The organism is Pseudomonas sp. GW821-FHT02H09 (genome assembly GCF_059421425.1).
Window position 1 is genome coordinate 167461 of record NZ_JBWKVA010000002.1, and the last position, 57671, is coordinate 225131.

Annotated in this window: 52 protein-coding genes (2 of these 52 only partly in view); 14 read left to right on the forward strand and 38 right to left on the reverse strand. The window is 58.8% G+C overall.

Annotated features, from left to right (window positions below):
• From AC07VR_RS03245 to AC07VR_RS03350, 22 genes are all read right to left on the reverse strand, one after another.
• Nucleotides 1-36, reverse strand: partial view of a hypothetical protein gene (locus tag AC07VR_RS03245; protein WP_495010444.1) — the 5' portion only. 534 nt of this gene lie to the left of the window's left edge; only the first 36 of its 570 coding nucleotides appear in the window; its start codon is at nucleotides 34-36; its stop codon lies beyond the left edge, outside the window.
• 505 nt (nucleotides 37-541) lie between these two features.
• Nucleotides 542-922, reverse strand: coding sequence for a helicase (locus AC07VR_RS03250; protein ID WP_495010445.1), 381 nt, complete (start codon nucleotides 920-922; stop codon nucleotides 542-544).
• Between the two features lie 129 nt (nucleotides 923-1051).
• Nucleotides 1052-2062, reverse strand: coding sequence for a serine/threonine-protein kinase (locus AC07VR_RS03255; protein ID WP_495010446.1), 1011 nt, complete (start codon nucleotides 2060-2062; stop codon nucleotides 1052-1054).
• Nucleotides 2059-2787, reverse strand: coding sequence for a PP2C family protein-serine/threonine phosphatase (locus AC07VR_RS03260; RefSeq protein ID WP_494990917.1), 729 nt, complete (start codon nucleotides 2785-2787; stop codon nucleotides 2059-2061). The genes AC07VR_RS03255 and AC07VR_RS03260 overlap by 4 nt, the downstream gene beginning before the upstream one ends.
• Entirely contained in the window at nucleotides 2787-6320 is a 3534-nt protein-coding gene (gene tssM / locus AC07VR_RS03265) for a type VI secretion system membrane subunit TssM (protein ID WP_495010447.1), read from the reverse strand. Before tssM ends, AC07VR_RS03260 begins: the two co-directional genes overlap by 1 nt.
• A gap of 14 nt (nucleotides 6321-6334) precedes the next feature.
• On the reverse strand, nucleotides 6335-7201 hold the full coding sequence (gene icmH / locus AC07VR_RS03270; protein WP_494990919.1) for a type IVB secretion system protein IcmH/DotU: 867 nt from the start codon (nucleotides 7199-7201) through the stop codon (nucleotides 6335-6337).
• A 5-nt stretch (nucleotides 7202-7206) separates the two neighbouring features.
• Entirely contained in the window at nucleotides 7207-8538 is a 1332-nt protein-coding gene (tssK, locus tag AC07VR_RS03275; RefSeq protein WP_495010448.1) for a type VI secretion system baseplate subunit TssK, read from the reverse strand.
• A gap of 2 nt (nucleotides 8539-8540) precedes the next feature.
• Nucleotides 8541-9041: a type VI secretion system lipoprotein TssJ gene (gene tssJ / locus AC07VR_RS03280; protein ID WP_494990921.1), complete on the reverse strand. Its 501-nt coding sequence runs from the start codon at nucleotides 9039-9041 to the stop codon at nucleotides 8541-8543.
• A 5-nt stretch (nucleotides 9042-9046) separates the two neighbouring features.
• Nucleotides 9047-10246 (reverse strand): type VI secretion system-associated FHA domain protein TagH, encoded by a 1200-nt coding sequence (gene tagH, locus AC07VR_RS03285; RefSeq protein WP_495010449.1) that lies wholly within the window; start codon nucleotides 10244-10246, stop codon nucleotides 9047-9049.
• Nucleotides 10247-10265: 19 nt separating this feature from the next.
• Nucleotides 10266-10406 (reverse strand): type VI secretion protein, encoded by a 141-nt coding sequence (locus AC07VR_RS03290; protein ID WP_494990923.1) that lies wholly within the window; start codon nucleotides 10404-10406, stop codon nucleotides 10266-10268.
• A 93-nt stretch (nucleotides 10407-10499) separates the two neighbouring features.
• Nucleotides 10500-12017 (reverse strand): sigma-54 interaction domain-containing protein, encoded by a 1518-nt coding sequence (locus AC07VR_RS03295; RefSeq protein WP_495010450.1) that lies wholly within the window; start codon nucleotides 12015-12017, stop codon nucleotides 10500-10502.
• A 10-nt stretch (nucleotides 12018-12027) separates the two neighbouring features.
• Entirely contained in the window at nucleotides 12028-14631 is a 2604-nt protein-coding gene (gene tssH, locus AC07VR_RS03300; RefSeq protein WP_495010451.1) for a type VI secretion system ATPase TssH, read from the reverse strand.
• Nucleotides 14632-14637: 6 nt separating this feature from the next.
• Nucleotides 14638-15645 carry a type VI secretion system baseplate subunit TssG gene (gene tssG, locus AC07VR_RS03305; protein ID WP_495010452.1) on the reverse strand — a complete coding sequence of 336 codons (1008 nt, stop codon included), beginning with the start codon at nucleotides 15643-15645 and terminating at the stop codon, nucleotides 14638-14640.
• Nucleotides 15609-17396, reverse strand: a complete 1788-nt coding sequence (gene tssF, locus AC07VR_RS03310; RefSeq protein ID WP_495010453.1) for a type VI secretion system baseplate subunit TssF — start codon at nucleotides 17394-17396, stop codon at nucleotides 15609-15611. The genes tssG and tssF overlap by 37 nt, the downstream gene beginning before the upstream one ends.
• A 137-nt stretch (nucleotides 17397-17533) precedes the next feature.
• A complete protein-coding gene (tssE, locus tag AC07VR_RS03315) occupies nucleotides 17534-17941 on the reverse strand; it encodes a type VI secretion system baseplate subunit TssE (protein WP_494990928.1) in 408 nt (135 codons plus the stop codon).
• A gap of 14 nt (nucleotides 17942-17955) precedes the next feature.
• The gene (gene tssC, locus AC07VR_RS03320) at nucleotides 17956-19431 is read right to left on the reverse strand and encodes a type VI secretion system contractile sheath large subunit (protein ID WP_495010454.1); all 1476 of its coding nucleotides are present in this window, start codon (nucleotides 19429-19431) and stop codon (nucleotides 17956-17958) included.
• Between the two features lie 28 nt (nucleotides 19432-19459).
• Nucleotides 19460-19966, reverse strand: a complete 507-nt coding sequence (tssB, locus tag AC07VR_RS03325; protein ID WP_495010455.1) for a type VI secretion system contractile sheath small subunit — start codon at nucleotides 19964-19966, stop codon at nucleotides 19460-19462.
• A 32-nt stretch (nucleotides 19967-19998) separates the two neighbouring features.
• Nucleotides 19999-21555, reverse strand: a complete 1557-nt coding sequence (tssA, locus tag AC07VR_RS03330; RefSeq protein ID WP_495010456.1) for a type VI secretion system protein TssA — start codon at nucleotides 21553-21555, stop codon at nucleotides 19999-20001.
• 371 nt (nucleotides 21556-21926) lie between these two features.
• A complete protein-coding gene (locus AC07VR_RS03335; RefSeq protein ID WP_494990932.1) occupies nucleotides 21927-22124 on the reverse strand; it encodes a hypothetical protein in 198 nt (65 codons plus the stop codon).
• 41 nt (nucleotides 22125-22165) lie between these two features.
• Nucleotides 22166-22441 carry an HU family DNA-binding protein gene (locus AC07VR_RS03340; protein ID WP_154860881.1) on the reverse strand — a complete coding sequence of 92 codons (276 nt, stop codon included), beginning with the start codon at nucleotides 22439-22441 and terminating at the stop codon, nucleotides 22166-22168.
• 188 nt (nucleotides 22442-22629) lie between these two features.
• Nucleotides 22630-23778: an NAD(P)/FAD-dependent oxidoreductase gene (locus tag AC07VR_RS03345; protein ID WP_495010457.1), complete on the reverse strand. Its 1149-nt coding sequence runs from the start codon at nucleotides 23776-23778 to the stop codon at nucleotides 22630-22632.
• A 35-nt stretch (nucleotides 23779-23813) separates the two neighbouring features.
• Nucleotides 23814-23984: a rubredoxin gene (locus AC07VR_RS03350; protein WP_494990934.1), complete on the reverse strand. Its 171-nt coding sequence runs from the start codon at nucleotides 23982-23984 to the stop codon at nucleotides 23814-23816.
• A gap of 194 nt (nucleotides 23985-24178) precedes the next feature.
• Between AC07VR_RS03350 and AC07VR_RS03355 the strand changes: the two genes are divergently transcribed.
• Together AC07VR_RS03355 and ubiA are read left to right on the forward strand one after the other, a co-directional pair.
• Complete coding sequence (locus tag AC07VR_RS03355; protein WP_495010458.1) at nucleotides 24179-24742, forward strand: chorismate--pyruvate lyase family protein; 564 nt, start codon at nucleotides 24179-24181, stop codon at nucleotides 24740-24742.
• Nucleotides 24742-25632, forward strand: coding sequence for a 4-hydroxybenzoate octaprenyltransferase (ubiA, locus tag AC07VR_RS03360; RefSeq protein WP_494990936.1), 891 nt, complete (start codon nucleotides 24742-24744; stop codon nucleotides 25630-25632). The genes AC07VR_RS03355 and ubiA overlap by 1 nt, the downstream gene beginning before the upstream one ends.
• Before the next feature lie 91 nt (nucleotides 25633-25723).
• Here the strand turns inward: ubiA and AC07VR_RS03365 are convergent, their stop codons facing one another.
• On the reverse strand, nucleotides 25724-26101 hold the full coding sequence (locus AC07VR_RS03365) for a COG4315 family predicted lipoprotein (protein ID WP_495010459.1): 378 nt from the start codon (nucleotides 26099-26101) through the stop codon (nucleotides 25724-25726).
• 427 nt (nucleotides 26102-26528) lie between these two features.
• A complete protein-coding gene (locus tag AC07VR_RS03370; RefSeq protein ID WP_495010460.1) occupies nucleotides 26529-26912 on the reverse strand; it encodes a COG4315 family predicted lipoprotein in 384 nt (127 codons plus the stop codon).
• A gap of 151 nt (nucleotides 26913-27063) precedes the next feature.
• Here AC07VR_RS03370 and phoB point away from each other — a divergent pair, with 151 nt between their 5' ends.
• From phoB to AC07VR_RS03385, 3 genes are all read left to right on the forward strand, one after another.
• Nucleotides 27064-27753, forward strand: a complete 690-nt coding sequence (phoB, locus tag AC07VR_RS03375) for a phosphate regulon transcriptional regulator PhoB (RefSeq protein WP_003176964.1) — start codon at nucleotides 27064-27066, stop codon at nucleotides 27751-27753.
• An 80-nt stretch (nucleotides 27754-27833) separates the two neighbouring features.
• Nucleotides 27834-29120 carry a phosphate regulon sensor histidine kinase PhoR gene (phoR, locus tag AC07VR_RS03380; protein WP_494990939.1) on the forward strand — a complete coding sequence of 429 codons (1287 nt, stop codon included), beginning with the start codon at nucleotides 27834-27836 and terminating at the stop codon, nucleotides 29118-29120.
• Between the two features lie 123 nt (nucleotides 29121-29243).
• The gene (locus AC07VR_RS03385) at nucleotides 29244-30584 is read left to right on the forward strand and encodes a hemolysin family protein (RefSeq protein WP_495010461.1); all 1341 of its coding nucleotides are present in this window, start codon (nucleotides 29244-29246) and stop codon (nucleotides 30582-30584) included.
• A gap of 43 nt (nucleotides 30585-30627) precedes the next feature.
• Here the strand turns inward: AC07VR_RS03385 and AC07VR_RS03390 are convergent, their stop codons facing one another.
• The 8 genes from AC07VR_RS03390 to AC07VR_RS03425 all read right to left on the reverse strand — a co-directional run bounded on the left by AC07VR_RS03390 (nucleotide 30628) and on the right by AC07VR_RS03425 (nucleotide 41094).
• Nucleotides 30628-31281: a M23 family metallopeptidase gene (locus AC07VR_RS03390; protein ID WP_495010462.1), complete on the reverse strand. Its 654-nt coding sequence runs from the start codon at nucleotides 31279-31281 to the stop codon at nucleotides 30628-30630.
• A 200-nt stretch (nucleotides 31282-31481) separates the two neighbouring features.
• Complete coding sequence (locus AC07VR_RS03395) at nucleotides 31482-32414, reverse strand: response regulator (RefSeq protein ID WP_495010463.1); 933 nt, start codon at nucleotides 32412-32414, stop codon at nucleotides 31482-31484.
• 165 nt (nucleotides 32415-32579) lie between these two features.
• On the reverse strand, nucleotides 32580-33341 hold the full coding sequence (gene phoU, locus AC07VR_RS03400) for a phosphate signaling complex protein PhoU (RefSeq protein ID WP_494990943.1): 762 nt from the start codon (nucleotides 33339-33341) through the stop codon (nucleotides 32580-32582).
• A 72-nt stretch (nucleotides 33342-33413) separates the two neighbouring features.
• A complete protein-coding gene (gene pstB / locus AC07VR_RS03405) occupies nucleotides 33414-34247 on the reverse strand; it encodes a phosphate ABC transporter ATP-binding protein PstB (RefSeq protein WP_494990944.1) in 834 nt (277 codons plus the stop codon).
• Nucleotides 34248-34440: 193 nt separating this feature from the next.
• Entirely contained in the window at nucleotides 34441-36111 is a 1671-nt protein-coding gene (pstA, locus tag AC07VR_RS03410) for a phosphate ABC transporter permease PstA (RefSeq protein WP_495010464.1), read from the reverse strand.
• Between the two features lie 15 nt (nucleotides 36112-36126).
• The gene (locus tag AC07VR_RS03415; RefSeq protein ID WP_495010567.1) at nucleotides 36127-38160 is read right to left on the reverse strand and encodes an ABC transporter permease subunit; all 2034 of its coding nucleotides are present in this window, start codon (nucleotides 38158-38160) and stop codon (nucleotides 36127-36129) included.
• Between the two features lie 469 nt (nucleotides 38161-38629).
• A complete protein-coding gene (locus AC07VR_RS03420; RefSeq protein ID WP_494990946.1) occupies nucleotides 38630-39631 on the reverse strand; it encodes a phosphate ABC transporter substrate-binding protein PstS in 1002 nt (333 codons plus the stop codon).
• 164 nt (nucleotides 39632-39795) lie between these two features.
• Entirely contained in the window at nucleotides 39796-41094 is a 1299-nt protein-coding gene (locus AC07VR_RS03425; protein WP_495010465.1) for an MFS transporter, read from the reverse strand.
• A gap of 372 nt (nucleotides 41095-41466) precedes the next feature.
• Here AC07VR_RS03425 and AC07VR_RS03430 point away from each other — a divergent pair, with 372 nt between their 5' ends.
• A complete protein-coding gene (locus tag AC07VR_RS03430) occupies nucleotides 41467-41868 on the forward strand; it encodes an acyl-CoA thioesterase (protein WP_150640794.1) in 402 nt (133 codons plus the stop codon).
• A 57-nt stretch (nucleotides 41869-41925) separates the two neighbouring features.
• Entirely contained in the window at nucleotides 41926-42825 is a 900-nt protein-coding gene (locus AC07VR_RS03435) for a D-hexose-6-phosphate mutarotase (protein WP_495010466.1), read from the forward strand.
• Nucleotides 42826-42898: 73 nt separating this feature from the next.
• On the opposite strand, the gene AC07VR_RS03440 is transcribed toward AC07VR_RS03435, so the two are convergent.
• The 5 genes from AC07VR_RS03440 to AC07VR_RS03460 all read right to left on the reverse strand — a co-directional run bounded on the left by AC07VR_RS03440 (nucleotide 42899) and on the right by AC07VR_RS03460 (nucleotide 46849).
• On the reverse strand, nucleotides 42899-43435 hold the full coding sequence (locus tag AC07VR_RS03440) for a DUF3299 domain-containing protein (RefSeq protein WP_494990949.1): 537 nt from the start codon (nucleotides 43433-43435) through the stop codon (nucleotides 42899-42901).
• A gap of 222 nt (nucleotides 43436-43657) precedes the next feature.
• Nucleotides 43658-43903 carry a GlsB/YeaQ/YmgE family stress response membrane protein gene (locus AC07VR_RS03445; RefSeq protein WP_494990950.1) on the reverse strand — a complete coding sequence of 82 codons (246 nt, stop codon included), beginning with the start codon at nucleotides 43901-43903 and terminating at the stop codon, nucleotides 43658-43660.
• A 108-nt stretch (nucleotides 43904-44011) separates the two neighbouring features.
• The gene (locus AC07VR_RS03450; protein WP_495010467.1) at nucleotides 44012-45094 is read right to left on the reverse strand and encodes a 5-(carboxyamino)imidazole ribonucleotide synthase; all 1083 of its coding nucleotides are present in this window, start codon (nucleotides 45092-45094) and stop codon (nucleotides 44012-44014) included.
• 11 nt (nucleotides 45095-45105) lie between these two features.
• Complete coding sequence (purE, locus tag AC07VR_RS03455; RefSeq protein WP_494990952.1) at nucleotides 45106-45597, reverse strand: 5-(carboxyamino)imidazole ribonucleotide mutase; 492 nt, start codon at nucleotides 45595-45597, stop codon at nucleotides 45106-45108.
• A gap of 334 nt (nucleotides 45598-45931) precedes the next feature.
• A complete protein-coding gene (locus tag AC07VR_RS03460) occupies nucleotides 45932-46849 on the reverse strand; it encodes a LysR substrate-binding domain-containing protein (protein WP_494990953.1) in 918 nt (305 codons plus the stop codon).
• Between the two features lie 180 nt (nucleotides 46850-47029).
• Between AC07VR_RS03460 and aspA the strand changes: the two genes are divergently transcribed.
• The 7 genes from aspA to AC07VR_RS03495 all read left to right on the forward strand — a co-directional run bounded on the left by aspA (nucleotide 47030) and on the right by AC07VR_RS03495 (nucleotide 56166).
• Nucleotides 47030-48454, forward strand: coding sequence for an aspartate ammonia-lyase (aspA, locus tag AC07VR_RS03465; protein ID WP_494990954.1), 1425 nt, complete (start codon nucleotides 47030-47032; stop codon nucleotides 48452-48454).
• 501 nt (nucleotides 48455-48955) lie between these two features.
• Entirely contained in the window at nucleotides 48956-50407 is a 1452-nt protein-coding gene (locus AC07VR_RS03470) for an alanine/glycine:cation symporter family protein (RefSeq protein ID WP_494990955.1), read from the forward strand.
• A gap of 97 nt (nucleotides 50408-50504) precedes the next feature.
• Nucleotides 50505-51509, forward strand: coding sequence for an asparaginase (locus tag AC07VR_RS03475; protein ID WP_495010468.1), 1005 nt, complete (start codon nucleotides 50505-50507; stop codon nucleotides 51507-51509).
• Nucleotides 51510-51845: 336 nt separating this feature from the next.
• The gene (locus tag AC07VR_RS03480) at nucleotides 51846-52646 is read left to right on the forward strand and encodes a hypothetical protein (RefSeq protein ID WP_495010469.1); all 801 of its coding nucleotides are present in this window, start codon (nucleotides 51846-51848) and stop codon (nucleotides 52644-52646) included.
• 95 nt (nucleotides 52647-52741) lie between these two features.
• A complete protein-coding gene (locus AC07VR_RS03485) occupies nucleotides 52742-53734 on the forward strand; it encodes an AraC family transcriptional regulator (protein ID WP_494990957.1) in 993 nt (330 codons plus the stop codon).
• A gap of 290 nt (nucleotides 53735-54024) precedes the next feature.
• Complete coding sequence (locus AC07VR_RS03490; protein WP_494990958.1) at nucleotides 54025-55056, forward strand: histone deacetylase family protein; 1032 nt, start codon at nucleotides 54025-54027, stop codon at nucleotides 55054-55056.
• A gap of 12 nt (nucleotides 55057-55068) precedes the next feature.
• Nucleotides 55069-56166: a polyamine ABC transporter substrate-binding protein gene (locus AC07VR_RS03495; protein WP_495010470.1), complete on the forward strand. Its 1098-nt coding sequence runs from the start codon at nucleotides 55069-55071 to the stop codon at nucleotides 56164-56166.
• Nucleotides 56167-56252: 86 nt separating this feature from the next.
• Here AC07VR_RS03495 and pdxR read toward each other — a convergent pair whose 3' ends face one another.
• Nucleotides 56253-57671, reverse strand: partial view of a MocR-like pyridoxine biosynthesis transcription factor PdxR gene (pdxR, locus tag AC07VR_RS03500; protein WP_495010471.1) — the 3' portion only. It continues 129 nt past the right edge of the window; only the last 1419 of its 1548 coding nucleotides appear in the window; the start codon falls outside the window, past its right edge; the stop codon is at nucleotides 56253-56255.

Consider the following 57671-nt stretch of genomic DNA (forward strand, 5'->3'; position numbering starts at 1 on the left):
AGTGACTGGGTCAGTCAGTCCAGCTTGCTGAGACATATCCACTCCCTGGATATGCTTCATTTAACTAAAACCTACTGGACCAAGTGCGCTACCGGGAAATCAGTCATTGGATTGATCGTTTGTCGTGCACTGTGCCCAGCGTGTATCTGCCTGAACTAATCTCATGGTATGCGATGGGTTCTAATCGTGCATCCGAGACCCTTGTAGGCTGTTTCTGCTTGTAACGAAGGGCACTTCGGACATTTTCAATAAGGCGTGAATTGCCTGACCAAGAGATAGATATTTCTTCGGGTTCAAGCGGAAATTTCTTGTAGGCGTATATCGAGTAAGGGTTCAGCTTCGAAGTTGAGGCCCCGCCGTAAAAATCACCACCCATAAAAAAGGCCACTGCAAACGCAGTGGCCGGGAGGCATCAACCTATTTTGGGACTAGACAACCACAGCAAATAAGTCCGTCTTCTTTTCCCCGATCTCATGTAGGAGCGCGCCGGGCGACGCTGCACTTGCTCACGAAGAAGTAGAGGTGGTCTGACTGACCCACCTCACGCCTGCGGCTTTTTCTTCGGCTTCAAATACTTGGTCAGCCCCTGGAACCAGATCACCAGCGCCGGGTTGCCCTTGATCTGGATCGACTTGTCCTGAATCCCCGTCATGAACGCCAGTTGCTTGTTTTTCGCCTGCATCGTGGCAAAGCCGTACGCGGCGTCTTTAAAGGCAATGGCGAATGCCGGCGTTGGGTAAACACCCGCGCGGCTGGTAATACGCTGGTCTTTGACGAAGAAGTGACGGGCAACCTTGCCGTCAATCGTCTGCAACTGGAACACCAGTTCTTTATCACCCAATTGCTGCTGAAACGCCGGGTTGTTACGACTGGCCTTGCCCATCAACAGGCCCAGCATCCAGAGAAGAAAACGAAATTTCATGCTCACAGCCTCAAAGGAAAAAATGAACGGCCGGCGCAGTGTAGCGGCTTCATTGAAGAACGCCACCGTTGTGCAGCGTTAGAAGAAGATGATGCGGTTTTTGCGGCTGATGACTACTAAGTCACGGAATTATCCTGGCCAGCCCACTCTCTGTAGTAGCTGCCGCCAAGACTTGGGCACACACAGGGCATCGTGCAATTCACGAGTCGTAATTTTTCGATCTGCCACATCGAAGGCCAGCGCTGTTCGCAGGGCTGGCCAACAGTGTTTAGGAAGATGTTTGGGCGCTTTCAGTTGCCGCTCCAGGTGCACGTCACGGGCGTGGGTAGATGGCAAACGGCAGAACGGGTGCTTACCGCCCGCCAGTTCAAAGATTACACAGGCCACCGCGTACAGATCGGCACTGGCCGACAACGGTGCACCTTCAAGCAGTTCGGGGGCAGCGTAACTTGGCGTCCAGGCGTTGAATCGGCTACGGCTCAGCCGCGGCAAGCCGGGCAACACACTCTCCTCGGCCTGGCCGAGGCCAAAATCGAACAGCCGTACCCCTTCTTCACTGAGCATGACATTGCTCGGTTTCAAGTCGCCATGCAGCACACCGCGGTCATGAGCATAGGCCAAGGCGTTCATTAGCGGTACGGCGACATCCCGCAGCTCGCTCCACGGCAAACCGGTCGGCCGCTCGCAGAGCAACCTATCCAGGGTCAACCCGCGCATCAGCTCCATGGTGAAGAAGGCGCGCTGGAAATCGGCGTCCACTTCGAAGCTGTGTGGGCGCAGTACATTAGGATGGTGTAGCCGTCGGGTCAGGGCGAACTCGCTATAGAGCAAGGCGCTTGCATCCGGAGACTCGACAAATTCTTCGCTGAGTATTTTCAGCGCAATGTACGGGTCGGGATCGCCATACTGTTCGTGCAGCAGATCCCGTGCTCGATAGACTGCGCCCATGCCCCCGGCACCGAGCAGGCGCTCGATGCGATAACGCCCCCCGAGCACCTCCGGCAACTCGCTTGCGCGGGTTTTGGTCGGGACCATGACACGCGGCATTTCACGGGGTATGGCGAAGGCGAAACAAGTCAGATTGCCTGGTTCCTCTTCGGTCGCCAGCAAGCGATCCATCTGCGGTATGAGGTCACTCATTTGCGAATTACCACAGCGGTCAGGTTATCCCGAGCCGAGCCTCGCAAGGCGCTGTCGAACAAGCGCTCCAATGCCACTTGCGGCGAAAGCAGGCTCAAGGCGTTGCCCAGCACTTCGCTGGACAGTCCTTGGTACAAGCCATCGCTGCACAGCAAAAATGCATCGCCTGGATAGACCTCGAGCTCGAGCACATCCAGGGTCAACTGTTCGCTGGCGCCGACCGCTCGGGTAAGCGCATTTGCGGACGGGTGGACTTTGGCTTGCTCGACACTCATCTGTTTTTCGTCGACCAATTGCTGTAGCAGTGAATGATCCCTGGACAGCTGATAGAGCCGCTGCCCGCGCCACAGGTAGCAGCGACTGTCACCGGCCCAGGTGCAGACTGCACGATTGCCCTCAAGCAACAGTACGACCACGGTGCTACCCATAATGCAGTCGCGCCGCTCGGCGGTGACGGTCAGTTCCTGTCCCAGGCGGCGGTTAAGCCAGTGCAGGCACTGGCGCACACCCTTGAGCCGTTCATCGAAGCCGTCTTGCGAAGGTAGTTCGGCGAGAGTGGCGACAATCAGCTGACTGGCAATATCGCCTCCCTGATGGCCACCCATACCATCGGCGACCACCCAAAGCCCCTGCTCCGGACAGGCCAGGAAGGCATCTTCGTTGCGCGCCCGAACCTTGCCCGGATCGGTACGCGCCGCGCTGCGCCAGGTACTGACACCCCCCATCAGAGCTGCGCCGGCATACGAAAGGTGCGCAACACGCCCATGTCGAACGGGTTCGGTGTGCGTTGGCTCAGCAGTAGATAGTTGGCGCGCAGGCCACCCAGATCGGCCTTGAGCACCATCACGTCGCGGCCGGTCAGGTACTCGGTCTGCATCAGGTCGAAAAGACGGAACAACGACCAAGGCCCGATGTTTTTCTCGATACCAATCGGTCGGCCGGCCATTTTTTCCAGGACCAGACTGGCACGACCGTCTTCTGCATCGCTCGGCCAATAGAAAGACGTCGACACAATCGGGCCATGGCGGTATTCCATCAACTGACTGCCGAAGCGGAATTCAGCGCGGCTCACGCCCGGGTCGAGGGTGTACGGTTCAAGCTTGAACTGCACCTGCGGCTCGGCTGGATTTTGTGCGAAGAAACTCTGGCGGATCACCTGCGCTGCGGCCATCTGGTCGAGGTAGCCCCTGGACATCGGCAGGCTGTGGCCATCGATGCTGCGCAAACGATAGTTGCCTGGATTGCCGTTGATGAAAGGCCTCATGTAGGTTTCGAAGAAGCCATCCACCACACCTTGCGCCTTGAAAAATTCGCGAAAGTCGTTGATGGCAACATCGCTGGTGCTATGGGCGTTGAACGGATAACGCTTGTTGATTGCCTTGTCGTAAAAGCTATAGAGCTCACTCTGATAGCGCTGGTTGAGGTGCTGGTAGGAATCGTTGAGCACCAGACGCCAAGTGTCCTCGGCTAGCAGGTTGAACCAGACACTCACCGGGCGCGGTAAGCGCATCGAGGCGTTCCGCAGGTTACTCAGTGCATCGCGCTGGCCGCTCATGCGGGTCTTGGCCATTTCGAAGGCGGCCTGCTCAGGCTGGCTCGCACGACCGAGACTGGCCAGCTGCAATTGCAGGTCGTTGAGCGCTTGCAGGGTTGGGGTCAGGTCAGCCGCTGGGCCGTTGTTGTCGTCCAGCAACCGATGCAGCGGCTCGAAACGACGTTGCAGGGATTGCTTCGCAGTGTCTGGCAGGTTCTTGGTCAGTGCACTCCGAGCATTGCCCAGAGCCGCAGCGCCAGCTGCAACCTTGCCCAGGATACTAACCTTCACACCGAACTTATCAGCGACTTCGGCCATGTCATCGACGTTGTCGGCGATGGTCGCAAAGCGTGTGTTTTCACGCACCGCGACCAACAGTAGCAGCAGCGGCGAATTGGCCGACGTCAGAGCGGCAAGCTGATCAGCGCCTTCGCCAGCATCGCTGAACGGCTGCAAACCAACCTGGCTGACGGCCTCGCCCCAGGCGTTGGCGTAGTCGCGGAAGTACAGCTGCTCAAGCTCGACCATCAAGCGCCGCAAATCCATGCCGCTGATGCTGCCGCCCTCGCCCAGCACCCAGTTGTCACGCAGGATATCGGTCACCAGGCTCGCGCCCTGGATGGTGAAATACTGCTGATAACCCTGCTGAGTGTAGAAGCCCGGGATCAGGTAATCGGTGCCGACAAACAAGCTACCTTGTGAGCCAAGATGCTGGCTAAGACGGTATTCCGGCAGATTGCGGGCTTGCTCGCGCAGAACCCGATAGACCACGTTGGCCAAGGATTCGCTACGCAATATCTGACGCGACTGGGCGACCAGTGCATCTTTGAGCGGATAGATAAACGGCTGTTTGAGCAGACGTTCGAAGTGCGCATTCAGTCCGCTCTGAACCGCGGGGTTACCGGGGTAACGCAGCGACCAATTGGACGCAACTCTCTCCTGCAGCCACGATGGGTCACGACGTTCCGTCATGCTCAACATCAGGTACGCGCGCAAGTTATTGAGCAGGCGATCGCGGTCTTTCATGTTGTCGCGGATCTGCCCTTCCAGCAGCTGTGCGACCCTTGGAAGCAGCTGTTTTTCCAGCTCTCGTTCATAGGAGCTCTTGAGCACCGGACCGGCCAGTCCACCCTGATAAAGACCAACATGCTCATGTAGCGAAACATCACCTCTGGAGGCAAAGACCTTGGTCGCCTCAAAGGCCGTATCCAGCGGCTTGAGGACCGCCATCGCATCATCGCGTGCACTCAACGACGAACGCTGTTGAGTCCACTCTTGTGCCAGATCACGAATTCGCTCAAGACGCTCATGGTTGGCCGAATAACCTCCAGCCCAGAGAGAACCGAATAAGCCTAGCGCAACCAGTGCACCGACGTATAACGCACGCTGCCCCCAATGGATTCGGCTGTGCTCACGCTTTTCTAGCCCAACCAGATCGGCCTCAGGAAAAATCACTCGGCTCAACAAGTGGTGAATAAAACGCGCACGACCGCTGCGCAAGGTTGGCAGCACACCACTGCTCATGCTCAGGTTGGCGCCAATACTCGCAGTGTCCCGGTCAAGCTTTTCAGTCAGATATGGGGCGCTGGTCAGGTAAAAACCACGCAACTGGCTGACACGTTGATAGCGGTTGCCGGTAAACGCCATGTCGACAAACAGACACAGACGCTCGCCGATCTGCCCTAGCTGATGCGGAAAGTCGAGTATCCGTCCCCGACGCTGAGTGTCGCGCTCCTGGTGCATACGCATGATCACTTGGCTGTTGAGGCGCCGCAGCAGTTCTTCGAACTCCTGACGCAGCACCGCCACGTCAGTCCCGCCCTGCTCTTTGCGGAAACTGGTACCGAGTACCTGATCACTTTCTTCGCGGCTCAGCTGATCGAAGAACTCATCGAAGCCCAACAACTCATCGGCTTTGCTCAGGACCAGATAGATCGGTAAATCGACATGCAGCTTCTGGTGAACATCTTGCAGACGCGCACGGACCTGGCGCGCGAGGATATCAAGGTCCTGTTCACTGCTGGCCAGTAGCATCCCGACGGGAATAGTCACCAGCACGCCATTGAGCGGACGGTTGCGGCGACGAGTGCGCAGCAGACTCAGCAAGGTTGTCCAGGCACCGCCGTCAACGTCGGCGTCGGGCTGGGTCAGGTAGCGACCGGCGGTGTCGATTAATACGCCGTGATCAGCGAAGTACCAGTCGCAATGCATAGTCCCGGTGGTATCGCGGGTCAGTTTGCGTTCGATCTTGTTGATCGGAAACTCCAGCCCCGAAAAGTCCAGCAGGCTGGTCTTGCCGCTGCCCTGCGGTCCGATCAGCAGGTACCAGGGTAAATCGTCGCGCCAGCGTTCACTGCGACCGCGATACAAACTCGAACTCTTCAAGGTGCGCAAGGCATCCTTGAAGCGGCTGCGCAGTTCTTTATGCTCTTCGTCGATCAGCTCTTCACGGCGGAGGCGATCCTGGCCGCCCTCGCTTTCTTCAACCTGTTTCTTGCGCACACCGGTATGCCAGCTGGCAAAGACCATAGTGAGCCCCCAGATCAGGAATAACACACTGATGGTCAGTAAACGGGAGGTCGAACCTTCCCAGAACTTGTAGTCATTGACCGCGAGCAACGGTCCGATGAACCAGACCAACATCGCTACGAACAGCACCAGCAGCAACGTCCAGACCCAGGTCCTGCGCACAAACGCGCCGACTTTTTTGAAGAAAAATCTCATCACGCTTCCCTGTATTAACGAGGTTGAACCACGGCCGGATCAAGCTGCAGATAGGGTTGCAGAACGGTCTCACGCTGCTCGCCGAGGACCCAGGAGAAACCCGAATACATCATTGCCAGGCAACCCACCGTGAACAGCACCACCATCCACCACGGCACGATGCGCACCAGCCTGCGGCGCTGATCGCTGATACCTTCCCAATGGGGTGACAGCTCACGGGAAACGTCACCGCGCAGCTGGCGAATCTGTCGATACAAGGCGTCGCGAACACCCTCGAGCTCCAGCACTCCGCGGGTCATCACCCGGTATTTGCCTTCGAAGCCCAGCGACAGACACAGGTACATCAGTTCAAGTATCGGCAAATGCTTGACCGGGCTCTTCGACAGCCGATCGAGCATTTGGAAGAATTTTTCACCACCGAAGGTTTCGTTGTGGAAGCTACTGAGCAGGCTCATCTGCGCCCACTCGCTTTCGTTGCCCCAGGATGTCGTGACCACCGCTTCATCGGCCACAGTGCAGAGGACGTAACGGGCGGCCATTACCTGGCTACTCTCAGCACCGCTGTGCAGCGCCAGAACCTCAAACTGTTTCAGACTGTTGGTCAGTCGCTCATGAAGTCTTCGCATGTCTTCGCCAGACTTGCTGTGCTTGAGCCGCACTACTTCCGACAGCAGCTCGGAAGCCGCCGCGACCAACGAGTTGAGGCTGACGTTGAACACCTCCGCCGGGCGAAGACGCGCGGCATAAATCATCCGCTCTTCCAGCTGTTCGATACGCGGCGGCACAGCAAAGTCGGTGAGAGGGCTTAAAGCAGGGTCGTGACCTTGACGATCGAGAAGGACTGTCTTGTCGTCGAGCTGGTGATCGTTTTCCTTGATCATATCGTTCAGTTCCTGATGGCCCAGAATTTCAATTCAAGTTCGGCAAATTCACCAGACACGTGAAAGGCGAAGCCACCGGAGCCTCCCAGTTGCACTAAGTCTTCGGAATTGAGTTCGAGGATGAAATAGGTTTTGTTCGAGTGAAACGGAATCTGTCGCGGAGCCACGGGCAAGGGTTTGACCTTGATGCCTGGCAGGTGCAGGTTAACCAGTTGGCGAATGCGCTCTACCGGGCCTACTTTGAGGTGCGCCGGTAAACGATGGCGCAACTCGTCACCATCGCAGTTGGCACTGGCCGCCAGCACGAACGACGCCGAACCCAGCAGTTTGTGGTCGTGCAGCGGCGACACCAGAATCCCGTATTGACGGGCTTGCAGCGCCAGTTCGGTGGCGTGCTGTTCAAGCACCATCGACAGCACCTGACGGATCGCCTCCATTAGTTTGCGGAAGCTCGCGCCCTGGTCGCTATGAAGGTAACGACTGTCCAGATTCGGGCGTTTGCTGTCGCTGGCGAACGTCGCTAGATCACCCAGCATCGACAGCAGCGTGCGATACAACTCCTCCGGATGTACGTGTTCCAGGCTCAAGTAGTGACGCAGCACGAGTTCGGTCCGGTTGATCAATTGCAGCATCATGAAGTCGCCGACTTCCGCACCGCCGACCTTACCGTTGGCGCGAATCCGCTCAGCAATGGCATCGCCCCGGTGGCCAAGCATGCTGATGACTTCTTTGAGACACGACAGCAGGTAACCGCAAGCATGGGTGTGAATGAAAGTCGGAACGAAGTCCGGGTCGAGACTGATCACGCCGTCTGGTGTAGTGTTGAGGACTTCGCAGACTTTCAGCTTCACGTAGGCCTGATCACTCTGCTGCTCGCCGAGTAGCAGGCGAAAATCCGGACGTGCACAGCTGACCTGGCAGCTGAAGTCATCACCCGCGTTGGAGTCGGCCACTTGTGCCTCATAGGCGGTATAGCGCGCCAGCACGTCGGACTGCTCCGGGCGACGGGATTCGATGTGGTTGCCGGTCACCAGTGGCAAGGCTAGATAGATCGGCGTATTGCCTGTATTCGGCGGTACATCCAGAGCTAGTGGCTCGGTGTTGCCACCCAATTCGAACAGGCTTCCGTCGGGCAAGACTCCACAGGCGTGGCTGATCACCAGTTTGCCCATGTTGAGGAACTGCAGGTCGATCTCAAGCCCGAGAAAACCCCAAATGTAACTACCCAGTAATTGGGTACGGGTTTTCATCTGGTTATCGTAGTAACGATCGTTGTGCTGGAAATGCTGTGGGCGCAACAGCATGCCTTCCTGCCAAATGACTTTATGCACACTCATAATCAGTCATCCGCCTTGGCGAACGTTTTATTGTTGTTGTGGATACCGGCCTGATCGAGAGTCAACTCGGCCTCCGTCAGTTTCACCGGGGTGACCTGAACCACATAGCGCCACTTGGTTTCAGGCAGGTCACGGTAAGCCGCCAACACCCCAACGTAACGGCTACCACTCTCGAGGCTGAGCTTGAGCTCGACACTTTCCCCGGGGCGCAACTCAAGCTCTTCGCTGGCTCCCAGATCCGGCGCCAAGGATTCCCTGGCGCGTTCGTAGAGACTGAAAAAGTCGGCGTTCTCAAAAGCCACCGGATGCTTGAGCTCCATCAGTCGTACCACGATCGGCGAAGGTCGGCCGTTAAGGTCCGGGTTGACCTGGTCGCTGGCGGTCAGCTTCAGGTCCAGCTTGGTCATGCTGGAATACGGCGAAAGCGACGAGCAACCGGCCAGTAGCACCAGAGCGACGAGCGCAGTCAGTGTTTTGAGTAAAACGGTCGAGAAGCGAGACATTCGCATCATCCTTGGTGTTCAGTGTGGAGGGTGGAGATCAGGCGGATCTGTTCTTCGTAGGCTTGAGCGAAATCCCGAGCCAACAGGCGCTCGCACCAGTCATGGTCCTGACACAACGCCTGGTGGTAACGACCATAGGCTCTCCAGCGGTTGCCCGAAGTGGCGAGTAGCGGCTGGTGGCCGTCGCGCTCGAAACGCAGGGTCAGCTGTTGCGGCGAGAAGTGTTCGAGGGCGCCGCGTATCGCCGCACGACTGGCGGCAAGCAAAGCCACCTGATGCGCCTGCAGGTCGCGGAAGGCCCGGGCGATGGCTTGCTCGGCCGGAAACTGGCCCGGCTTGTTGGGCTGCAGCAGAACGCCCAGCGCTTCGCTGGCATCCGCGGCAAATTTCAGCGGGTTTTTGCTGGTGCCCTGAGCGGTGGTCAACGCCAGACGCAGTTCATTCTTCAGCTCGCTACGGGTGTGCAGACTCTGCTGCAAACCACCAATGCTTTGCTTGAGCAAACACGCAGCATTAATCGCCAGGGCTTCGCGGCGCTCGTGGTCAAGAGAGTCAAGATCGACCCCCAGCGCGGCGCCAAAATGTTGCCAGAAACCTTCGCTCTGCAGTTCCACCGTCTTAGATGCTGACGCAGGCGCTGCCTCTTCCGGCGCCGAGACCAGCTCGGGCACGATCAAGCTTTCCATGTCGATGCGCGCATAATCGGCGCACTGTTTCGACTCTTGGCGCGGCGCATTGAGCTCGGTGAACTCATCGAGCTCCAAGTACACCTGCTCCTGCTGGTCGAGCGCACTCACCGGGTCGAGGTCGAGGAAGGCATCGTCAGGAATGGTGCTCCCCGCAGACTGCGGGCAGCCGACTTCAGCCTCGTAGATCTCTGGAGTGCGGACCAGCCGCGCGCGGATTTCGAAATCCCCCAGCATGTAGACGCTGCCATGCTCGATACGTCGGGCTTCGTCCTTGCGCAGGCGCTCACCGGTTTCACGGGTCTGAATACCGTTGCTGCTGGTATCGGTCAGGAAGAAAGCTCCGTCGCGATAGCTGATCAACGCATGATGGTTGGACAAGTGACGTTTGCGGTCTGGAATGATCCAGTCGCAATCCTCTCCACGCCCTATCACGCCGCCGGCCTGCGTGAAGGTTTTGCTACTCGCCTGCGTGGGCACAAACTGCTGGGTGTTCAGCATTTCAAAAACCAGTTCCATATGATCATGCTCCTTGCGCTCACTGACCGCGATTGACCGTCTGCGGATCACCCAATGGGCGATAGGTGTTGTCGTTGAATTTGTAGTTGCCGTTACAGCCGCCGAGGCTGCTTAGAACGACGAGGATCAGCAGGACGGTTTGCCAGTGGCGAACAGACATCAGGTGGCTCCATGGAAAGACAATGCTGACAGCGTCGACCTGGTTGGCGACTCTGCGAAGAGCGAAAAATCGGGTTGAAATCAGCACGCGTTGCTAACCCTCAAAATTGCCAAGGTTTAGATTCAGGCGTCCGAGGCGATACAGCAGAGTGCGGCGCGGCAAGCCCAGTTCACGGGCCGCCAGGGTCTGGTTACCTCCGTTCTTGCGCAGGCAATCGAGCAACAGACTGCGCTCGACCTGTACCAGACGTTCACGCAGATTCAGGCTGAATGCTTGCGGCACAACGTCGGTGCGCAACGAAAAGTGCTCGGCCAGCAATTCCCCGTCCTCGCAGAGCAACACCGCACGCTCCACCAACCCTTTGAGCTCGCGCACGTTGCCTGGAAAGTCATAAGCGCACAGGCGATCCAGCGCTGCGTCGGACCAGCGCACCAGGTCACGCTGCAGAAAAGCGCAGGCCTTGTCGGCGAAATGCCTGGCCAGATCGGGGATGTCACCCTCGCGCTGACGCAATGCCGGCAATTCGATGGGAAACTGCGCCAGGCGGTAATACAGGTCCTCTCGAAACTTACCCTCGCCCACCAACACCGACAGATCACGGTGGGTCGCAGCGAGAATGCGCACGTCGGACTTATGGGTGTCGTTGGAGCCCAGCGGACGAATCTCGCCTTCCTGCAACACTCGCAACAACTTGGCTTGCAGAGACATCGGCATGTCGCCGATTTCATCCAGCAGCAAGGTGCCGCCATTAGCCGCATCGAACAGCCCGGCGCGGTCACGATCGGCGCCGGTAAAGGCTCCTTTGCGGTAACCGAACAATTCACTTTCCAACAGGTTTTCCGGAAACGCCGCGCAGTTCTGCACAATGAACGCCCGGGAGCGCCGCGGTCCACAATCGTGAATGGCGCGAGCAACCACTTCTTTGCCAGTCCCGGTCTCGCCACGTAGCAATACGGTGTAGGGGTTGTGCAAAACCTTGCTGATCAGCTGTAAAGTCTGGTGCATGGCAGGGCTCCTGCCGATCAACCCGTAACCACTGGCATTCGTGATAACGTTGGGTGTCGACGAAACATAGCCCGCTGGTCGACGCAAACCTTGCAGCAGGTGCAACTGCGCCAGAACGAACGAGCCCAATTGCCCAAGTGAATCAGCAAAACCTTGTAAGTCGACATGCTCGCAGCTGACACAGAGCAACAGCCCTTGAACAGCCTTCTGCTGGTTGACCAAGGGCACGCACAACAGCGACTGCCACGGTACGTCCTGCACCGGCAAGAAACTGGTTTCGTGGAGGCTTGCGTTCAAGTTGCTGAAGCTCACTACCCGGTTCTGGCACAACGCGAACTGCAGCAACTGCTCGCCGTTGTAATCGACCGGCAGGCTCGCGGCCTCCCGTAGCTTCAGAGTGCCCTGCAAGCACTCGGCGTTCAGCCACAGGTGAGTGTGAGTCACATCGAGCAAGTACAACTGACTCAACTCACAGGCACTGAGTTCGGCCGCTGCCCGCACAAAGTCACCCAGCAACGTAGCGCAGTCGGACACACGGGAAAGGCTGGTAAATTGCGCCACCAAAGCTTCGGCATAGACCAGCGGCTGCCCTACTCGAGTAAACATCACACCCACCTCAGGAGAACTCGCAGGTCACGCCGGCGCTGGCGTCGAACGTTGCATGTACGCGCTTAAGGCTTTCACCATTGGCCATGGCGTCAAGGAGCCGGTCAGCCACCAACGGCAACAGGTGCAGATCCAGCATGTGATCGATCAACCGCGCGCCGCAGTCGCTTTGGGTGCAGCGCTCAACCAGATGCTCGACAAGCGCCTGGCAGTGACTGAAGCTCAATTGGCGCCGTTGCAAACGATCACCCAAACGTCGCAGTTTGATTTCGATCAGCTCACGCAGGATCGGGCCACTGACCGGGTAGTAAGGGACCACCCGCATACGTGCCAGCAACGCTGGTTTGAAATGCTTGCTGAGGAAAGGGCGGATGGCTTCTTCGAGGGTTTCGGCCGTCGGCCGCGTACCGTTCTCGCAGAGCTCGCTGATGCGTTCGCTGGCAAGGTTCGAGGTCATCAGTATCAACGTGTTGCGAAAGTCGATCTCACGCCCTTCGCCGTCGTTGGCCACACCTTTGTCGAAGATCTGATAGAACAGGTTCAGTACATCTGGGTCGGCCTTCTCGACTTCGTCGAGCAGTACCACCGAGTACGGCTTCTGTCGCACCGCTTCAGTGAGCATCCCGCCTTCGCCATAGCCGACGTAGCCCGGCGGCGCTCCGATCAGCCGTGAGACGGTGTGCTTCTCCTGGAACTCGGACATGTTGAGGGTGGTGATGAAACGGTCACCGCCATACAGCAGGTCTGCCAACGCCAACGCGGTTTCGGTCTTGCCGACTCCACTAGGACCGACCAGCAGGAATACGCCCGCCGGTGCATCCGGTTTGTTCAAGCCAGCAGCGTTGGCGCGCATCGAACGGTCCAGCGCGTGGACCGCTTGCTCCTGACCACGAATACGCGTGCGCAAGTCCTTAGCGAAGCTTGCGACCTTCGCATTGTGCTCACGGGCCAATTGCGCCAGCGGCACACCGGTCCAGGCGCAGATCACTTCCGCCACCAGATGCGGGCAAACCTCGAAACGCACCAGACGCTCACTTGTCTGGGCGGCGCTCAGGGTACGGTGGGTTTCGTTGAGTGCGGCTTCCAGGGCTTCGACGCTTTGCGTCTGATCGACTGCAGTCTTGAGGGTTTCGACCTCTCGGGCCTTGACCAATTGCTGACGCAGTTCCAGCAGACGCTCAGCCAACTTGCGCTGTTTGCCCCAGCGTTTTTCCAACGCTTGCTGCTCGACTTCGGCATCGGCCAAGCGAGCTTCCAGAGCGTCCAGCTCTTGCTGATCGATCGGCAAACCGGCCTCGGCATCGCGGCGCAGGGCCTGACGCCGACGACCGCCTTCAGCCAGTTCTCCGCGCATGCATTCCAGACTTTCCGGCGCGGCAGCCAGGCTGATCCGCACCCGGGCGCACGCGGTGTCGAGGACATCAACGGCCTTATCCGGCAGTTGCCGGCCAGCGAGGTAACGGGCTGACAATTCAGCGGCGGCAACCACCGCATCATCGCGCAAGTAGATGCCATGGCTCTTCTCATAGACCTGGGCCAAGCCACGAAGAATAGTCACGGCTTCGCAGACGGTGGGCTCGTGCAATTGCACCGGCTGAAAGCGCCGAGCCAAAGCCGGATCTTTCTCAAAGTACTTCTTGTACTCTGCCCACGTCGTCGCGGCGATGGTACGCAACTCACCACGAGCAAGCGCTGGTTTCAGCAGGTTAGCCGCATCCAAACCACCGGCTTGGCCGCCAGCACCAATCAATGTGTGGGCTTCATCAATAAACAGAATGATCGGTTTGGGCGACGCTTTGACTTCTTCGATCACGCCTTTGAGACGCCGTTCGAACTCACCTTTGATGCTGGCTCCAGCTTGCAACAGGCCCATGTCCAGCGACAGTAGCTCGACGCCCTTGAGCACCTGCGGAACTTCATCGGCAGCGATCCGCGAAGCCAGGCCTTCGACGATTGCGGTTTTACCGACGCCGGCTTCACCGACCACGATCGGGTTGTTTTTGCGGCGGCGTGCGAGGATGTCGATCATCTGGCGGATCGAGCCGTCGCGACACAACACCGGATCAAGCTTGCCGTCACGGGCTTGCTGGGTCAGGTTGTGAGTAAAACGTTGCAAGAGCGATTCGCCCGCAATGGTGGGTTTGCCAGCCGGATCGGCCTTTTCGGACAGGGCAAAATCCTTCAGACGTTCAATATTGAGCCTGGCCAGTAATGGCTGATAACGGCTACCGGCATAACGCATCGGGTTGCGCAGCAGCGAGAGAATCAGCGCCGCTTGCTCGACCTGGTTTTGACCCAACTCGAGGTTGGCCACTACCAGCGCATCTTGTAACCACTGCACCAGTTCAGGAGCAAACACCGGGTTACGCGAAGCACTGTGTTCGAGTTGCGGTTGCAGGGCCCCAATCAGCTCGCCAGCATTCACATCAGCGTCTTGCAGGGCCCGAGCCAGCAAACCTTGCGGACGCTCCAACAATCCCAGCAACAGGTCTTCAACGAGGATTTTGCTGCCGCCGCGAACCACACAGCGTTCGGCAGAACCTTCCAGGTCTCGACGGGTTTCGGCGTCCAGCACCTGGATAAGTTGTTGCAGGTCTACATTGATCATGGTCATCCGTCCTTAATGAGTTTTACTGCCCAGGATCACCACGCCGTCTGCGTGTTCACCGCCCAGCCAACTGGTCCACCCGAGGCGACAGGTGTTCTGCTCCCCGATACGCAACTCGCGGATTTCCTCCTGACGCAGGACCAGGCGAATGTCGTAGTCCAAGGGGTCACGCAGGGTGAATCGCACCAATGCGCACAGCGGCTGGTAGCCGAAACCAATCGGCAGGAATTCGTGGAAACGTTGCCAGTCGAGCTGACGGATATGAATGCGGAACTTGCCACTGCGATCGCGCACACACTCGCCGAGCACCAGATCTTCGCCGAGCCTGCTGTTGGTGCGCCCCAAGCGATTGCGCTGCTCCTCCAGGATTTCCACACGGCGCTCGATGCACTGCTCGATGACAAGCTCCGCATGCTTGAAGTAGTAGCGCAGTACCGCCTCAATCAGCGCTGCCGAGTGGGCGCGTAAACTGAGTAAGCCGAGGTACGGCAGCAGACGCTTCCAGTTCAGCTCCCTGGCTGTGCGGATGTCTTCACCACCCAGACCGATCAGCGCGAATAGCTGCTCGGAAAACGGGTCGATTGCACCGCTCCGAAAACTCGCTCGATAGCGGTACTTACGCCAGATCGGTAGCATCAGCCGTTGCAGACGGTGGTGAAACAAATCAAGGAAAGTGCGCGTCGGGTTGTCGTCCTGGTTGTTGCCCAAGGCCTGTTCACCGTAGAACGCCGGTAGCGGCGAACCGGAACCAACCAGGCCAATCAGGTTGAAACACAGCCGCGCGCGCAGTTCACCGTGCTCCTCGAAAAACTCCACGCTATCAACATCGCTGCCGGGGAACCCCAGGCTCGGGTTAGCCCGGAATTCCAGTTGGTCGTAGAGCTCCTCGTCACTCAAGTGCGGGTGGGCCACGCGCAGCCGGTCAACCACCAGCAGCACGGCCTGAAACAGCGAGTACTCGCGTATTACCCGGGTCAGCTCGCTTAAAGCAGGGGCTGCAGGCCCATACGTGGCGCCCATTGGTACACCTCTCCCTCTGTGCTTTTTACCCGCAGTTCGTGGTACGAATTGAGACTGGCGTAGAGAGCGAAAAACTCGTTAAGAATCGAAGCGAAAACGAACAGATCGCCTTCGCCGATGTACCCTTGCGGGTCGATAGTCAGCTCTGTGCGCAATCCGCGCAGCGGCAACCCACGGTGCAATCTGTCAACGTGTTGATGACGGATCGATTTGAGACCGTCCAGCAAGCGTTTGCTGACCTTTTCTGCATGCCGGTCGTAGTAGCGTGGCAGGTCGTAGGTCTCGAGGATCACCTTGAGCGCGTCGACGTTGGCCAGCGATAGGTAGTTGAGTGACATGTTGCTGATCAACTTCCAGAGGAAGTCGCGATTCAACGGCGGCGCGAAGCTCGACGTGGCAGGAGTGATGTCGCGGAAACTGAGGAACTGCGGTGTCTCTTCGCAGGCCTGGCAGATGTCGCCGAGCTTTAGTCGGCGCGGCAGGTTCTGGTTGGTGCAGGTCAGCTCGATGGACAAGGTTTCCTGGGCATCGGTGCGGCGAATACCGAAACTGAGGTAGGTGTCGAGACCGTCATGCAACAACGAGGAACGTTGACGAATGCTGTAGTGCGCACGGCTCTGCAGCACATCAAAGCTTGGGTCGTGCTCGAAGGATTCGAACGGTACGTACTCCTGAGATCCTGTACCGCCCGGACGCCAGCCAGTAACACTTTCGATCGAGAATACCCCGCAGTATCCAAGGTCATACTCGGCCGGCAGCAACAGGTATTCGTCCTGCTTGCCATCGAGGCGGATCGGCAAGGCATCGTGCTTGAACAGATTGACGATAGGCGTGCAGTACAGCTTTACGTTGTCCAGGGTCGGACGCAGTCGCTGAATGCCGCTCTTGCGAATATCAAAGCGAAGCTCCAGGCCGCGTATCTGCTTAAGGGTATTTTCGGGCAGGGATTTGAGCAGATTGAGGCCGTTCAAATCGACGAACAGAAACTTGTCCTGAAAGGCGAAATATTCCTGCAAATAGCGATATCCGCGGAAGGTATTTAACGGATACGGAATCAAGGCTTCCTCTTCGGCAAAGCCGACCGGCTGCACCCGATCGCTCGGCAGGCTGAACAACATTGGCGCGCCGCTGACGCCATTAATCGGCTTGTTGGCCGCATCCAGAGGGATCAACTGGATACCTTCAAGGTTGCGCAGCAGGCTCAGATAAAGCATCTGGCTGATATAGCGCTCGCCGGCTAGATGCAGCCGCAGGCGACTCAGGTTCAGTTCACCGATATGCCCATCGCAACTCATCTCCAGCTGCAAGCTCAACAGCGAACCATCGCCCTTCACCGAGTACTTCAGAGTGGTCAAATCCAGCGGTAACACTTCCGTCGGATAGCAGGTGCGAAAGCGGCAGCGCACGTCATCGATCGGCACGCTCTCCACTGGCGTATCGCGCTCGACCAGCAATGCCGGCCCGGAACGCTTCAGCGCATCGAACTGCAAAATACTGAACGCCGGCAGCGGCCGCATGTAGTTCGGCCACAGCAGGTGCATCAGCGAATGACTCAGCTCCGGCAATTCGTCATCGAGCTTCTGGCGCAAGCGACCGGTCAGAAACGCAAACCCCTCAAGCAACCGCTCCACATCCGGATCACGCCCGGCCTGCCCCAAAAACGGTGCCAATGCCGGACTACGCTCAGCGAAACGTCGACCCAACTGGCGAAGCGCGGTGAGTTCGCTTTGGTAGTAGTGGTTAAAAGACACGGGGGTCACCTTTGCATGCTGTTTTTGCGTGGCTGGGTGCTGTAAATCGCAATCGGCCCGGTGCCATGACCAGGACGCGGGGAAGCGACTGGGTCGGTGACTCGTGCAGCGGTGTTTTTCCGGACATAGGAGTCTCCTTAGCTCACCCTGACTTGACCGCAGCCATCCAGCCGCGCGGTGAAACTGACCTGACGCTTTAAACCATCAACCTCCAGCTGGCCTTCGATACTGAACGACAGCTGAAGTTGATCGTTATTGCGCGGCAGGGGTACGACATGCGCATCGAACAAGCGCGGCTCATAAGCTTCGATGAAGCGTTCGATGGCCTGGCGGGCCTGGCTCAGGGAGTCGTGCAGGCTCAGGCGCATGTCGTTGAGATCGGGTAGTCCGTAATCGGCCAGAGTCTGTACGCTACCCGCACGGGTGCTGAGCATTTTCGCCAAATGGGCAGCCACCGAGGCCATGGCACAAGCCTCGCGGCTCCAGCCGACCCGTTTGTCGGTTTCACCACCAAGGCGTTCGAAAAGGCTGCCATATCCGGCCATAGCTCAGCTCCTGGTTACTCTTTGTCCAGTTTGCCAACCAGCGACAGAGTGAAATCAGCTCCCATGTATTTGAAATGCGGGCGCACGTTCAGGCTGACGCGGTACCAGCCAGGCTCGCCGTCAACATCACTGACGATGATCTGGGCAGCACGTAGCGGGCGACGGCCACGGACTTCGGCGCTCGGGTTTTCCTGGTCGGCCACGTACTGACGGATCCACTTGTTGAGCTCCAGCTCAAGGTCCGTACGTTCTTTCCACGAACCGAGTTGCTCGCGCTGCAACACTTTCAAGTAGTGAGCCAGGCGGTTGACGATCATCATGTACGGCAGTTGGGTGCTGAGCTTGTAGTTCAGCTCGGCCGTCTTGCCTTCGGCGCTGATACCGAAGCTCTTGGTCTTTTGCACTGAGTTGGCAGAGAAAAACGCGGCGTTGTCGCTGCCTTTACGCATGGTCAGGGAGATGAAGCCTTCCTCCGCCAGCTCATATTCACGACGGTCGGAGACCAGCACTTCAGTCGGAATCTTGGTTTCGATCTCGCCCATGCTTTCGAAGTGGTGCAACGGCAGGTCTTCAACCGCGCCACCGCTCTGCGGGCCAATGATATTCGGGCACCAGCGAAATTTGGCGAAGCTGTCGGTCAGTTTGGTACCGAACGCATAGGCGGTATTGCCCCATAGGTAATGCTCGTGACTGTTGGCAACCGATTCCTTGTAGACGAAGGATTTCACCGGATTTTCTTCCGGATCGTACGGGTTGCGTAGCAGGAAACGCGGCACGGTCAGGCCGACGTAACGCGAGTCTTCGGACTGACGGAAGCTCTGCCATTTGGCGAATTGCGGGCCATCGAAATGATCTTTCAGATCCTTGAGGTCCGGCAGCCCGGCGAAGCTTTCCAGGCCGAAGAATTTCGGACCGGCCGCGGTGATGAACGGCGCATGGGACATGCAGGCAACATTTGCGACGTACTGCATCAATTTGACGTCTGGCGAGCTCGGTGACATGAAGTAGTTGGCGATGATCGCGGCCACCGGCTCACCACCGAACTGGCCGTATTCAGCGGTGTAAACGTGTTTATAGAGGCCTGCCTGCATCACTTCCGGGGAATCTTCGAAGTCGTCCAGCAAGTCGTCCTTGGAGACATTGAGAATTTCGATCTTGATGTTTTCGCGGAAATTGGTGCGCTCGACCAGCAACTGCAGGCCACGCCACGCGGATTCCAGCGACTGGAACACTTCGTGGTGAAGGATCTCGTCCATCTGGCGGCTGAGCTTGGCATCGATCTCGGCAATCATGCGGTCAACCATGGCCTTTTTGACCGGTTCACCTCTGTTCTGTGGCTTGAGCAGCTCTTCGATGAAGGCTGACACTCCACGCTTGGCGATGTTGTAGGCATCGTCGTTCCTGGTCAGTCTGGTCTCGGCAATGATGCTGTCGAGAATGCTGTGTTCTACGCTCTCATGGTTTTTTTGCTGTGCGACACGTGTGCTCATAATGTTGGCTTCCTTGGCTGATGGGGACTCAAGCGTCTTGGATTACGGCAGCTTGCAGACCTAGTTCACCCAATACGCGACCGCGCGATGCGTCTTCGGCAAGTACGCCTTCGATGGCTTTGCGAAATGCCGGTGCATTGCCCAGCGGGCCTTTGAGGGCCATCAGCGCGTCACGCAGTTCCATCAGCTTTTTCAGCTCAGGCACTTGCTCAACCAGGCTGGCCGGGTTGAAGTCCTTCATCGAATTAATCCGCAGCTTGATTGCCAGTTCTTCGGTGTCGCTGTCTTCCTGAAGGCGGTTTGGCACACTCAACGTCAAACTCAGCGCCTGCTTGGACAGCACATCGTCGAAGGTCATTTTGTCGATACTGATCGGCTTCCGATCCTCAACCTTGCGTTCGTCCGCACGGTGGGTGTAGTCACCGATTGCCAGCAGCTTCAACGGCAGTTCAATCTCTTCCTGAGCTCCGCCGGTGGCGGGTTTGAAGGTGACGTTGATGCGTTCCTTAGGGGCTACCGATCCTTCTTTGGCCATGGCTTTTCTCCTTGCGGTTGTGGCCCGGGGGCCTATTCGAGTACCACTTCAAGGTCGAGGTGGCACAGCCTGCGATAAATCTCTTCCTTGCGTTCTCGCACTGCGTGGTTCTGCGGTAACAACTCACAACAGCTATGCAGGAGGTGCAGCACTTCAAGCGCAAGATCAGGTTCCCAGGCCTGCACATCTGAGTTCTGTAATTCTTGATCTAGGGATTCCAGTTGGGTCTTGGCCAGCTCGTATTTCTTGGCCATGAAACACAACCGGGCCAAACTGAACTGCCAGAAAAACCTTACGCGGCCACCATGGGCGCGTTGCAGTCCTTGCTTGAGAATCTGTACCGCGGCCTTGAGGCCGTCCTTGTGCAGAATCGGCATGACCTCTTCCAGCGCCTCTTCCCAGGCGAGTTGGCCGGTGTTGGTTTCGACCTTGCGCGGCGCACTGGTGGTTTGCAGATGGGGCATGACGTTGGCGCTGATCCAGCTGCGGGTAGCCGGGTCGGCGAAGGGCGCGCCGTCGTGAAAACGCAGCTCGACAACTCCCGGCAACCGCTGCAGCAACAGCGAGAGTTGAATTTCCACCTCACGCATGGCGAAGTCGGCGTTCAATCCCTGCAAACACTCCCAAGCCATGCGCTGGCCGTCGAACCAGAACGGCGCTCGGGCCAAACTGGCTTCGAGCTCCACTAGCAGGTCGGCGTACTGTCCTTGCGCGTAGCCTTCCTGGTAGGTTTTCAACTTGTCCGCGGGCAACCCGCGCAAGGCGGTGATCTGCTCGGCATTGCGCTCGGGGACGCTGTCGATAGGCAGCCAAAGCAGCGTGCGGCTGAGGCGCAGAGCACGCAGGTCGGTGGCCTTCTGACGCAACCACCAGGCACACAATGGACGAGCACTTTCCTGCTGCGCGCGCAGGGCTTTATGGGCTTCTTTTTCGTTATCGATGGGAGAACCGGGGGTAAACAGCTGGGTCGCGGCCTGCTTGACTTGGGCCACCGCCGCACCGACCGCGCCGGGTTCTGGTTGATTATCGGCGGCGCGCTGGACCATGGTCGCCAGTCGTCGGCAAATCGGCAGCAACAACGGTGCGCCATCGCCCAGGTGTTGCGTCAGCGCAACGTCCAGCCCCTCCAGGTACTCGACCAAGCGGCGAAATAGCGGAAGCTGCTCCTTAATTGGCACGTTTTCGCTCAGTATTTGCTCAAGACGCGGTACCAGCCAACCGATGGCGGCAGCCCGGGTACGCAGCTTGATCGGGTAAATCTGCTCCCAATGCTGGTCGCACAAGTGGTGCAGCAGACCGAAGCCGGCTAACAGGCCCTGAAAGGACTCACGTTGATACAACGCCCAGGTCAGCCATGCGGCGATCCGCAGATCCTTGGATTGAGTTCGTAACAGAGCTTCGCTGTTTTCGAGAATTTTCAGCCAGTCAATTTGCCCGCTTCCATGCATGGATTGCGCTTTGCCCAGCTCACTCTCCAACGCCTCATATTCGTTTGAAAAACGAATGTCCTCGCCCGCCAGGCTTTTTTTGGAAACAGAGCACTTGGCAAGTTCAAGGTAATGGGCGGACAGTTTGCTTGAGTAGGACATCCATGGCCTTCATCAGGATTATAATTAATACAAATTTCGAAATTGCCGAGAAAGGGACAATATCGAAGATCAATTTGAGTCTTTTGCTCTTTCAGCAGACAAATATCGCATTCACAACGATGACAGTTGACGAGCAACGCATTTAACAAGCAGAAATACCTTATTACTTGTAGAAAACACCCTGCATCAAGCAACAAGCTCTTTTAACACCCAACCACTCAGGTATCGCCCCACCCCACCACCAATCCAATGTCGCAGCAACTTCTTGTAGAATTGATCACGAGGTAAGTAGTTGCGCAGAGTAAAGAGGACAAACACTCAGGTATGTAGGATTTATCCTAGAAATAAACACTTTGTGCGCACAAGATATTTCACGGAGCCCCATGAGAAAAACCCTGAAACAAAGGCACTTCATATATGATCGGCCAATAGTCGAATACGTAACCAACCAAATCAGATAACGATGCGCAGGCATTTTCAATACCTGCACACTCAACCGCCATACCCGTAATATCCAGCAAACCTTTCACCCACAAAAAATGGGCACCCAACCTGATTGGCGTGCCCATCTTAAATACCGCTCTCCCGCTACTTTGGGAGTACGCATCCGTTATGGATTGACGCTGTCTTTCAGCGATTTGCCTGGTTTGAAGGCAACGGTGTTGCTTGCCTTGATTTTCACAGGCTCACCGGTTTGCGGGTTTTTACCGGTGCGGGCGCCACGGTGGCGTTGCAGGAAGGTGCCGAACCCCACCAGGGTGACGCTGTCTTTACGGTGCAGAGCGCCTGTGATTTCTTCAAGAACGGCGTTGAGCACGCGACTGGCTTGTTCTTTGGTGAGATCAGCTTTTTCAGCAATGGCGGCTGCGAGATCTGGTTTACGCATAGTGAAGCCTCTTTGACGGTTTTTTGTTGTTATGTCCGTGCTGTTCTTCCGGAACAGCGCCCAAGGCGCCGCAGGCTCTACTCTGCGGCAGACAGCAGTGAGAATGGCATGCGGGCAAGGGCGGCGCCAGCCTGCGCGCGACCTTTGTAGTGGCAAAAGTGTGTTGAATCCGACAGAACGACCGGTATTTATGCCAGCAGCGCTGGAAGCTCCCGGTTTAGAGCGAGTTTTTCCATCACGGCGCTGCCGGTCAGTGCATAGCCCAGCAGTTTGCCGCTGGCGTCACGGCACAGCGCCTTGATATTGACGCCCTCACCTTCAACCGTCCAGGCACCTTCCGAGCCCCGCGGCGGCGGCGAGACGACCAACGGGCAGACCGGTGTTTTCACGGTAATCGGCATGGGGCCATAGCTGACCACGGTCGGGTTGCCGGCCAGGGTCTGGGCCAGCGCACGGGCGCAACTCATCAGCGGCATGACGTACAGCAGGTTCAGCCCGTCGACTTCGGCGCAGTCGCCCAGGGCGTAGATATTGGCGTGGGATGTTTTGAGATGACGGTCGACCACGATGCCGCGATTGACGGCCAGGCCAGCGGCCGCCGCCAGATCGATGCGCGGGCGCAGGCCAATGGCTGAAACAACGACATCGCAGGGGATGACCTCACCGTCGCTGAGGTGAGCCTCAAGCCCGCCTAGCGTGCGCTGCAAGCGGTTGAGCACCGGCCCAAGGTGGAAACGCGCCCCCAGGCTTTCCAGCCCGGCTTGTACCGCGGCAGCGGCGGCTGGATGCAGCAAAGTCGGCATCACTTGTTCGCACGGCGCCACCAGTTGCACCTCGTAGCCACCGAGGATCAGGTCGTTGGCGAACTCACAGCCGATCAGGCCGGCGCCGAGCAGCAATACCCGGCGCTTGCCGGCCGCCGCGGCGCGAAAGCGTGCGTAATCTTCGAGGTCGTTGATCGGGAAAATCGCCTCAGGGGCATCGCCTTCCACGGGCACCCGCACGGTTTCCGCGCCCCAGGCCAGGATCAGGTCGCGATAGACCAGCGCCTCTTCGCCGATCCACAGGCGCTTGTGGCCCGGATCAATGCCGCTGATGCGGGTATGGGTGCGTATCTCGGCCTTGAGTTGCTCGGCCATGGCACCGGGTTCGGCCATGCTCAGGCCGTCGGCGTCCTTGTTTTTGCCAAAGCCGGTGGAGAGCATCGGCTTGGAGTAGGAGCGACCATCATCTGCGGTAATCAGCAGCAGCGGAGTTTCGCCATCGAGTTTGCGAAACTCCCGGGCCAGGTTGTAGCCAGCCAGCCCGGTGCCGACGATCACGACAGGTGCGTTCATCCCTTTCTCCTCTTCAATTCATAAAAAAGCCGCGATCAAGCAGCGATTTCGATCATCTCGAAATCCATTTTGCCGACGCCACAGTCCGGGCACAGCCAGTCTTGCGGTACATCTTCCCAGCGAGTGCCAGGCAAAATACCGTCATCCGGCCAGCCGTCAGCCTCGTTGTAGATCAGGCCGCAGACCACACATTGCCACTTCTTCATTACTTGTTTCCTCAGATTCCAGGCTTTTTCTGGCACGCACAGTCTAATGCCTCGCCGTGCGGCTCAGGGCGTTTTGTACTGATCGGGATCAATAGATGCAAGCACGTTCGACGCGCGGGCCGGACCCGATCAGGCTCAATCGCTTATCAACATGGTAAGCTCGCCGCCTCATTTGCTGCCAATAATGACTCACTGTGCCGCACTCTACGCCCCTCACCCCTGCCCCTGTCTGGCTGCCCCAAAGCCATCTGACGCCCCTCCCCGACGCGCAAACCCTCGACTGGTTGTTCGATGAAGGCTCGCTGACCCGCCGCCTGACCCGGCTGTCGGATAACGGCTTCAGTGTCACGCCACTGTTCGAGGGCTGGCAAACGCTGCGCGCCGACGAATGCACCGCGCTGAACCTCCCCCCGGAGAGTCAGGGCTGGATCCGCGAGGTGTATTTGCGCGGTCATGGCCAGCCGTGGGTCTTTGCCCGCAGCGTGGCGGCGCGCAGTGCCTTGCAGGGTGGCGGGCTGAATATGGATGAACTGGGCAGCCGTTCGCTGGGCGAGCTGTTGTTCTGCGATCAGGCGTTCCAGCGGCGCGCCATCGAGGTCTGCCACTACCCACTCCAGTGGCTGCCCGTCGAGTCTCGGGCTCCCGGGCTTTGGGGGCGTCGTTCACGTTTTGATCGGGGTGCATTGAGCGTGCTGGTCGCGGAAATATTCCTCCCGACCCTTTGGCTCGCCGCGAGCGCCCATCCGGAGAACTGCTGATGTACCTGAGCCTGCTCAAATCGCTGAATCGCCTGAACCCGCGCGCTTGGGACTTCATTCAGTTGACCCGCATGGACAAGCCGATAGGCATTTACCTGTTGCTGTGGCCGACCCTCTGGGCACTGTGGATTGCCGGCAAGGGCTCGCCATCGCTGAGCAACATCGTGATCTTCGTTCTTGGTGTGGTGCTGACCCGCGCTGGCGGCTGCGTCATCAATGACTGGGCCGACCGTAAAGTCGATGGCCATGTGAAGCGCACCGAGCAGCGTCCGCTGGTCAGCGGCAAGATCAGCTCCAAAGAAGCACTGGTGTTCTTTGCGGTGCTGATGAGCGTGAGCTTTTTGCTGGTGCTGTGCACCAATTCGACGACTATCTGGTTGTCATTCGGCGGGCTGGCGCTGGCGGCCAGTTACCCCTTCATGAAGCGCTACACCTATTACCCGCAAGTGGTGTTGGGCGCGGCGTTTTCCTGGGGAATGCCGATGGCGTTCACCGCCGAAACCGGCAACCTGCCGGCCGCCGCCTGGCTGCTGTATATCGCCAACCTGCTGTGGACCGTGGGTTACGACACTTATTACGCCATGACCGACCGTGACGACGACCTGAAGATCGGCGTGAAATCCACGGCGATCCTGTTTGGCGATGCGGATCGGGCGATCATCCTCACCCTGCAAGGGCTCGCGCTGGGTTGCTTGCTGCTGGCAGGCGCACGCTTCGAGCTGGGCGGCTGGTTCCACCTCGGGCTTGCGGCGGCGGCGGCGTGTTTTGCCTGGGAATTCTGGTACACCCGAGACAAGGACCGACTGAAATGTTTCCAGGCCTTCCTGCATAACCATTGGGCGGGGTTGGCAATATTTGTCGGGATCGTGGCGGATTACGGGTTACGTTGAATGTGAGTCCTGACAGGCGTCAGGGCTGACGCCTTCGCGGGCAGCCTCGCTCCTACGGGTAAGAGCAAGGCTTGCACGTGGCGCAGATCAACTACTTCTGGGTCATGTGCCAGACACCACCTTTGCCGTCACCCATTGCGTCTCCCGGTTTCGCGTCCATTTTATAGGTGTACATCGGCTTGCCGTCATGAGCCCATTGCATCATGCCATCGTCACGCTTGATGATCGTCCACTTGCCTTCGGCCTTGGCACCCGCCGGGGCCATCATCGGCGGCCAATTCTTGGCACAATCAGCGTTACACATCGACTTGCCGCCTGTGTCCTTGTCGAATGTGTACAAGGTCATGCCCTTTTGATCGACCATCATGCCGTTTTTCATCATCCCCGGTTCTGCGGCAAGTGCCAGCCCCGGCAGGACTAGTGCAGCAGTCACCAACAGGGCTTTCCAGGAAACAGTGCAGTGAGACATAGAAACCTTCCTTTTGTGGTTGTCAGGAGTCGGACTTAGAGCTTAGTTCAGGATTGCGCTAATCGCCGTAGCACTGAAATACCGCTGCACGACTGCAATAATTCCGTTATCTGGTGCGGCGCAAGACAGTTAAATGACAAGAGGATTCAGCATGGTTGGCAGGAGCATTCTGATTGTTGACGACGAAGCGCAGCGGCCCTGAAGCCTGCGATCGCATTTTGTCAGCACACTGCATCTATAGATTTTGCGACTACTGCGCCCGAGCACGGACCGGCCGGCGGGAGCTCTCGCCACATGGAAAGAGCTCGACCAGAGAATTTGCGGTGTTTGGGCTGACGCTTCGCGGGCAACAGCCTCGCTCCCACAAGAACTGTGTTATTCCTGCAGGAGCGGGCTTGCAGGGGATCGACCTCAGGACTAACCCGAACTATTCAGGTTTGGCAACGTGCCAGGCGCCGTCCATTTTCCCTTCACCAGTCATGTCACCAGCCTTCTTGTCCATGACGAAGGTGTACAGCGGCTTGCCGTAGTAGGCCCATTGCATCTTGCCGTCATCGCGTTTGATCACCGTCCAGTCACCCATGGCCTTGTCGCTGCTTGAAGCCGCGAGCGGCGGCCAGTTTGCGGCGCACTTGTCATTACACATGGACTTGCCGCCAGCATCCTTGGCAAAGGTGTACAAGGTCATGCCCTTGTGATCAACGAGTACTCCGCCCTTTGTCATCGCCGGATCGGCAGCAAAAGCCAGCCCCGGCAGGACTAGTGCAGCAATCACCAACAGGGCTTTCCAGGAAACAGTGCTGTGAGACATAGAAACCTTCCTTTTGTGGTTGTCAGGTGTGGGACTTAGAGCTTAGTTCAGGAACACGCCGATCGCTCTGGCACTAAAATACTGTCACACGACTGCAATAATTCCGTTATCTAATGCGGCGCAAGACAGTTAAATGACAAGAGGATTCAGCATGGTTGGCAGGAGCATTCTGATTGTTGACGACGAAGCGCCTATTCGCGAGATGATCGCCGTTGCGTTGGAAATGGCCGGCTACGACTGCCTGGAAGCGGAAAACTCCCAGCAGGCTCATGCCATCATTGTCGACCGCAAGCCCGACCTGATTCTGCTCGACTGGATGCTCCCCGGCACTTCAGGCATCGAGTTGGCCCGGCGCCTCAAGCGCGATGAGCTGACCGGGGATATCCCGATCATCATGCTCACCGCCAAGGGCGAAGAGGACAACAAGATCCAGGGCCTGGAAGTCGGCGCCGACGACTACATCACCAAACCCTTTTCCCCTCGTGAGCTGGTCGCCCGTCTGAAGGCCGTACTGCGCCGCGCCGGCCCGACCGATGGCGAAGCGCCGATCGAAGTCGGTGGCCTGCTGCTCGACCCGATCAGCCATCGCGTGACCATCGACGGCAAACCCGCCGAGATGGGCCCCACCGAATACCGCTTGCTGCAGTTCTTCATGACCCACCAGGAGCGTGCTTATACCCGCGGGCAACTGCTCGATCAGGTCTGGGGCGGCAATGTGTATGTCGAGGAGCGCACTGTTGACGTGCATATCCGTCGTCTGCGCAAAGCCCTCGGCGATGCCTATGAGAATCTGGTACAAACCGTACGTGGCACCGGCTATCGCTTTTCCACCAAAGGCTGAGCCGCACTTACCCGCCGGACAAGCTGACAAGGACGCATGTTTAATTGAACCAAAACTGGCATGGCACCCTGATACGCCACATGCTGCTTCTGATCACCGGCTGTTTGCTGATCGGTTTGATCAGCGGTTATTACGGCTGGAGCCTGGCCATTGGCCTGGGGGCCTATCTGGGCTGGACGCTCAAGCAGCTGTTGCGTTTGCACGAATGGCTGCGCCTGCACAAACCCGACGACGCCCCGCCCGACGGCTATGGCCTGTGGGGCGAAGTGTTCGACAGCATCTATCACCTGCAACGCCGCGACCAGCGGGTGCGCGGGCGGCTGCAAGCGGTGATCGACCGGGTTCAGGAATCCACGGCCGCGCTGAAAGACGCGGTGATCATGCTCGACAGCGACGGCAACCTGGAATGGTGGAACCGCGCCGCGGAAACCCTGCTCGGGCTTAAAACCCCGCAGGACAGCGGCCAACCGGTGACCAACCTGGTACGCCACCCGCGCTTCAAGGAATATTTCGAGCAGGAGAACTACGCCGAACCGCTGGAAATCCCCTCGCCGACCAATGATCGCCTGCGCATCCAGCTGTACATCACCCGCTACGGCAACAACGAGCACTTGATGCTGGTGCGCGATGTCACCCGCATTCATCAACTCGAACAGATGCGCAAAGACTTCATCGCCAACGTGTCCCATGAACTGCGTACGCCGCTGACGGTGATTTGCGGTTACCTGGAAACCTTGCTCGACAACATCGAAGAAGTGAACCCGCGCTGGACCCGCGCCCTGCAGCAAATGCAGCAGCAAGGTGGACGCATGCAGACCTTGCTCAATGACTTGTTGCTGCTGGCCAAGCTGGAAGCCACCGACTACCCGTCGGATAATCAGCCAGTGTCGGTGGACAACCTGCTGCTATCGATCAAGAACGATGCTCTGGCATTGTCCGGGCAACGCAATCAACGCATCACGCTGGAAGCCGATTCTTCGATTTTGCTCAAGGGCAGCGAAGCCGAGCTGCGCAGTGCGTTCTCCAATCTGGTGTTCAACGCGGTGAAATACACCCCGGCCGAAGGCAACATCCGCATTCGTTGGTGGGGCGACGAACAAGGCGCGCACCTCAGCGTGCAGGACTCCGGCATTGGCATCGACAGCAAACACCTGCCGCGCCTGACCGAACGCTTCTACCGCGTCGACTCCAGCCGCAACTCCAATACCGGTGGCACCGGGCTGGGGCTGGCCATCGTCAAACACGTGTTGCTGCGCCACCGCGCGCGGCTGGAGATCAGCAGCGTGCTGGGCCATGGCAGCACCTTCACCTGCCATTTCGTACCCGCCCAAGTCACGAAATCCAGGGCCGGCAGCCTGACCGACTAGCTCCACAATGACTGACCACTAGGCAATCACCCTGTCAGCCGCTACATTGGCTGACTTGGGCCTGCCTTTCAGGCTCGGCAATCCTCTTTCTTTTCGAATATACGGAACCCGCAAAACTCCACCATGGACCCTTCCCCTAGTTTCACCCTCGCCTCACTCTTCGCCGATTTCGGCATGATCCTTTTTGCACTGATCCTGGTTTTGCTCAACGGCTTCTTCGTTGCGGCCGAGTTCGCCATGGTCAAACTGCGCTCGACCCGGGTTGAGTCCATCGCTCACACCAATGGCTGGCGCGGGCAGATCCTGCGCACCGTACACAGCCAGCTCGACGCCTACCTGTCTGCCTGCCAGCTGGGTATTACCCTCGCTTCCCTGGGCCTGGGTTGGGTCGGTGAGCCGGCGTTCGCGCACATTCTCGAACCACTACTCGACGCCGTCGGCGTACATTCCGCTGAAGTGGTCAAAGGCGTGTCGTTCTTTACCGCCTTCTTCATCATTTCCTACCTGCACATTGTGGTCGGCGAGCTGGCCCCAAAATCCTGGGCGATTCGCAAGCCCGAGTTGCTGTCGCTGTGGACCGCGGTGCCGCTGTACCTGTTCTATTGGGTGATGTACCCGGCCATTTACCTGCTCAACGCCAGCGCCAATACCATCCTGCGGATCGCCGGCCAAGGCGAACCCGGCCCGCATCACGACCACCATTACACCCGTGAGGAACTGAAACTGATCCTGCACTCCAGCCGTGGCCAGGATCCGAGCGACCAAGGCATGCGAGTACTGGCCTCGGCCGTGGAAATGGGCGAGCTGGAGGTGGTCGACTGGGCCAACTCCCGTGAGGACCTGGTATCGATCGAGTTCAACGCTCCGCTCAAGGAAATCCTCGCGCAGTTCCGTCGCCACAAGTTCAGCCGCTACCCGGTCTACGACACCGAGCGCAATGAGTTCGTCGGTCTGCTGCACATCAAGGATCTGCTGCTGGAACTGGCCGCGCTGGACCACATTCCCGAGTCGTTCAACCTCGCCGAACTGACCCGCCCGCTGGAGCGCGTGTCCCGACACATGCCGCTGTCGCACTTGCTGGAGCAGTTCCGCAAGGGCGGCTCGCACTTCGTGCTGGTGGAAGAAGCCGATCGCAACATCATTGGCTATCTGACCATGGAAGACGTGCTGGAAGTGCTGGTCGGTGACATCCAGGACGAACACCGCAAGGCCGAACGCGGCATCCTCGCCTACCAGCCGGGCAAACTGCTGGTGCGTGGCGATACGCCGCTGTTCAAGGTCGAACGCCTGCTGGGCATCGACCTGGACCACATCGAAGCCGAAACCCTCGCCGGGCTGGTCTACGAAACCCTGAAACGGGTGCCGGAAGAGGAAGAAGTACTGGAAGTCGAAGGTTTGCGGATCATCATCAAAAAGATGAAAGGCCCGAAAATCATATTGGCCAAGGTGTTGATGCTCGATTAAGCACAAGGCGGGCGACCGCCTGCGATTTTCTGCTTTTAAACAATCATTGCCTGCCCAACGCAAAGTTGGGCAGCGCCCCTACCGGTTGATTCAACTGAAACGGGATCGACACCAACCCCAGGCCGGTATTGCGCTGCACCACAAAATGCAGGTGCGGCCCGCTGCTGTTGCCGGTGTTGCCTGACAACGCCAACGCGCTCCCCACCGCCACTCGCTGCCCCTCACGAACATTCACCGAGCCTTGCTTGAGGTGCAGATAGACGCCCATGGTGCCGTCGTCGTGCAGCACCCGGACAAAGTTGCCGGAAGGGTCGGTGCCACGCCCGGTCTGGGTATTTTCAGTCTTCACCACTATCCCGCCACGGGCCGCGATGATGGGCGTGCCTTCGGGCATGGCAATGTCCATGGCATAGCGACTCTTGACTGCGAAGTGACTGTATTGACCGTTGGCCCCCTGAGTCAGCCGAAACGGCCCGCCTCGCCAAGGCAGTGGATAACGATAGGCCTGCACCGCCCCTGAAGGGTCACCCAGCGAATAGCGGAACCTTGGGGTATAGACCAACGGCTTGTCGCCCAGCGTTGGCCGGTCGCTGAACGAGACCACGCCGCTGGCGTCGGTGGACTTGTAGATCGTCATGGCCACAGCCGATGTGGTGGCCATGAAAAGACCACAGAAAAACAACAATCGCGCGAGCATGGGCAAGGATCTGTCGACTAAGGCGTGCAAAGCAGCCTATCAGCTGTGATGCACCAGCGAAGTCGTCAGATGTTTCAGAACTGTGCGTTGATTCAGGGAGGATTGTGTTGAATTCAAGGCCGCCATATCGCGGGCAATCCGACTTGCCCGCGATAGACGGTCTGAGCGTCGGAATAGAGATCGATCAGACCCAAAAACGCTTATGCACCCGGCACAAAATGCTTCTGCGCCGTACCGCGAGCGATCAGTCGGGAAATGTAGTCGAGTTTCTGCGCGTCCTGGTCGACAAAGCGGAAGGTCAGTTGCAGCCAGTCGCTGTCCGGTTTCGGCTCGTGGGCGACGACCGCGTGCAGGTAGCCGTTCAGACGCGCCACTTCGGCGTTGTCGCCCTGCTCAAGGTCGAGCACGGCGCTGTCGAGGATTTGCGGCAGGGTGTCGGTGCGTTTTACTACCAGCAGCGCTTCTTTGATGCTCAGCGCCTTGATCACACACTGTTGGGTACCGCTGGGCAGACGCAATTGGCCTTGACCACGACCGCCAGCCGAGGCGCCGGAAGCTGCTGGCGCCTTGACCGGTGGACTGTTGAGCAGACCTCGAGCCGGCGCCTCGGCTGCAGGTTTGGCGAACGGGCTGACCGGGGCAGCAGCCGCCGGAACCACTGCAGCCTTACCGCCGGTCAGCGCACTGAGGGAGTCGTTGCCGAACGCCGAGTTCATTTTGGTGGGGGCGCTGGAAAGCAAGGTGTCGAGTTTACCGACCTTGTTCAGGGCCTGTTTGACCTTGGTCAGCAACTGCTCGTTGGTGAAGGGTTTGCTGACGTAGCCGGAAACGCCGGCCTGGATCGCCTGAACCACGTTCTCTTTGTCGCCACGGCTGGTGACCATGACGAACGGCATGGCTTTGAGGTTGTCCTGTTCGCGGCACCAGGTCAGCAGTTCGAGGCCGGACATTTCCGGCATCTCCCAGTCGCACAGGACCAGATCGAACGCTTCACGGGCGAGTAAGGCCTGGGCTTTCCTGCCGTTGACAGCATCCTCAATCCTGATGCCGGGGAAGTAGTTGCGCAGGCACTTCTTCATCAGATCACGAATGAACGAAGCATCATCCACCACCAACACACTTACCTTACTCATCGACCACCCCTTTAAAAAATCCCGGCAAGCATAACGCTCATCTGATGGCAATTTGCCAAAACTCTTCAGCCACGCCGGTACTTTTTTCGTTCGCGGGTGCTATGAATTCGAAAACCACAAACAAAAACGCCCGACCAAAAGGCCGGGCGCTTTTCTTGGGCAATCTTACTTATCGTCAGGTTTGCCCGGAACATTAGCGCTTTCAGCGCTTGTGCCTTCAACTTCTTCTTTCATGCGTTTGAGGCCCAGGTGACGTACGTCGGTGCCGCGCACCAGGTAGATCACCAGTTCCGAGATGTTGCGCGCATGGTCACCGATCCGCTCCAGCGAACGCAGGACCCAGATGATGCTCAAGACCCGCGAGATAGAGCGCGGGTCTTCCATCATGAAGGTCGCCAGCTCACGCAGCGCGGTCTTGTATTCGCGGTCGATGACCTTGTCGTACTGTGCCACCGACAGCGCCAGATCGGCGTCGAAGCGCGCGAAGGCGTCCAGTGCATCGCGGACCATGTTGCGCACCTGGTCACCGATGTGCCGGACTTCGACGTAACCGCGCGGCGCTTCGCCTTCTTCGCACAACTGGATGGCGCGACGGGCGATCTTGGTCGCTTCGTCGCCGATGCGCTCCAGGTCGATCACCGATTTGGAGATGCTGATGATCAAACGCAGGTCGGACGCCGCCGGTTGGCGACGAGCCAGAATGCGCAGGCATTCTTCGTCGATGTTGCGCTCCATTTGATTGATCTGGTCATCGATCTCGCGCACTTGCTGGGCCAGACCCGAGTCGGCTTCAATCAGCGCGGTCACGGCGTCGTTGACCTGTTTCTCCACCAAACCACCCATCGCCAGGAGGTGGCTGCGCACCTCCTCGAGTTCGGCATTGAACTGCTGGGAGATGTGATGCGTGAGGCTGTCTTTACTAATCATGGTTGGCGTCCTTGGAGCGTCCGGTAAGGTGCGGTCGACCGCAGCGTTGGTTCAGTGAACGACTGCTGCTTCCTAGCCGTAACGACCGGTGATGTAGTCTTCAGTCTGCTTCTTCGCCGGATTGGTGAACAGGGTGTCAGTGTCGCCGAACTCCACCAGTTTGCCCATGTACATGAACGCCGTGTAGTCAGAAACCCGGGCGGCCTGTTGCATGTTGTGGGTGACGATAACGATGGTGAATTTGGATTTCAGCTCGTAGATCAGCTCTTCCACTTTCAGCGTCGAGATAGGGTCCAGAGCCGAGCACGGTTCGTCGAGCAACAGGACTTCCGGCTCCACGGCGATGGTGCGGGCAATCACCAGACGTTGCTGCTGACCACCGGACAGGCCAAGTGCCGACTCGTGCAGGCGGTCCTTGACCTCCTCCCACAGCGCCGCGCCCTTAAGCGCCCATTCGACCGCTTCGTCGAGCACACGCTTTTTGTTGATGCCTTGAATGCGCAGGCCGTAAACCACGTTCTCATAGATGGTTTTCGGGAACGGGTTAGGCTTCTGGAACACCATCCCGACCCGGCGACGCAATTCGGCGACGTCTTCACCCTTGCGGTAGATGTTGTTGCCGTACAGATTGATTTCACCTTCCACGCGGCAGCCGTCGACCAGATCGTTCATCCGGTTGAAGGTACGCAGCAGGGTCGACTTGCCGCAGCCGGACGGGCCGATGAAGGCGGTCACGCGCTGCTTGGGAATGTTCATGCTGACGTCGAACAGTGCTTGTTTGTCGCCGTAATACAGGCTCAGGCTCGGCACTTCGATGGCGACGGTTTCTTGCGCCAGACTCAAGCTTTGCTTGTCGCGCCCCAGGGCGGACATGTTGATGCCGTGGCTATGTGCTTCGTGCTGCATGGGATGCTCCCTACGCTAACAAATTCGATTCAGTTGGCCGCTGGCCTCACGAGGCGGGCCAGCGGTAATGCCGTTCTGTAGGAGCGAGCGGTGCGGCGATCCGACTTGCCCGCGATGCCGCCGGTGAGTTTTAACCGGCTCACCGCGGTGATGCCATCGCGAGCAAGCTTCGCTCCTACAGGGTCGGCGGCGATTAACTATCCAAAGCTTTGTATTTTTCGCGCAGGTGGTTACGAATCGCCACCGCGGACAGGTTGAGCAAGGCGATCACCAGCACCAGCAGCAGCGCCGTGGCGTACACCAGCGGCCGTGCGGCTTCGACGTTCGGGCTTTGGAAGCCGACGTCATAAATATGGAAGCCCAGGTGCATGATCTTCTGGTCCAGGTGCAGGTACGGGTAGTTACCATCCATCGGCAGCGACGGGGCCAGTTTCACCACGCCCACCAGCATCAGCGGCGCCACTTCACCAGCGGCGCGGGCCACGGCGAGGATCATGCCGGTCATCATCGCAGGGCTGGCCATCGGCAGAACGATCTTCCACAGCGTTTCCGCCTTGGTCGCACCGAGCGCCAACGAACCTTCACGCACTGTGCGAGGGATCCGCGCCAGACCTTCTTCCGTGGCGACGATGACTACCGGCACCGCCAGCAACGCCAGGGTCAGGGACGCCCAGAGCAGGCCCGGCGTACCGAAGGTCGGTGCCGGTAGCGCTTCAGGGAAGAACAAACGGTCGACCGAGCCGCCCAATACGTAGACAAAGAAGCCCAGACCGAACACGCCGTACACAATGGCCGGAACACCTGCCAGGTTGTTCACGGCGATGCGGATCAGTCGGGTCATCGGGCCCTGACGTGCATATTCACGCAGGTAAACCGCCGCCAGCACGCCGAACGGGGTAACGATCATGGCCATGATCAGGGTCATCATCACGGTGCCGAAAATCGCCGGGAAGATCCCGCCTTCGGTGTTGGCTTCACGCGGGTCGTCGCTGAGGAATTCCCAGGCCTTGTTGAAGTAGAAACCGACTTTGGTCAGCGTGCTCATGGCGTTCGGCTGATAGGCGTGAACCACTTTGCCGATGCCGATTTCCACTTCTTTACCGTTGGCATCGCGGGCCGTGAGGCTGTCGCGATTGAACTGCGTGTGCAGGTCACTGAGCTGCGCTTCGACCGCCTGATAGCGGTTGTTCAGCTCGGCGCGCTCCCCGTCCATATCCGCCTGAGCGGCGGCATCGAGCTTGCCGGCCAGTTCCAGCTTGCGAGCATGCAGACGCAAACGTTCGAGGCCGGCGTTGATGGCACCGATATCAGACTTTTCGAGGGCTTTGAGTTGCACGGCGAGCTTGTTGACGCGCTCGACACGGGCTTGCAGTTCCGGCCATGCGGCCTCGCCTTCAGCGATGACCTTGCCGTCCTGCTTGACGTTGACCAGGTAGCCGTAGAAGTTGCCCCACTCACGACGCTCGATGGTCATCAGTTCAGCAGGCGTGCTCTGGCTGGTCAGCCACTCGCCAACGATCCAGGTGAAGTCGTTGCCATTGAGGTCACGGTTGCCGACCTTGATCAGCTCGCGGGTCATGAACTCCGGGCCTTGATCAGGTACTGGCAGGCCAGCACTTTTCAGGCGCTCACGAGGCACTTCTTCTTTCTGCACCACTTCGCCGATGACGATGTGATTGGCCTGGTTCGGCACGTTGTAACTGGCGTGCATCAGGTCCGCCGGCCAGAAATGGCCCAGACCGCGCACTGCAATCACTGCCAGCAGACCGAGGGTCATGATGACCGCGATGGACACCGCACCACCGCTGATCCAGACGCCGGGGGCGCCGCTCTTGAACCAGCCTTTTAGGGAGTTCTGTTTCACAGACTTCTACCTTTCTTAAAGCGACGAGTATTTCTTGCGCAGACGCTGACGGATCAGCTCGGCGAGGGTGTTCATGATGAAGGTGAACAACAGCAGCACCAGCGCCGAGAGGAACAGCACGCGGTAGTGGCTGCCGCCGACTTCCGATTCGGGCATTTCCACCGCGACGTTGGCGGCCAGGGTACGCAGCCCTTCGAACAGGTTCAATTCCATGACCGGGGTGTTGCCGGTGGCCATCAGCACGATCATGGTTTCACCCACCGCACGGCCCATGCCGATCATCAACGCCGAGAAGATGCCCGGACTGGCGGTGAGGATCACCACCCGTGTCATGGTCTGCCATGGAGTAGCACCCAGTGCCAGCGAACCCAGCGTCAGGCCACGCGGCACACTGAACACAGCGTCTTCGGCAATCGAGTAGATGTTCGGAATAACGGCGAAACCCATGGCCAGACCGACTACCAGGGCGTTGCGCTGGTCGTAGGTAATGCCCAGGTCGTGGGAGATCCACATGCGCATGTCGCCGCCGAAGAACCAGGTTTCCATGTACGGGCTCATGTACAGCGACAGCCAGCCTACGAACAGAATCACCGGAATCAGGATTGCGCTTTCCCAGCCGTCCGGAACCCGCAGGCGCAGCGACTCAGGCAGGCGGCTCCAGGCGAACCCGGCCACCAGGATGCCAATCGGCAGCAGCATCAGCAGGCTGAAGATGCCCGGCAAATGACCTTCGACATACGGTGCCAGGAACAGACCGGCGAAGAAACCGAGGATCACCGTCGGCATCGCTTCCATCAGCTCGATCACCGGTTTGACCTTGCGGCGCATGCCCGGAGCCATGAAATACGCGGTATAGATCGCGGCGGCGACGGCCAGCGGTGCGGCCAGCAGCATGGCGTAGAACGCAGCTTTCAGCGTACCGAAGGTCAGCGGCGAGAGGCTCAGCTTGGGTTCGAAGTCAGTGTTGGCGGCGGTCGACTGCCAGACATACTTAGGCTCGTCGTAGTTTTCGTACCAGACCTTGCCCCACAGCGCGCTCCAGGAAACCTCCGGGTGCGGGTTGTCGAGCAGCAGCGGTTGCAGCTTGCCACCCGCCTCGACGATAACGCGGTTGGCTCGTGGCGACAGACCGAAAATACCGGCGCCGTCGACCACTGGTTCAACCAGCAAGGTGCGGTGGGCGGTGCTATGGAACACACCGAGCTTGCCCGAGGCGTCCAGGGCGATGAAACCTTTGCGACGTTCTTCAGCGGTGATTTCAACGATCGGCGTGGTGCTCATCTGGAAGGTCCGAATCTGCTTCAGACGCAGCTCGCCATCCGTGTCGCGGGCCATGAACCACTGGGCCAGGCCGCCTTTGGAGTCACCGATGATCAACGAGATACCGCCCACCAGTTGGGTACTGGCAGTCACTTCGGCATTGCCGTCTTCGAGCAGCTTGTAGCGACCGTTGAGGCTCTTGTCGCGCAGGCTGAACACGTCGGCTTGGGCACGACCGTTGACCACGTACAGCCATTGCTGGCGCGGATCGATGTAGATCGCTTTGACCGTCTCGGTCATTTGCGGCAGTTCGATGCGGGTCTGATTACTGGTGACTTCACCGGTCATCATGTTTTCTTCGCGGGTCAGCGACAGCACATGCAGCTGCGGACCGGTAGAGCCGGCAACCACCAGCGCCGATTCGGTGGCGTTGAGGCTGACGCGCTCAAGGGCGCCGCCCTGCTCGTTCAGCGCGATCGGCGTTTCACCGTACGGGTATTCGATGGCTGGCGAAATGGTCTTCTTGCCATCCGGGTAGCTGACTTTGTAAGTGTGGCGGAACACCAGGGCCTGGCCGTTTGACAAGCCAACTACCACCAACGGATGCCCCGGCTGGTCTTCACCAATGGACGTCACGCTGACGCCGGCCGGAATCGGCAGGTTCACGCGGCTCAATTCAGCACCACTGTCGATGTCGAAGAACAACGCCTGACCTTTGTCGGAAACCCGCATAGCGACCTGGTTCTGCTCTTCAAGAGAGATCATCAACGGCTTGCCGGCGTCTTGTATCCAGGCAGGGGTGATGGCGTCCTTGGCGGTCAAGTCAGCGCCCTGGAACAGCGGCATTACGACGTAACCGAGGAAGAAGAAGATCAAGGTGATTGCGCCGAGGACGGCCAGACCGCCTATCAGCACATACCATTGGGTCAGGCGGTCTTTGAGCGCGCGGATACGGCGCTTGCGTTGCAGCTCAGGCGTATTGAAGTCAATTCGCTTGGGGGGATTGGTAGTCATGGTGGAATTGGCCAGATCATTCATGCGCACACCCTAGCGGTCCTGTATGACAAAAAGATGACAATGCAGTGACGCGACAAATCCGCCGCATAGCAGAGCTGGCAGCGGACCGGAAAAATTGGGGGCGTAGGAGCGAGGCTTGCCCGCGATTCAGTCGACTCGATCTGACTGGATCACCGCGGTGATGCCAGCGCGAGCCAGCATCGCTCCTACAGGCCCGGGTTAAGCCCCCGGACCTAAGGTGTTACTTTTTTACGACTTCACCGCCGCCTTCTTGCAGGCCCAGGTCAGCCAGTGCTTTTGCAGCAACCTTGGCTGGCAGAGGGATGTAGCCGTCTTTCACAACCACTTCCTGGCCCTGTTTGGACAGAACCAGCTTCACGAACTCGGCTTCCAGCGGGGCCAGAGGCTTGTTCGGGGCTTTGTTGACGTAAACGTAGAGGAAACGCGACAGCGGGTATTTGCCGTTCAGGGCGTTTTCTTCGCTGTCTTCGATGAAGTCAGTGCTGCCTTTTTTGGCCAGAGCCACGGTCTTCACGCTAGCGGTTTTGTAGCCGATGCCCGAGTAACCGATACCGTTCAGCGAGCTGCTGATCGATTGTACGACCGAAGCCGAACCTGGTTGTTCGTTGACGTTTGGCTTGTAGTCGCCTTTGCACAGGGCTTCTTCTTTGAAGTAGCCATAGGTGCCAGATACCGAGTTACGACCGAACAGCTGGACTGGCTTGTTGGCCAGGTCGCCGGTCACGCCCAGGTCACCCCAGGTTTTCACTTCGGTTTTGGCGCCGCACAGACGAGTCGAGGAGAAGATTGCGTCGACTTGTTCCATGGTCAGGTGCTTGATCGGGTTGTCCTTGTGCACGAATACGGCCAGGGCATCCACAGCGACCGGGATTGCGGTCGGCTTGTAACCGTACTTCTGCTCGAAGGCAGCCAGTTCGGTGTCTTTCATCTTGCGGCTCATCGGGCCCAGGTTCGAGGTGCCTTCAGTCAGCGCAGGTGGCGCAGTGGCGGAGCCAGCGGCCTGAATCTGGATGTTTACGTTCGGGTATTCTTTTTTGTAGTTCTCGGCCCACAGGGTCATCAGGTTCGCCAAGGTATCGGAACCGACGCTGGACAGGTTGCCCGACACACCAGTGGTCTTGGTGTAGCTCGGGATAGCAGGGTCAACAGCGGCAACCGCATTAGCAGTCGCAACGCCAGCAGCGACAAAAGTCATTGCCGCCATCAAACGCTTCAGTTTCATGCCTTACTCCTAGCAGATAGGGTGAATTGGATCGGGGCCAAGTATCTGTAGGCCGTGTGAACACTCTATGACTGGAATATGACAATTAGATGAAGGTCCGGCATTCGATCAGAAGGCTGGACCTTGAGGGAGAAGGTAAAGCAAACGCAGAGGTGATGCGGGGTTTAGCGAGCTTTACGCCACAGATACAGGCCCACCAACAGGCCCATGCTGCAAATTACTGCAACATAATAGGCAGGACCCATCGGGCTTTCCTTGAGTAGCAGGGTGACGATCATCGGGGTCAGACCGCCGAAAATGGCGTAGGCCAGGTTGTAGGAGAATGACAAACCGCTGAAGCGCACTACGGCCGGAAACGCGTTGACCATCACGAATGGCACCGCGCCGATGGTGCCGACGAACAAACCGGTCAGCGAGTACAGCGGGAACAGCCAGTCAGGGTGGTTGAACAGGCTGTGATAGAAGGTCCACGACGTCAGCAACAGCGCCGCGCTTCCAAACACGAACACCCTGCCCGCGCCGAAACGGTCAGCCAGTGCGCCGGAAGCGACACAACCCAGGCTCAGAAACACGATTGCCAGGCTGTTGGCCTGCAACGCGGTGGTCGCCGAGAAGTGGTAGACCGTCTGCAGTACGGTCGGAGTCATCAGAATGACCACAATGACCCCCGCAGAGAGCAACCAGGTCAGCAGCATCGAAATCACAATCGCCCCGCGATGATCGCGCAGCACGGCGCGCAACGGCACTTCTTCGGCCAGGGCTTTGCGCAGTTGCAGTTCGGCGAACACCGGGGTTTCGTGTAGCCAGCGACGCAGGTACACCGAAAACAGCCCGAACACCCCACCCAGCAGGAACGGGATACGCCAGGCGTAATCGGAGACTTCGGTCGGGCTGTAAATGCTGTTGATCGCCGTGGCGACCAATGAGCCGAGCAGGATCCCGGCGGTCAGGCCACAAGTCAGCGTCCCGCAGGCGTAACCGATGTGCCGCTGCGGTACGTGCTCGGACACAAACACCCAGGCGCCTGGCACTTCACCGCCGATGGCCGCGCCCTGGATAACTCGCATCAGCAGCAAGAGAATCGGCGCCCACATACCGATCTGCGCGTAAGTCGGCAACATGCCCATGATCAGCGTCGGCACGGCCATCATGAAAATGCTCAGGGTGAACATCTTCTTGCGCCCCAGCAGGTCACCGAAGTGTGCCATGACGATACCGCCTAACGGCCGGGCCAGATAACCAGCCGCGAAAATCCCGAAGGTCTGCATCAGGCGTAGCCACTCCGGCATGTCCGCCGGGAAGAACAGCTTGCCGACCACCGTGGCGAAGAACACGAAGATAATGAAGTCGTAAAACTCCAGTGCCCCACCCAAGGCAGAGAGCGACAAAGTCTTGTAGTCATTGCGGGTCAACGGACGTGCGGCTTGTGCTGGCTGCGCAATGCTCGAGGGCACACTGGTCATGGCAAGGGCTTCTCTTATAGTCGGGTCTGGAAGCCGCAACAGCGCTGGTTGGGGCCTGGCAGGTTTGGCACGATAGCAAATTGTTCGAAAAAGCACATAGATGAGCGCAATTGACGGTCAAAATGAGAACCGGACGGTCGTCGCGAGGTCTACCGATCGATATACTCGCAATCTACGGGTAAACACCCGCACGCAGAGGGTTGCTGTGCGAAAGCGCCGTTGGGCACCAACCAGCCGGTTTCGCAGAGTTTCCCTTTAGTACGCCTTACGAAAAACGTGACGAACGTAGTATGTTCGGGCTGAATCGTTTTTCCCGAGACGGCTATTCACCCGCAGCACACTGTAGAGTCACGGGTCAGAGGCACCCCCGGCATGATAGAGCTCGAACAAGAAGATCCTATTCCGCAAGGCGATCTGGCCCTGCAAATCACCGCGCTTCCTCGCGAAACCAACGGTTTTGGCGATATTTTCGGTGGTTGGCTGGTCGCGCAAATGGACCTGGCCGGCACGGCGATGGCCAGTAAAGTCGCGGGCGGACGCGTGGCAACGGTAGCGATTGATCGCATGGCGTTTCTGGTGCCGGTTGCGGTCGGAGCGCAACTGTCCTTCTATACCCAGGCGCTGGAAATCGGCCGCAGCTCGATCCAGATGATGGTCGAGGTCTGGAGCGACGATCCACTGTCCAGCGAATGGCGTAAAGTGACCGAAGCGGTGTTTGTCTTCGTCGCCATCGATGGCAGCGGCCGGACCCGTTCGGTGCCTCCACGGCGTTAAACTCATGGACCCGTTGCGGGTCCATTGCAGTCATTGTTTCCAAGTGAGATCTGCAGCATGCCTACGCCCAACGTTGAAGCTGTGAAACTGGATGAACTGAACTGCTGGCGCATCCGCCACGGTCAGGCCGAATTGCTGGTGGCCCAACAAGGTGCGCACATCCTCAGCTATCAGTTGGCGGGGCAACCACCGCTGATCTGGCTCAACGATGAGGCCGCGTTCAAAACCGGCAAGAGCATTCGTGCCGGCGTTCCGGTGTGCTGGCCGTGGTTCGGTAATCTGGCGCGCAACCCGCAAAGCGTTCAGGACATGCGCCAGAGCACTGAACCCGCCACCGCCCACGGTTTGGTAAGGGCGATGGACTGGGAGTTGGACGGGATTGAAGCTGAAGGTGAAAACCTGAAGGTTGAATTCGTTCTGCCTCAGCCCGAAGGCGGCTTGCCTGGCTGGCCGCACAAGGTTGATTTGAAGCTGAGCATTCGTCTGGATGAGCAACTGCACATCAGCCTCACCAGCCACAACCAGGGTACTGAAAGCGTGAGTATCAGCCAGGCGCTGCACAGCTACTTTGCAGTCAGCGATGTGCGCAACGTGCACGTCGAAGGACTGGACGGGGTGAGCTATATCGAAACCCTGGACGACTGGAAAACCTGTATTCAGGCCGGTGATTTGCTCTTTGCCGGTGAAACTGACCGCATCTACCTGGATACGCCTGAACAGCTGAACATTGTTGACCCGAGTTGGGAGCGGCGCATTCAACTGACCAGCCGCGGCTCGCGCTCGGCGGTGATCTGGAATCCGTGGATCGAACGCGCCAAACAATTCAGCGACATGGCCGACGATGGCTGGCAGCGCATGCTGTGCATCGAAACGGCGAATGTGATGGATGATGTGATAACCCTGGCGCCGGGGGCGAGTCATACGCTGGGTGTGAGTGTTGCCAGCAAGCCCCTTTAACACCACGAAACCAATGTGGGAAGCGTCGCCCGACCCTTCCCACATTAAATCGGTGCCCAAATGTCTGGCGCTGTTATAGATCCGACTCTTTCACCACCCTAACCTTCGCCGCATCCAGCGCATACGCCGCATCAGCCAGGTCATTGTTGACCTTCTCGACTTTCAGCGTGCCGGTTACCCACAGCGGCGTATAGATATCATCGAGCTTCAAACCCTTCGGATAACGCACCAGCACCAGTTGATTGGGAGGCGGCGGCGGTACGTGGATGCAGGCGCCTGGGTATGGCACCAGGAAGAACAGCGTGCTGCGACCTTTGGCATCCGTTTCCAGCGGCACCGGGTAACCACCGATACGGATGTCCTTGTCGTTCATCGCCGCCACGGTTTTGGTCGAATACATCACCGCAGGCAGGCCTTTACTCTGTTTCAAGCCACCCTTGTCGGTGAATGTCCCATTGGCTTCGGGCGAGTTATGGTCAATTTCCGGCATTTGTTCGAGGGCTTTCTGGTCCGACTTTGGCATCAGTTCGAGCCAGTCGGTTTCCGGCAGTTCGCCGGCATGGGCCAGGCCACTGCCCAGCAGAAGAAGAGTCAACAGAAGACGGCGCATGGGTTTGCTCGGAAAAGGAAGAACAGTGGAACGCCGAGCATTCTAGTGCCCTATTTCGTAACTGCGTTCAACTTTTGACAAGTGAATAGCGTTTTCAGGCAAGGCGCGGCGACGAGTCATAGCCTGCTATGGCGAAGAGCTGGACGCGGTCAAAGGTGAACAGTCATTTCGAGACGGGCACCACTCTCCGCGTTCCGCGCAGAGAGGGTTTTGTCGCTTTAATCAGCTCTTTTTGACCAGGCCGTAGATCACCAGAAGGACGATTGCGCCAATCAGTGCGCCGATGAAGCCCGCCCCCTGACCCGCATGATAGATGCCTAATGCCTGGCCACCATAGGTCGCCGCCAGCGAACCGCCGATACCGAGCAGGATGGTCATGATCCAGCCCATGCTGTCATCGCCCGGTTTCAGGAAGCGTGCCAGCAGACCAACGATCAAGCCGACAAAGATGGTTCCAATAATATGCATGGCATTTCCTCTGTATGAAATGGTTATGCCGAAGCCTAGTCAGCGCTTTGGCATCCTGCCATCAGAGAACGGCGGTGACCGAAGGTTCCCACCAACCCAAGGGATTTCTTACTCGGCGATCAGCGCTTCGACCTTGAGAATCTGCCGCTCAAGGGTGGCCTTGTCAGCGCAGCGCAGGCTGGCGTGACCGACCTTTCGGCCGACCTTGAACGCCTTGCCATAATGGTGCAAATGGCAATCGGCAATGGCGATGACCTTCTCCACGGCCGGTACTTCACCGATAAAGTTGAGCATTGCGCTTTCGCCGACCTTGGCGGTCGACCCCAGCGGCAGACCGGCCACCGCCCGCAGGTGGTTTTCGAACTGGCTGCACTCGGCGCCTTCGGTGGTCCAGTGCCCGGAGTTGTGGACCCGCGGGGCGATTTCGTTGGCCTTGAGGCCGCCGTCGACTTCAAAGAACTCGAACGCCATCACGCCAACGTAATCCAGCTGCTTGAGCACGCGGCTCGAGTAGTCTTCGGCCAGGGCCTGCAGCGGATGGTTGGTGCTGACCACGGACAGACGCAGAATGCCGTTGTCGTGGGTGTTGTGTACCAACGGGTAAAACTTCGTTTCGCCATCGCGGGCACGCACAGCGATCAGCGAGACTTCGCCAGTGAACGCTACGAAACCTTCCAGCAGGCAGGCAACACTGCCCAACTCGGCGAAAGTGCCCGCCACGTCGGCGGCGCTGCGCAGAACCTTCTGACCCTTGCCGTCATAACCTAGAGTACGGGTCTTCAGGACTGCCGGCAGACCAATGCTGGCCACGGCTGCGTCCAGATCGGCTTGCGACTGGATGTCGGCGAACGCCGGAGTCGGAATCTCGAGGTCCTTGAACATGCTCTTTTCGAACCAGCGATCCCGGGCGATGCGCAGGGCTTCGGCGCTCGGGTAGACCGGCACGAACTGCGACAGGAAGGCCACGGTTTCAGCCGGGACGCTCTCGAATTCGAAAGTCACCAGATCCACTTCATCGGCCAACTGGCGCAAGTGATCCTGATCGCCGTAATCGGCCCGCAGGTGTTCGCCCAGCGCCGCTGCGCAAGCATCCGGTGCCGGATCAAGGAAAGCGAAGTTCATCCCCAGCGGTGTACCCGCCAGAGCCAGCATGCGACCCAACTGGCCGCCACCGATTACACCGATCTTCATCGTCAAAAACCTCAGGCGACGCGTGGGTCTGGATTTTCCAGAACGCTGTCTGTCTGCTCAGCGCGGAATTTCTTCAGCACAGTGTGAAATTGCGGGTGCTTGGCACCAAGGATGCTCGCGGACAACAGCGCGGCATTGATCGCCCCGGCCTTGCCGATGGCCAGCGTGGCGACCGGAATGCCCGCCGGCATCTGCACGATGGACAGCAGCGAGTCGACGCCCGAGAGCATCGACGACTGCACCGGCACGCCCAGTACCGGCAGGTGCGTCTTGGCCGCACACATACCCGGCAAGTGGGCAGCGCCACCGGCGCCGGCGATGATCACCTCGATGCCACGCGCTTCGGCCTCTTCGGCGTACTGGAACAGCAGGTCCGGGGTACGGTGGGCAGAGACCACTTTCACCTCGTAAGGGATGCCGAGCTTTTCCAGCATATCGGCGGTGTGGCTAAGGGTGGACCAATCGGACTTGGAGCCCATGATCACGCCAACCAGTGCACTCATCGTCGTGCCTCTTCTCTCTGGGCGCCCGCAGGCGCGTCAAAAAACAACAAGCCACGCGGGAAAACCGGCGTGGCTTGTTATACGAATCAAGGCCGGTTAAACCGGCCGAAGGCCGCGCAGTATACCGTAAAGAGACAGATAAACAGACCCCGGTTCGACCATCTGTCATATGGCGCAAAGTGGTGATTTTATTGACTCGAAGGTCAGGGCAATACACCACAAATCCAGTGTGGGAGCGGGCTTGCTCGCGAAAGCGGACTGTCAGTCACATTAATGCTGGATGTGCCGCCGTCTTCGCGAGCAAGCCCGCTCCCACATTGGATCTTCGTTGGCTTCAGGATCCTGTTGTGCCTTGCGCCGCACCACCTTCCAGCTTGCGCCACAACAAACGGACGTTGGCCTTGCGCACCAGGGCGCAACGATACAGGCGGATCTCCAGCGGCACATGCCATTGCGGGCCACCGCAGACCACCAGCTCACCTCGCGCCAGTTCGGCGCGCGCGCTGAGCTGCGGTACCCAAGCGATGCCCAGGCCTTCCAGCGCCATGCTTTTGAGGCTGTCGGCCATGGCAGTTTCATAGATGGTGGTGAAACGCAGGGCGCGCTGACGCAGGAGCATGTTCACCGAACGACCGAGGAAGGCACCGGCGCTGTAAGCCAGCAACGGCACGCTGGCTTCGCCTTCCAGGTCAAACAGCGGTTTGCCGTCGGCATCGGCGGCGCAGACCGGGAGCATTTCAGTGTGACCCAGGTGCAGCGAGGGAAAGATTTCCGGATCCATTTGCATGGCCGCATCGGGATCATAGAACGCCAGCATCAGGTCACAACCACCTTCGCGCAGGGCATGCACGGCGTCGCCGACGTTGGTCGCAACCAGCCGCGTGGCGATGTTCAAGCCTTCGTTGCGCAGTTGCGCGATCCAGCGCGGGAAGAAGCCCAGCGCCAGGGAATGCGCAGCGGCGACCTGTATCACTTCGCCCTGCCCGCCTTCCAGATGATGTAAATGGCGCAACACTTCGCCGAGCTGCTCGACCACGGTACGCGCGGTCACCAGAAACAACTGTCCCGCCGCCGTCAGTTCGATTGGCGTGCGCGAGCGGTTGACCAGCGTCAGACCCAGTGCCGCCTCAAGACTGCGGATCCGCCGACTGAACGCTGGCTGGGTGACGAAACGTCGCTCGGCAGCCTGGGAGAAACTGCGGGTGGCGGCCAGAGCACTAAAGTCCTCAAGCCATTTGCTTTCCAGATTCATCACGCCCTCCCGGACACGCACCATTTTAGGTCGCACGTTCGACGCCCAAGCGGCGTCACATCGACATTATGCCGTTTATGCATAGGCTAGTGCTTAACAGCATTGGCCGTAAATTGCCCCCAAGCCTAGCATTGGCAGCGTTCCGGCACAGACCGGGTCCATATCGAGATGATTTCTATCATGTCCTCCGCTGCATCTTTCCGCACCGAAAAAGACCTGCTTGGCGTACTCGACGTACCGGCTCAAGCGTATTACGGCATCCAGACCCTGCGAGCGGTGAACAACTTCCGTCTCTCCGGCGTTCCGATTTCGCATTACCCGAAGCTGGTTGTGGGCCTGGCCATGGTCAAACAGGCCGCTGCCGACGCCAACCGTGAGCTGGGTCACCTCAGCGAAGCCAAGCACGCTGCCATCAGCGAAGCCTGTGCCCGTCTGATCCGCGGCGATTTCCACGAAGAGTTCGTGGTGGACATGATTCAAGGCGGCGCTGGCACTTCGACCAACATGAATGCCAACGAAGTCATCGCCAACATCGCGCTGGAGGCCATGGGTCACCAGAAGGGCGAATACCAGTACCTGCACCCGAACAACGACGTGAACATGGCGCAGTCGACCAACGACGCCTACCCGACGGCCATCCGCCTGGGTCTGCTGTTGGGTCACGACGCGCTGCTGGCCAGCCTCGACAGTCTGATCCAGTCGTTCGCCGCCAAAGGTGAAGAATTCAGCCACGTCCTGAAGATGGGTCGTACCCAACTGCAAGACGCCGTGCCGATGACCCTGGGCCAGGAATTCCGCGCCTTCGCCACTACCCTGAGCGAAGACCTGGCGCGCCTGAAAACACTGGCGCCTGAGCTGCTGACTGAAGTGAACCTGGGCGGCACCGCGATCGGCACCGGCATCAACGCCGACCCGCGTTACCAGCACCTGGCTGTTCAGCGCCTGGCCCTGATCAGCGGTCAACCGCTGGTACCGGCTGCCGACCTGATCGAAGCCACCTCCGACATGGGCGCCTTCGTGCTGTTCTCTGGCATGCTCAAGCGCACCGCGGTCAAGCTGTCGAAGATCTGCAACGACCTGCGCCTGCTGTCCAGCGGCCCACGTACCGGCATCAACGAAATCAACCTGCCAGCGCGTCAGCCAGGCAGCTCGATCATGCCTGGCAAGGTCAACCCGGTTATTCCTGAAGCGGTCAACCAGGTGGCGTTCCAGATCATCGGTAACGACCTGGCGCTGACCATCGCGGCCGAAGGCGGCCAGCTGCAGCTCAACGTGATGGAGCCGCTGATCGCCTTCAAGATCTTCGACTCGATCCGCCTGCTGCAACGCGCCATGGACATGCTGCGCGAGCATTGCATCGTCGGCATCACTGCCAACGAAGCCCGCTGCCGCGAACTGGTCGAACACTCGATCGGTCTGGTCACCGCTCTGAACCCGTACATCGGCTATGAGAACGCCACCCGCATCGCTCGCATCGCGCTGGAAAGCGGCCGCGGCGTGCTGGAACTGGTGCGCGAAGAAGGCTTGCTCGACGAAGCCATGCTCGACGACATCCTGCGCCCGGAAAACATGATTGCTCCGCGTTTGGTGCCTCTGAAAGCCTGACCAACGCCGGCTCTCAAGGCATAGCACCGCTCACCAGGATGAGGGACTAGACACCTCTCACCTTTTGAGGGCTTGGAGATTACTCTCCAGGCCCTTTTTTTTTAACTTGTTTGCAACAACGCAGAACCTGTGGGAACGAGCTTGCTCGCGATGAACGATGACGCGGCTTTCCTGAAAAACCGCGGTGCCGGCATCGCGAGCAAGCTCGCTCCCACAAGAGCCCGACGCCATAAAGTCGGGTGTTTCAAGGCTTCGTTTCGGCGCTTGCACCACAACTGTGCAGACGGACGCCGCACTGATAGGTATAGTGCCGCCCCTCTTCGCGTGAGCGGTCGTCAGTAACGAGGCCCAACCCCATGCGAAACCCGAACTAATAACAACCTGCGAAATGGAACAGGACCAACCTTCGCCTCACCTATTGTGCCGTGCGCAATCGGGTGTAATGCGATGTGTCGGACCGACCAGCATTTGCCTACACAAAAAAACAGCGAGGAAAACTCCATGCTCGAAGTCATCAACGACTTCCTCTCAGGGAAAGTACTGATCGTGCTCATTGTCGGGCTCGGTAGCTACTTCACGATCCGCTCGCGTTTCGTCCAGTTGCGTCACTTCTTCCACATGTTCGCGGTGTTCCGTGACAGCCTGCGCAGCAGCGCCGGTCAACTCAGCTCCTTCCAGGCCCTGATGCTCAGCCTCGCCGGCCGAGTCGGCGCGGGCAACATTGCCGGTGTCGGCATCGCCGTGACCCTGGGTGGCCCGGGTGCGGTGTTCTGGATGTGGGTGACCGCGCTGGTCGGCATGTCCAGCAGCTTCTTCGAATGCTCCCTCGGCCAGCTCTACAAGCGCTGCGACTCCGAAGGCCAGTACCGTGGCGGCCCGTCCTATTACATCCAGCATGGCCTGCAGAAACGCTGGTTGGGCATGATCATGGCCTTCCTGCTGCTGGTGACCTTCGGTTTCGCCTTCAACGGCCTGCAATCCCATGCCGTGACCCACTCGCTCAATAACGCCTTCGGCCTGAACACCACCTACACCGGGCTGGGCCTGGCAGTGCTGCTGGGTCTGGTGTTCATCGGTGGCATCAAGCGTATCGCCAAGGTCGCTGACCTGCTGGTTCCGGTGAAGACCCTGGTGTACATCGGCGTGACCCTCTATGTGATCGTGCTGCAATTCGACCACGTGCCGGCCATGCTGATGACCATCGTCAAAAGCGCCTTCGGTCTGGATCAAGCCTTCGGTGGCCTGATCGGTAGCGCGATCATCATGGGCGTGAAGCGCGGCGTTTTCGCTAACGAAGCCGGTCTGGGCAGTGCGCCTAACGTTGCCGCTGTCGCGCAGGTCGAGCACCCGGTCGCACAAGGCGTGGTACAAGCGTTCAGCGTGTTCCTGGATACCTTCGTGATCTGCACCTGCACCGCGTTGCTGATTCTGCTGTCAGGCTTCTACACCCCAGGCTTCGAAGGTGACGGCATTGCCCTGACCCAGAACTCTCTGGCGGCGGTAGTCGGTGACTGGGGCCGGATGTTCATCAGCGTCGCGCTGGCGTTGTTCGTGTTCACCTCGATCCTCTACAACTACTACCTGGGCGAGAGCAACCTGCGCTTCTTGATCGGCGACAACCGCAAGGTGCTGATCGGCTATCGCGCATTGGTATTGGTGTTGATCTTCTGGGGTGCGATCGAGAACCTCGGCACCGTGTTCGCCTTCGCCGACATCACCATGACGTTGCTGGCCTTCGTTAACCTGATCGCGTTGTTCCTGCTGTTCAAGGTCGGCATGCGCATCCTGCGTGACTACGACGACCAACGCGCCGCAGGCATCAAGACACCAGTGTTCGACTCCAGCAAGTTTGCGGACCTGGATCTGGACCTGAAAGCCTGGCCAGCCAATCCGCCAGCACCGGCCACTCAAGCCCAGGCAACACCTGCAGTCGCGAGCGCAGCGCAACGCTGATCGCCAAACCGGGCGCAATCCATTGCGTCCGACGTGACACACCGCACGGTCAGCGTCATGCTCGACCGTACGGTGTACTCGTCCAGGAGATTCCCACATGAACCCCGCAACTTACCCCGCAGCACAGCACGTCATGGTGCTCTACACCGGTGGCACCATCGGCATGCAAGCCAGCGCTCACGGCCTGGCCCCAGCTTCCGGTTTTGAAGCACGGATGCGCGACTACCTCCACAGCCAGCCAGATCTGGTAGTGCCGAACTGGCGCTTCCGCGAAATGGCCCCGCTGATCGACAGTGCCAACATGACACCTGCCTATTGGCTGCGTCTGCGTGAAGCGGTCATCGATGCAGTCGACGTACAGGGCTGCGACAGCGTGCTGATCCTGCACGGCACTGACACCCTCGCTTACAGCGCCGCAGCCATGAGCTTCCAGTTGCTCGGCCTGCATGCGCGGGTCGTGTTCACCGGCTCCATGCTGCCGGCCGGCGTGACCGACAGCGATGCCTGGGAAAACCTCGGCGGAGCGTTGGTTGCACTGGGCCAAGGCCTGGCGCCGGGAGTGCATTTGTACTTCCACGGCGAACTGCTGGCGCCGACCCGTTGCGCGAAAGTTCGCAGCTTTGGTCGTCATCCGTTTGCTGCGCTGCAACGTAACGGTGGCGTGGCCAAGGCGCCGTCAGTTCCCGCTCAGCTGCAATACGATCAGAGCAAGCAACTGGCCAGGGTTGGCGTGCTGCCGTTGTTCCCCGGCATTGGTGCTGAACAACTTGATGGCCTGCTCAATAGCGGCATTCAAGGGCTGCTGCTCGAGTGCTTCGGCAGCGGCACCGGGCCAAGCGACAACCCAGAGTTCCTCGCCAGCCTGCGACGAGCGCAGGACAAGGGCATCGTAGTGGTGGCGATCACTCAGTGCCATGAAGGCGGGGTTAAGCTGGACGTCTACGAAGCTGGCAGCCGGTTGCGCGATGCTGGCGTGTTGTCGGGTGGCGGCATGACTCGTGAGGCGGCGTTTGGCAAATTGCATGCGCTGTTGGGTGCAGGGCTTGAGACGGCCGAGGTTCGGCGTTTGGTTGAGTTGGATCTTTGTGGGGAGCTGGCTTAAATCCCACTCCGATAGCTATCGCAGCAACCTACGGCAGCTTCTACGGATTAATGACGTGGAACTGCCGCAGGGTGCAAAGCGCTCTAGAGCATCGGCATGCACTTTGTTCAGAATCTAAAATACGTCCTAAACCACTGAAAAATCCGACGAGTGGTTAAATTTTGCTGGTCAACCTGTCATTTATGACAGTAGCCAACGCCCCCCCATAAGCTTAACGTTAGTTCCGACAGACCCGTTTGTATTCATCTATCCGATAAAAATATTTTTATCGATATATCCCACGGGTCGTATGCCCAACTGTGCACATCTATAACGATATTGATCTGGGGTTTTTATATGAACGCTTATGAAAAATCGGCGGCAGGTGAATCAGTATTTAAAGGTTTCCAACGCTCATCGAATGCATCCGTTTCCCCTCGGCAGCTTATACCACCCACTATTTATCATGGGCCCTACCCGTTTGTTGCCCATGAATCGCACGGAATAATCGTCCCTGTAGAACTTGCGTCCTCTCACATCCGTATTTATGTGCATATACAAACTGATGGGTTGCCTGATACAGCCCACGCCTACATTAAACTCAAGGCGCTCGATGGGTCCGTCGATTTCACGTCAAAACCCGTATCGATTGTAAAACCTGAAACACTGAGTATTGAAGTTCCGCAAGTAGAACTTATTCGCTTTGAGGGAAAAGAAGTAGCAATCACCTATGTCGTAGAGCTGGCCGATGAAGAGCCCGTAGATTCACCAACGCTTATCGTTAGTGTGACACTCCCCATTGTCTCGACCCCTCCTGTCGTAGAGGGTTTGATTAACTCATACATCAAGGTATCCGATTATCCAAGCGGGCTTGATGTGGATCTCGCGGCTATCGAAAATTTAAAGGCTCCCAGCATTGTGTCGTGCACGTGGACCGTATCAAGAAAAGTGGATGGCGAAATCATCGGCCTCTACAGCCTGATACAGCGAGCCCTGGCAACGCCAGGCTCTGCTTACAGTTTCCGTATTCCGGTGGATGCCTATGTGGGTTGGCCTGCTGATGCGACAGGCACATGTAGAGCCGCGGTAGATTTCGCACCTTATGATCCTGATCTCCAGACTTATGGGATCGGTGGCCACGATTTCAGCTTCATCTAAAAATTGCCACGTGCGCTCGCGGATCAGTTGCCAGACCCATCGCACAGATCGGCACACAACTTGCTCGGTTCCAGCATCCCCAGCCGGAACCGAGCATGCTGCACTCCCATCTCACGACCCTCAACGCGGTCTCACTGGTGCTCAGCACCTTCAAGGCTGAAGGCCTGTCCAGCGAAGCGCTGTTGGCCGGCAGCGGCATCAGTGCGACAGATCTGAGCCGTGCCGACACGCGAATCACCACTAATCAAGAAATGCAGGTTTGCGCCAATGCCGTCGCGCTCAAGCGCGAGATCGGCCTGGAGCTGGGCCGGCGCATGCATGTCTCTTCCTACGGCATGCTGGGTTATGCCCTGCTCACCAGTGCCACCTTCGGTGACGCTTTGCGTCTGGCGCTGCATTATCCGGCGCTATTGGGAACACTTTTCGAGTTGAGCCTCGAGGACGATGGCGAGCGCATCTGGCTCACGGCCGGCGACTATCGGGAAAACCCGGCGCTGGCGGAGTTCAACACCGAGTTCTGCCTGGTCTCGATGAAGGTCATCTGCGACGACCTGCTCGGCCACCCGCTGCCATTGCTCGGTGCCCGCTTCGAATATCCCGCACCGGACTACCAAACCCGCTACACCGAGCGCTTCGACTGCTCCTTGCAGTTCGATGCCACGGCCAATGGCTTTGCCTTCGACAAGCGGTGGCTCGACCAACCGTTGCCACTGGCCGACACCATCACCCACCAGGCCATGGCCGAGCGCTGCCGCAAACAGAACACCGAATTCACCGGACGTCAGGCCTGGCTGGGGCGAATCCGCCAACTGCTCGCCACGCAACTCAACGCTGCACCGGGGCTTGAGGGCTTGGCCGAGCAAATGAACTGTTCGGCGCGCACTCTGCGCAGGCATCTCAAGGATCTGGGGTGCAGCTATCAGGAGCTGCTCGACGAGCTTCGCTTTGAGCGGGCCAAGCAAATGCTCCGCGAAGATCAGTTGCCGATTTACCAGATCGCCGAAAACCTGGGTTTCAGCGAAACCGCCAGTTTCCGCCATGCCTTCGTCCGCTGGAGCGGCGTTGCGCCGAGTCAGTTCCGGCCCTGAACCGAAGATCGGAGCCTGCGGCAGCTCCTACGGGCGACGATCGTTCCCACGCTCCCGCGTGGGAATGCAGCCCGTGACGCTCCGCGTCGCAGCCGAAGCAGACGCAGAGCCCCCAATGAGGCATTCCCACGCAGAGCGTGGGAACGATCATGTCTCCCGCGCCATTGAGGGGCGAATTTCGGACAAACAATTTGGCCATATCGATCCCCTTTTGGCCGCTCCTGCCGTTCTCTCAAACTCCGTGCGCCGCAAGACTGTGAGCAACCGAATCAGCCTGCGGAGAATAAGAAATGCTGACGATCTACTCGGATGATCACCACCTGCACCACGGCCGTTGTGAATTGATGGACGGGCAACTGATGCCCTGCTTCGAAATGCCCTCGCGCGCCGATCACGTTCTGCAGCGGGTCCAGTACCGCAGCCTGGGCCCGGTGCAAGCACCGCAGGATTTCGGTTTGGGGCCGATCCAGCGGATTCACTCCAGCGAATATCTGGACTTCTTCAAAGGCGCCTGGCAGCGCTGGACCGAGTTCGGTCGCGAGGGTGACTTGCTGCCCTACACCTGGCCGGCCCGCACCTTGCGCAGGGTGATCCCGAAAAGTCTGCATGGCCAACTCGGCTATTACAGCTTCGACGGCGGCGCGCCGATCACCGCCGGCACCTGGCAAGCCGCGTACAGCGCAGCGCAAGTCGCGCTCACAGCCCAAGCGGAGATCCAACGCGGCGCTCGCAGTGCTTTTGCCCTGTGCCGACCACCGGGCCACCACGCTGCCAGCGACTTGATGGGCGGTTACTGCTACCTGAACAACGCGGCCATCGCCGCTCAGGCGTTCCTCGATCAAGGCCATAAAAAGGTTGCCATCCTCGACGTCGACTACCACCACGGCAACGGCACCCAATCGATTTTCTATGAGCGCAGCGACGTGCTGTTTGCTTCGATCCATGGCCACCCGCAAGCCGAGTTTCCGTTCTTCCTCGGTTACGAAGACGAGCACGGAGAGGGTGCTGGCGAAGGTTTCAACTTCAACTACCCGCTGGCCGCCGGCAGCGGCTGGGACAGCTGGAGCGCTGCACTGGAACTGGCCTGCAAAGAGATCGAAAGCTACGGCGCCGATGTCGTGGTGGTTTCTCTGGGCGTCGACACCTTCAAGGACGACCCGATCTCCCAGTTCAAGCTCGACAGCCCGGACTACCTGCGCATGGGCGAACGTATCGCGCGTCTCGGCAAGCCGACGCTGTTCGTGATGGAAGGCGGTTACGCGGTAGAAGAAATCGGCATCAACGCCGTGAACGTTCTCGAAGGTTTCCAAAGCGCCCAATGAGGAATTAGAACAATGAACAGACTCAAGCGTTTTATCGCTCCAGCGCTCTGCGCCACAGTGCTCAGCGGCGCCGTACATGCTGAAGACCGCACCTTGCGGGTCTACAACTGGTTCGATTACATCACCCCCAAAACCCTCGAAGACTTCAAGGCCGAGACCAAGGTCAAACTGATCTACGACATCTTCGACACCAACGAAGCGCTGGAAGCCAAGCTGCTCACCGGCAACTCCGGTTATGACGTGGTGGTGCCGTCCAACGTGTTCCTGGCCAAGCAGATCGAAGCCGGGGTGTTCCAGCCACTGGACCGCAGCAAGCTGCCGAACTGGAACCACCTCGATCCCAAGCTGATGAAGCTGATCGAAGCCAACGACCCCGGCAACAAATACGCCGTGCCCTACATGTACGGCACCATCCTGATCGGTTTCAACCCGGACAAGATCAAGGCCGCGCTGGGCGACAACGCGCCGGTGGACAGCTGGGACCTGATCTTCAAGGAGGAGAACATCAGCAAACTCAAGCAGTGCGGCGTCGCTCTGCTCGACTCGCCGTCGGAGATCCTGCCGCTGGCCCTGCAACACCTCGGCCTGCCGCCCAACAGCACCAAGCCTGCGGACTACGCCAAAGCTGAAGCGCTGCTGCTGAAGATTCGTCCGTACATCACCTACTTCCACTCCTCCAAGTACATGGCCGATATCGCCAACGGCGACATCTGCGTCGCGGTCGGTTATTCCGGCAGCTTCTCCCAGGCCGCCAACCGCGCCAAGGAAGCCAAGAACGGTGTCGTCGTCGATATGCGCCTGCCCAAAGAAGGCGCGCCGATCTGGTTCGACATGCTGTCGATCCCTAAAGGCGCCAAAGATCCGGAAGACGCTTACACCTTCATCAACTACCTGCTGCAACCGAAAGTGATCGCGCCAATCAGCGACTTCGTCGGCTACCCGAACCCGAACAAGGACGCCACCGATCTAGTCGACCCGGCGATCCGCACCAACCCCAACCTGTACCCGACCGAAGCGGCGATGAGCACGCTCTATACCCTGCAACCCTTGCCGCGTGATGCGGAGCGCGCACGTACCCGAGTCTGGACCAAGATCAAGTCCGGGACCTGAACCGAATGATTGCCGGGCATTGATGTCCGTAGAGCGAAACCGAAGACCCGCCACTGCGCGGGTCTTTCAATCCCGATCAGATCTCATCAACTCCAGACGCCCCTTAACCGCGTCAGTGCCGCCTCAATGGCCACTTCCGGCACCGCCGCAAACCCGAGCACCAACCCTGCCCGCTCCTCTACTGGCATACTCGAATCCGGTAACCAGTAACGGCTCAAGCCACTGATCTCCACATCGACACTCGCGGCTTGTTCGATCAGCTCACGTTCGCGGGCCGGACTGTCCACCCGTACGGTCAGATGCAAACCCGCCGCCACACTGGGCAAACTGCCAACACCCGGGATATCCACAGGCCAACCGGCCAACAATGCATTGCGTCGACTCAACGCTGCGCGGCGCATCCGGCGGATATGCCGCTGAAAATGCCCGGCCGCCATGAACTCAGCCATCACCGCTTGGGTGCTGACCTCCGAGTGCCGCACATCCACTGCCCGACGTTGGGCGAAGGCCTCCACCAGCCCCATCGGCAACACCAGATAGCCCAGGCGCAACGCCGGAAACGCGACTTTGCCGAAAGTCCCGACATACAACACACGGCCCTGGCGATCCAGCGCGGCCAAGGGCGCCAGTGGTGCGCCGCTGTAACGGTATTCGCCGTCATAGTCGTCCTCGACGATCCAGCCTTGGGTGCGCTCGGCCCATGCCAGCAACTCCAGACGCCGCGCCAGACTCATGACCACCCCGGTCGGATACTGATGAGAGGGGGTGACATAGGCCAGCCGGCAATCGCTCAAGGTCGCCAATTGCGTGCAGTCCATGCCCTCGCTGTCCACCGCCACACCACGCAACTGCGCCCCTGCCACGGCAAAGGCATGGCCGGCCGCGCGATAGCCCGGGTTTTCCACAGCCACCCCATCGCCGGGCTCCACCAGCAACTGTGCACAAAGGCTAATTCCCTGCTGCGCGCCACTGGTGATCACAATTTGTTCAGCGCTGCACTGCATGCCACGGGAGCTGCGCAAATATGCAGCGACCAGCCCGCGCAAGCGTGCGTCGCCTTCTGGCGCGCCATAACACAACTGCTGCAAATCCGGTTTTCGCCAAAAAGCCGCATTCAGCTTGGCCCAGACCTCGAACGGGAACAGATCAAAAGCCGGAACACCCACCCGAAAAGCGCGCGGAGGACCACCCGGCGGCCTGGTCAAATGGTGCTGCTCGACACGCTCAAGGGCACTGCTGTGGATAACTTTACTGGATGTAATCCCAGGTAAAACAGACGATTTTGTGGATAACCCTGTGGGTAAGCCTGTTGAAAACCCTGTGGATACTTTTGTGGATAGTTTTTTCACCGGGAGGGCTGTCTCCGGTAACAGAGCCACATAGGTGCCGTCACCCACGCGCCCTTCGATAAAGCCTTCGGCGTACAGCTGATCGTAGGCGCGAACTACGCTATTGCGGGAAATCGACAAGGCTGCGGCCAGGTCCCGGGTAGCAGGCAAACGCGT

Excerpts from the sequence above, each read along its gene's own strand:
- AC07VR_RS03250 (WP_495010445.1), bottom strand. The coding sequence starts at position 922 with ATGAAATTTCGTTTTCTTCTCTGGATGCTGGGCCTGTTGATGGGCAAG.
- AC07VR_RS03255 (WP_495010446.1), bottom strand. The coding sequence starts at position 2,062 with ATGAGTGACCTCATACCGCAGATGGATCGCTTGCTGGCGACCGAAGAG.
- AC07VR_RS03260 (WP_494990917.1), bottom strand. The coding sequence starts at position 2,787 with ATGGGGGGTGTCAGTACCTGGCGCAGCGCGGCGCGTACCGATCCGGGC.
- tssM (WP_495010447.1), bottom strand. The coding sequence starts at position 6,320 with ATGAGATTTTTCTTCAAAAAAGTCGGCGCGTTTGTGCGCAGGACCTGG.
- icmH (WP_494990919.1), bottom strand. The coding sequence starts at position 7,201 with ATGATCAAGGAAAACGATCACCAGCTCGACGACAAGACAGTCCTTCTC.
- tssK (WP_495010448.1), bottom strand. The coding sequence starts at position 8,538 with ATGAGTGTGCATAAAGTCATTTGGCAGGAAGGCATGCTGTTGCGCCCA.
- tssJ (WP_494990921.1), bottom strand. The coding sequence starts at position 9,041 with ATGTCTCGCTTCTCGACCGTTTTACTCAAAACACTGACTGCGCTCGTC.
- tagH (WP_495010449.1), bottom strand. The coding sequence starts at position 10,246 with ATGGAACTGGTTTTTGAAATGCTGAACACCCAGCAGTTTGTGCCCACG.
- AC07VR_RS03290 (WP_494990923.1), bottom strand. The coding sequence starts at position 10,406 with ATGTCTGTTCGCCACTGGCAAACCGTCCTGCTGATCCTCGTCGTTCTA.
- AC07VR_RS03295 (WP_495010450.1), bottom strand. The coding sequence starts at position 12,017 with ATGTTTACTCGAGTAGGGCAGCCGCTGGTCTATGCCGAAGCTTTGGTG.
- tssH (WP_495010451.1), bottom strand. The coding sequence starts at position 14,631 with ATGACCATGATCAATGTAGACCTGCAACAACTTATCCAGGTGCTGGAC.
- tssG (WP_495010452.1), bottom strand. The coding sequence starts at position 15,645 with ATGGGCGCCACGTATGGGCCTGCAGCCCCTGCTTTAAGCGAGCTGACC.
- tssE (WP_494990928.1), bottom strand. The coding sequence starts at position 17,941 with ATGGCCGGATATGGCAGCCTTTTCGAACGCCTTGGTGGTGAAACCGAC.
- tssC (WP_495010454.1), bottom strand. The coding sequence starts at position 19,431 with ATGAGCACACGTGTCGCACAGCAAAAAAACCATGAGAGCGTAGAACAC.
- tssB (WP_495010455.1), bottom strand. The coding sequence starts at position 19,966 with ATGGCCAAAGAAGGATCGGTAGCCCCTAAGGAACGCATCAACGTCACC.
- tssA (WP_495010456.1), bottom strand. The coding sequence starts at position 21,555 with ATGTCCTACTCAAGCAAACTGTCCGCCCATTACCTTGAACTTGCCAAG.
- AC07VR_RS03335 (WP_494990932.1), bottom strand. The coding sequence starts at position 22,124 with ATGGGCACGCCAATCAGGTTGGGTGCCCATTTTTTGTGGGTGAAAGGT.
- AC07VR_RS03340 (WP_154860881.1), bottom strand. The coding sequence starts at position 22,441 with ATGCGTAAACCAGATCTCGCAGCCGCCATTGCTGAAAAAGCTGATCTC.
- AC07VR_RS03345 (WP_495010457.1), bottom strand. The coding sequence starts at position 23,778 with ATGAACGCACCTGTCGTGATCGTCGGCACCGGGCTGGCTGGCTACAAC.
- AC07VR_RS03350 (WP_494990934.1), bottom strand. The coding sequence starts at position 23,984 with ATGAAGAAGTGGCAATGTGTGGTCTGCGGCCTGATCTACAACGAGGCT.
- ubiA (WP_494990936.1), top strand. The coding sequence starts at position 24,742 with ATGTACCTGAGCCTGCTCAAATCGCTGAATCGCCTGAACCCGCGCGCT.
- AC07VR_RS03365 (WP_495010459.1), bottom strand. The coding sequence starts at position 26,101 with ATGTCTCACTGCACTGTTTCCTGGAAAGCCCTGTTGGTGACTGCTGCA.
- AC07VR_RS03370 (WP_495010460.1), bottom strand. The coding sequence starts at position 26,912 with ATGTCTCACAGCACTGTTTCCTGGAAAGCCCTGTTGGTGATTGCTGCA.
- phoB (WP_003176964.1), top strand. The coding sequence starts at position 27,064 with ATGGTTGGCAGGAGCATTCTGATTGTTGACGACGAAGCGCCTATTCGC.
- phoR (WP_494990939.1), top strand. The coding sequence starts at position 27,834 with ATGCTGCTTCTGATCACCGGCTGTTTGCTGATCGGTTTGATCAGCGGT.
- AC07VR_RS03385 (WP_495010461.1), top strand. The coding sequence starts at position 29,244 with ATGGACCCTTCCCCTAGTTTCACCCTCGCCTCACTCTTCGCCGATTTC.
- AC07VR_RS03390 (WP_495010462.1), bottom strand. The coding sequence starts at position 31,281 with ATGCTCGCGCGATTGTTGTTTTTCTGTGGTCTTTTCATGGCCACCACA.
- AC07VR_RS03395 (WP_495010463.1), bottom strand. The coding sequence starts at position 32,414 with ATGAGTAAGGTAAGTGTGTTGGTGGTGGATGATGCTTCGTTCATTCGT.
- phoU (WP_494990943.1), bottom strand. The coding sequence starts at position 33,341 with ATGATTAGTAAAGACAGCCTCACGCATCACATCTCCCAGCAGTTCAAT.
- pstB (WP_494990944.1), bottom strand. The coding sequence starts at position 34,247 with ATGCAGCACGAAGCACATAGCCACGGCATCAACATGTCCGCCCTGGGG.
- AC07VR_RS03420 (WP_494990946.1), bottom strand. The coding sequence starts at position 39,631 with ATGAAACTGAAGCGTTTGATGGCGGCAATGACTTTTGTCGCTGCTGGC.
- AC07VR_RS03425 (WP_495010465.1), bottom strand. The coding sequence starts at position 41,094 with ATGACCAGTGTGCCCTCGAGCATTGCGCAGCCAGCACAAGCCGCACGT.
- AC07VR_RS03430 (WP_150640794.1), top strand. The coding sequence starts at position 41,467 with ATGATAGAGCTCGAACAAGAAGATCCTATTCCGCAAGGCGATCTGGCC.
- AC07VR_RS03435 (WP_495010466.1), top strand. The coding sequence starts at position 41,926 with ATGCCTACGCCCAACGTTGAAGCTGTGAAACTGGATGAACTGAACTGC.
- AC07VR_RS03440 (WP_494990949.1), bottom strand. The coding sequence starts at position 43,435 with ATGCGCCGTCTTCTGTTGACTCTTCTTCTGCTGGGCAGTGGCCTGGCC.
- AC07VR_RS03445 (WP_494990950.1), bottom strand. The coding sequence starts at position 43,903 with ATGCATATTATTGGAACCATCTTTGTCGGCTTGATCGTTGGTCTGCTG.
- AC07VR_RS03450 (WP_495010467.1), bottom strand. The coding sequence starts at position 45,094 with ATGAAGATCGGTGTAATCGGTGGCGGCCAGTTGGGTCGCATGCTGGCT.
- purE (WP_494990952.1), bottom strand. The coding sequence starts at position 45,597 with ATGAGTGCACTGGTTGGCGTGATCATGGGCTCCAAGTCCGATTGGTCC.
- AC07VR_RS03460 (WP_494990953.1), bottom strand. The coding sequence starts at position 46,849 with ATGAATCTGGAAAGCAAATGGCTTGAGGACTTTAGTGCTCTGGCCGCC.
- aspA (WP_494990954.1), top strand. The coding sequence starts at position 47,030 with ATGTCCTCCGCTGCATCTTTCCGCACCGAAAAAGACCTGCTTGGCGTA.
- AC07VR_RS03470 (WP_494990955.1), top strand. The coding sequence starts at position 48,956 with ATGCTCGAAGTCATCAACGACTTCCTCTCAGGGAAAGTACTGATCGTG.
- AC07VR_RS03475 (WP_495010468.1), top strand. The coding sequence starts at position 50,505 with ATGAACCCCGCAACTTACCCCGCAGCACAGCACGTCATGGTGCTCTAC.
- AC07VR_RS03480 (WP_495010469.1), top strand. The coding sequence starts at position 51,846 with ATGAACGCTTATGAAAAATCGGCGGCAGGTGAATCAGTATTTAAAGGT.
- AC07VR_RS03485 (WP_494990957.1), top strand. The coding sequence starts at position 52,742 with ATGCTGCACTCCCATCTCACGACCCTCAACGCGGTCTCACTGGTGCTC.
- AC07VR_RS03490 (WP_494990958.1), top strand. The coding sequence starts at position 54,025 with ATGCTGACGATCTACTCGGATGATCACCACCTGCACCACGGCCGTTGT.
- AC07VR_RS03495 (WP_495010470.1), top strand. The coding sequence starts at position 55,069 with ATGAACAGACTCAAGCGTTTTATCGCTCCAGCGCTCTGCGCCACAGTG.